The organism is Sphingomonas sp. SORGH_AS_0438 (genome assembly GCF_031453475.1).
In the GTDB taxonomy this organism is placed as follows: Bacteria; Pseudomonadota; Alphaproteobacteria; order Sphingomonadales; family Sphingomonadaceae; genus Sphingomonas.
Window position 1 is genome coordinate 338,133 of record NZ_JAVIZS010000001.1, and the last position, 57,671, is coordinate 395,803.

The window sequence follows — 57,671 nt, forward strand, 5'->3', positions numbered from 1 at the left end:
GCGCGCAAACGACGCTGGGCGCGATCGACATCCAGGTCGGGCGCACCGGCGCGCTGACCCCGGTCGCGCGGCTGGAGGCGGTGACGGTGGGCGGCGTCGTCGTCACCAACGCCACGCTGCACAATGCCGACGAGATCGCGCGGCTGGGGGTGCGGCCCGGCGACCGGGTGGTGCTGCAGCGCGCGGGCGACGTGATCCCGCAGATCGTCGAGAATCTGACGCGCGACGTCGAGCGGCCGGCCTTCGTCTTTCCCGATCATTGTCCGGAATGCGGATCGCTGGCGACGCGCGGCGAGGACGAAGTGGTGGTGCGCTGCACCGGTGGCCTGATCTGCCCGGCGCAGCGCGTCGAGCGGCTGATCCATTTCGTCTCGCGCCACGCCTTCGACATCACCGGCCTGGGGCTGGTGCGGGTGGAGGACTTCTTCCGCGACGGGCTGATTGCCTCGCCGGCCGACATCTTCCGGCTGCATCGTCATCGCGAGGCCCTGGTCGCGCGCGAACGCATGTCGGAGCTGGTGGTCGACAAGCTGCTAGCGGCGATCGACGAGCGGCGCAGCATCCCGCTCGACCGGTTCCTGTTCGCGCTTGGCATCCGCCATGTCGGTGCGATCACCGCACGCGACTTGGCGCGGCGCTTCGTCTCGGTGCGGGGGTTCGCGGCGATGATCCGCCAGGCGCTGCGCCTGCGCCGCGCGACGGTGCCGGCGATCGGCGAGACGGAGCGCAAGTTCGTGCTGCGTCGCGCCCGCGCGCTGGTCGGCGCGATCGATACCGCCGGCATCGGCCCTGAGGTCGCCGACGCGCTGCTCGATTTCTTCGCCGAGGCGCATAATCGCGCGGTCGTCGCCGATCTGCTGCGCGAGGTGAGGCCGGTCGATGTCGTGCACGAGACGCGGATGTCGGATGTGTCAGGAAAGACCGTCGTTTTCACCGGATCGCTGGAGACGATGAGCCGCGACGAGGCCAAGGCGCAGGCCGAGGCGCTGGGGGCGCATGTGTCCGGGTCGGTGTCGAAGAAGACCGATCTGGTGGTCGCCGGACCGGGGGCCGGTTCGAAGCTGAAAAAGGCGTCGGATCTGGGGGTTAGGGTGATCGATGAAGCAGAATGGGCCGCCATCGTGGCGGCGGCGGGATAGGCGTCCGACACAATCCCGCCGCAAATCCGTTGCGCTTTTGCCACGCCGCGTAACCGATTGATCCCGGTCGCGGAACCATCTCGAGTCTGTAACAGAACCGACATATTGTCCCGGCAGGGCGCGACTGTCCGGCCGCAGAGCCGTCAGTGTCCGAGCAAGAAAAAGCTCAAAGGGGAATATGATGCGGAACAACCTTTTCCTGGGCGTGGCTGCGGTCGCGCTGATCGCGCCGGCGGGCGCGATGGCGCAGGAGACGACCACGACGATCCGTGGCACCGTGACCGCCAATGGCGCGCCGGTCCCCGGGGCTGCCGTCACCATCGTCAACGTGCCGTCGGGCACCACGGCGAACGCCACGACCGACGACAAGGGCAGCTTCAACGCGGCCGGTCTGCGCGTCGGCGGTCCGTTCACCGTCACGGTCAATGCGCCGGGCTATCCGTCCAAGCAGGTCACCGACATCTTCACCGTCATCGCCCAGCCCTACGACCTGCCGGTCGAGCTGTCGGCCGATGAGGGCGCGGGCAGCGAGATCGTCGTCACCGCCTCGTCGATCCGGGGCGCGGGCACCCAGTCGCTCGGGCCGTCGACGGTTCTGACCGCGGCGCAGATCGCCAATGTCGCCACCATCAACCGCGACGTGCGCGACCTGATGCGCCGCGATCCCTTCGCTCGCCTCGACTATGCGGAAGGGTCGGGCCGCGCCGTGTCCTTCGCCGGCCAGAACGCCCGCTTCAACCGCTTCTCGGTCGACGGCGTGCCGATCACCGACAATTTCGGCCTGAACCCGGACGGCCTGCCGACCCGCCGCTCGCCCGTGCCGCTCGATGCCATCGGCCAGTTCCAGACCAAGGTCGCGCCCTATGACGTGCGCGAAGGCAATTTCCAGGGCGGCGCGATCAACGCCATCCTGAAGTCGGGCACCAACAGCTTCCACGGTACCGGCTTCTATTCCTATTCGTCGGACAAGCTGACCGGCAAGGAGACCAAGGCGGGCCCGGGCGTGCCGACCGGCCGCGTGACCCTGCCCAAGTACAAGATCGAGAATTACGGCGCCGAGCTGTCCGGCCCGATCATCAAGGACAAGCTGTTCTTCATGGTCGCAGGCGAGCGCATCCGCGCCGGCACGCCGATCGTGGAAGGCACGGCGGAGAACAACGCCGGCACCGTCATCCCCAGCCTGTCGGGCCCCAACGGCTTCCTGAGCCAGGCGACGGTGGATGCGATCAGCGCCACCGCCCAGTCGCGCTACGGCTATGCGACCGGCGGCATCCTGAACAATTCGGACGATCGCGACGACCGCCTGACCGCACGTATCGACGCCAACCTGTCGGATACGCAGCGCGCCTCGGTGACCTATCTGTACACCAAGGATTCGATCCGCTTCAACCAGAACACCTCGGTCACCGGACCGGGCCTGGGCCTGGAGTCGAACGGCTATATCGGCTCGAACCGCCTGCACACCGGCGTGTTCCAGCTGAACAGCGACTGGTCGGACGAGTTCTCGACCGAAGTGCGCGCCTTCTACAAGGACTATAAGCGCGGTCAGGACCCGATCCTGGGTCGCGGCTTCGCGCAGTTCCAGGTCTGCACCGCACCGACGTCGGACCGCGCCACTCCCGGCAGCGCCGGCAGTGGCGCCTCCACGGCCTGCGCCCCCGGCTATGCCACCGTGTCGTTCGGCCCGGACATCTCGCGCCAGTCGAACTCGCTCACCAGCCGCACCTATGGTGGCCTGGTCCAGGGTCGCCTGACCCGCGACAATCACGACCTGCGCATCTTCGCCGACTATCAGGACACGAAGATCTACAACCTCTTCGTGCAGCGCACCGCCGGCGACTATTATTTCGACTCGCTGGCCGACTTCCAGGCCGGCAATGCCCAGCGCCTGCGTTATGGCAACGCCACGCCGTCGCTCGACCCGGCGGATGGCGCGGCGCAGTTCCGCTATCAGTCCTATGCCTTCGGCATCCAGGACAATTGGCGGGTCACCGACTGGTTCACGCTCGACTACGGCGTGCGCTACGACATGTATGGCGGCCACAGCCGTCCGGCGTTCAACCAGAGCTTCCTGAACCGGGTCGGCTTCCCCAACACCGCCTATATCAGCGGTCGCGGCGTGGTGCAGCCGCGGATCGGCTTCGAGCTGAAGCCGGTGCGTGACCTGTCGGTGCGCGGTGGCGTCGGCATCTTCGCGGGCGGCTCGCCCGACGTCTATGTCTCGAACAGCTTCTCGAACACCGGCTTCCTGACCAACTCGGTCGACATCCGCCAGAACAACGACGGCAGCTACACCGCGCCGGGCACCGCCAATGCGGCGGCCGCCAATGCGGTGGGTTCGTCGGCGCTGGTCAACGTCAACGGCAAGGCCATTCCGGGCACCGTCAACTCCTACCTGAACAGCCTGACCACCTCGACCAGCTCGCCGCCGCCGGTGAACGCGCTGGATCCGAAGTTCAAGCTGCCGTCGCAGTGGCGCAGCACGCTGTCGTTCGACTATGCGCCGGACGCGCTGGGCGGCTTCAACTTCGGTGCCGACTTCTTCTACTCGAAGGTCCGCAACCAAGTGTTCTTCACCGACGCCCGCGTGCGTCCGAACGGCCTGCTGACGCCGGATGGTCGCACGCGCTACAGCCCGATCACCAGCTTCTCGGACAACAACTACGACCTGCTGCTGACCAACACCAAGAAGGGCCGCAGCTATGTCGCGGTCGCGCGCGTCGACAAGACGTTCGACTTCGGCCTGTCGGGCGGCGCCAGCTTCACCTATCAGGACATCAAGGACCAAGCGCCGGCGACCTCGTCGACCGCCAACTCCAACTATGGCAACGGCGCCTTCTTCGACGCGAACGGGGCGGCCTATGGCATCTCGAACGACCAGGTGAAGTACAACATCAAGTACAACCTGACGTTCAGCCATGCCTTTGTCGGCGACTATAAGACGACCTTCGCGCTGTTCGGCGAAACCCGCATCGGCCGTCCGTACAGCTACACGATGCAGGATGCGTCCAACAACCGCAGCCCGGTGTTCGGCACCGTGCAGAACCAGAGCCGCTTCCTGCTCTATGTGCCGACCGGCCTGGACGACGCCCGCGTCTCCTATGACAGCACCACCACGCGTGACACGCTGAACGCGCTGATCGAGTCGACCGGCCTGAAGAAGTATCGTGGCCAGATCGCGCCGCGCAACGCCTTCAACTCCAAGTGGTTCACCAAGATCGATCTGCACGTCGCGCAGGAGCTGCCGACCGGCCTGGGCGGTTCGCGGATCGAAATCTTCGGCGATGTCGAGAATGTCGCGAATCTTTTGAACAAGAACTGGGGTCAGCTGCGCGAGTACGCCTTCCCGTACACGCAGGTCGCGGCCCGCGTGTCCTGCTTGGCGACGCCGGTCGCGACCGGCACGACCGCGGCAGGCGTGACCAACTCGACCCAGGCTTGCGCCCAGTATCGCTACCTGGCGCCGAACACGCCGCCGACCGACACGATCTCGTCGCGTCAGTCGCTCTACATGATCCGCGTCGGCGCGCGCTTCACCTTCTGATCGCGCGTCCCTCGGGACCGATGATCGGGCCGCCATCCCACGGGATGGCGGCCCTTCTTTTTTGCGGCGCTTTTGCGCGCGGCGGGTGAGGCGTATATGCGTCGCCACGACGATGGCTACGCTACCCGCCCCCGCTTCTCCGAGCACCAGCACCGCCGAACGCCGGCTCGCGCTCAACGTGCGTCCTTTCTTCGAGGACAAGGCGCGCGCCTTCTGGACGCTCCAGGCGGTCGGCTGGGCCGGCTATCTGGTGCTGCGCGCGGTGTCGGGCCTGTCCAACGGCTTCTCGCTGGAGATCATCATCCCCGCGATCGTCTCGGCGATCGTCGGCTATTGCATCACGCTGCTGCTCTCGACGCTCTACGGCGGCTATCGCCGCTTCCCCCGCCTGATCGGCGTAGTGCTGGCGCTGGTCACGCTGGCCGCCGCCACCGCGCTCTATGCGACGCTGGAGGCCTATACCTGGTCGTTCCTCAACTCCGCCAAGCCCAGCGTGTCGCTGGCCAAGGTGATCGGCTATTCCTTCTTCAACCTGACCGTGCTGGCGGGCTGGTCGGCGCTCTATTTCGGCATCAACTTCTACCTGATCGTCGAGCAGCAGATCGACGAGATGCGGATGCTGGAGCTCCAGGCCTCGACCGCGCAGCTCGCCATGCTGCGCTACCAGCTCAATCCGCATTTCCTGTTCAACACGCTGAATTCCATCTCGACGCTCGTCCTGCTCAAGCAGACCGAGCGGGCGAACGCGATGCTCAGTCGGCTGTCCTCCTTCCTGCGCTACACCCTCGCCAATGAGCCGACCGCGCATGTCACGGTCGCGCAAGAGGTTGAAACGCTGAAGCTCTATCTCGAAATCGAGAAGATGCGGTTTGAGGATCGGATGCGCCCCAAATTCGATATCGACCCGCGCGCCGAACGCGCGCGGCTGCCCTCGCTGCTGCTCCAGCCCCTGGTCGAGAATGCGATCAAATATGCGGTCACGCCGCAGGAGGAGGGGGCGGAAATCTGCATCACCGTGCGCTTCGCCGGGGATCGGGTGCAGATCGCCGTATCCGACACCGGGCCCGGCTTGCATGAGACGCGCGTTACGCCAAGCCTTTCAACCGGCGTGGGGCTCGCCAATATCAGGGAACGCCTGGTGCAGGCCTATGGCCCGGACCAGCGTTTCGAAACGCGCTCCATGCCCGCTGGGGGATTCTCGGTCGAGATCGAGATCCCGTTCCAGCTGGAAGATGTGAACAGAGAGGCCGCATGACCATCCGTACCATCCTCGTCGACGACGAGCCGCTCGCGATCCAGGGGCTCGAACTGCGTCTTCAGGCGCACGAGGACGTTGAGATCATCGAGAAATGCTCGAACGGCCGCGAGGCGATCCGCGCGATCAAGACCCACAAGCCCGACCTGGTCTTCCTCGACATCCAGATGCCCGGCTTCGACGGCTTTTCCGTGGTGCAGGGGCTGATGGAGGTGGAGCCGCCCTTGTTCGTGTTCGTCACCGCCTATTCCGACCATGCCCTGCGCGCCTTCGAGGCGCAGGCGGTCGATTATCTGATGAAGCCGGTCGAGGAGAGCCGGCTGGGCGACACGCTCGACCGGGTGCGGCAAAGGCTGGCGGAAAAGCGCGGCGCGGGTGAGGCCGACCGGCTGAAGGAAGTGCTGGCGGAGGTCGCGCCCGAGGCGGTGGACGACATCGCCGATGGCGGCGACCATGCCGCCAACCGGTTCGAGAAGCTCATCAACATCAAGGATCGCGGCCAGATCTTCCGCGTCGATGTCGACACGATCGAGCGGATCGACGCGGCGGGCGATTACATGTGCATCTACACCGGCGACAATACGCTGATCCTGCGGGAGACGATGAAGGATCTGGAGAAACGGCTCGACCCGCGCCGGTTCCAGCGCATCCACCGCTCGACCATCGTCAATCTCGACCTGGTCAAGCAGGTCAAGCCGCACACCAATGGCGAATGCTTCCTGGTGCTGGGATCGGGCGCGCAGGTGAAGGTCAGCCGCTCCTATCGCGACGTGGTGGCGCGCTTCGTCCACTGAATGCCGGGGCGGGGGCGGCCGGCCGTTCCCCGCCTCAGGCCGCCAGCCCGTGCGGCGGCAGGCCGGCGATATCCTCCATCTTCGTCGCCAGGTCGAAACAGGAGCGTGCGGCCATCTTGCGCAGCACGCTGACCCGCTGGTTCTTCACCGTGCTTTCCGCCTTGGACAGGCGCTGGGCGATCACCTTGTTGCGCATCCCCCGCGCCAGCAGCGGCACCAGCGTGCGTTCCGCCGGGGAGAGGCTTTCGAACGCCCGCCGGTTGGCGCGGGCGGTGGCGACGCGGGCGGCGGCGGCGGCGCGTGACAGGCCCTGTTCGACCGTGCGGACCAGCGTGCGCGGCGGGACCGGCTTGACCAGAAAATCCATCGCGCCCGCCTTCATCGCGGTCAGCGCGTCCGCCACGTCGGCGCCGCCGCTGGCGAAGATGATCGTCAGCGCCGGGCGGGCGGCGACCATCGCCTGAAGCGCCAGGCCGCTGCGCCCCCGCAACCGCACGTCGAGCAGCAGCACGCCATCCGGTTCCGCGACCCGCGCCAGGAACGCGTCGGCGCTGTCGAAGCCCTGCACGGCATGTCCGCGCGCGGTGAGCATCGCTGCCGTGTTGTCCCGGAAATGGTCACAGCTGTCGACGATGTAGACGGGCAGTTGCGGCATGGGAGCTTGGCGATCCATACGTCTTTTATAGGAAGGAGTGTCGACGTTGCTTCGACATTCCGGTCGACAATCCCTGCAGGGTTCCGCAGACGCCGAATGCCGGCAGGCCCGGGTCGTATGCGGTCTGCGGCTGGCTGGCGCGAAGCCGGTCGCCGGGGCAGAGGGGACGAAGGACTAGGCATGACGATCGCACTGGCGCTGACGCTGCTGATGGTGGCCCCCGCTGCCGCCGCTTCCCCTCCGGCCGCCAGGGCGGATGTGCCCGTTGGCGATGCGGCATTCCGCACGCTGTCCGAGCGCGAATATGCATGGCGCAAGACGCTGACTGGTCCTGACGAGGATTCGTCCGCCAGCCAGAATGCGACACTGCCCGATGTCGGCCCGGCGGCGCAGGCGGCAATGACGAAGCGCTGGACCGAGACGATGGCGGCGCTCGACCGGATCGACCCGGCCACGCTGTCGCCGGCGGCGCGCGATGACTATAGCGTCTATCGCGGCCAGATCGCGGCCCTGCTCGCGCGCCAGCGGTTCCGGGAATTCGAAAAGCCGCTGAACGCCGACACCAGCTTCTGGATGAATGTCGGCGGCATGGCGCGGGAGACCTATCGCGACGAGGCGGCGCTGCGCCGTTATCTTTCGCAACTGGCGAGCATGCCGCGCTACTATGACCAGCAGATCGCCAATATGCGGGCCGGGCTGGCGCGCGGCTTCACCCCGCCGCGTGTCACCTTGCAGGGGCGCGACGCGAGCGTGGCGGAGGTCGTCAAGGCAGGGGCCGGCGAGGCTTCGCCCTTCTACGCGCCGTTCACGATCCTGCCCGCGACGATCCCGGCTGCCCGGCAGGCGGAACTGCGCGCCGAGGCGAAGCGCGTGATCGCGCAAGCCGTGGTTCCGGCCCATCGGACGTTGCTGGCGTTCCTGCGCGACGACTATATGCCGACCGCGCAGACCCGGCTCGCCGCCTATGACCTGCCGGACGGCCGGGCCTATTACCGGTCGAAGATCCGCGAATATGTGACGCGCGACCTGCCGCCCGAGGAGATCCATGCGATCGGCCTGACGGAGGTCGCTAAGATCCGCGCGCGGATGCAGGCGGTGATGGCAAGCGTACAATGGCAGGGCGACCTGCCGTCGTTCCTCGACCATCTGCGCAGCGACCCGCGATTCTATGCCAAGACGCCCCAGGCCTTGCTCGACCGCGCGGCATGGATCGCCAAGACCTTCGACGGCAAGGCATCGACCTATTTCGGGCGGCTGCCGCGGATGCGCTTCGCGATCAAGCCGGTCGCCCCGGACATCGCGCCCTTCTACACCAGCGGGCGCGGCGGGCCGGGCATCTATCTGGTCAATACCTATGACCTGCCGTCGCGGGCGCTCTATTCGCTGCCCGCGCTGACGCTGCACGAAAGCGCGCCGGGGCACGCGTTCCAGATGCCGTTCGCGATGGAGCTGACCGACCTGCCCGAATATCGCCGCAACAGCTATATCTCGGCCTATGGCGAGGGCTGGGCGCTCTATTGCGAGGCGCTGGGCGAGGATATGGGGATGTACGAGACGCCCTATGACCTGTTCGGGATGCTCAGCTACCAGATGTGGCGCGCGGTGCGGCTGGTGGTCGACACCGGAATCCACGCCAAGGGCTGGACGCGGGAACAGGCCCAGGCGTTCCTGCGCGACAATACCGCGCTGTCGAACCATGAGATCACCACCGAGGTCGACCGCTACATCGCCTGGCCGGGACAGGCGTTGAGCTATTATATGGGCGAACTGGCCTTCCTGGATGCGCGGGCCAAGGCGCGGCGGGCGCTGGGTGAGGGGTTCGACTATCGCGCCTTCCACGACGCCATGCTGAGCCTGGGTTCGGTGCCGCTGCCGATGATCGACGCCCGTGTCGACCGTTTCATCGCCGACAAGGGCAAGGGTCCGTACCCCCTGTCATAGGCGACCGGCCCGATCCTGGCGGAGGCGGCCCGCCAGTCCCGGCTCCGCGCGCCGCCGGATAGCATCCCGGACCATCGGCCGGGAATGATCGCTGCGGCGGCGATCCTATGGCAGCTTGATCTGCAACTCGCCGCGCGGGAAGTCGACCGCATAGCCGGGGAAGAGGTTCAGCAGGTCGTTGCCCAGGATGAGCGATGGCCGGGTATCCTGGTCGTCGGAGATCATGATCGGCACGTTGGACAGGCCGATCCGCCCGATCGACAATTTGCCGATCCTGGCGCGCCGGATCTTCTGCCCGCCGGCCGATGCGCCCCGGATCTCGCCGCCGTCGCTCAGGCGCGGGTCCGTCTCGGTCCAGCCGAGCAGGCGGAAGGCGGCGGCGTTGGCGATGGTGACGGCCGCGCCCGTATCGATCAGGGCGGGGACGCGGACCCCGTCGAGCGTCACGGGGATTTCGACGAAGCCCGCGCCCGTCCGGCTGCCCGCGATCGTCGCGAAGCCGGGCCCGGCGGGGGCGGAAGGTTCGGCGGCGATGCGGTTCGTGCTGCGGTCGATCAGCAGCTTGCGGTTGGTGAAGGATTCCATGCCGATGATGCCGCGCGCATCGGTGACGCCGGCATTGGTCAGTTCGACCATCGCGACATAGCGCGCATCGACCAAGGGGTTCGTCAGCCGGTCGACCGGATAGAGCCGCGCCTGCGCGCTGCCCGTCGCGCCGTCGACCGCGATGCCGCGGTTCAGTGGCTTGAGACCCAGTTCTTCGGCCAGCGGCCGGCTCATCAGGCTGGTCTGCGCCGCGGTGTCGACGACCATGGGGAAGGGACCCTTGCCATTGATCCGCACCGTCATGACCGGCCGCCCCCGCGCATCGTGCAGCAGCGGCGCCTGTACCGGGGCGGTCGCCGCCTGGGCCGGTGGGGGTGGCGGCGGCGTCGTGGCGGCGGCGGGCTGGGCCTGGGTCAAGGCCAGGGCGGCGAGGAGGAGCATGAGGCGGTTCCTGACGAACGAGAGGAGGGGGGCGGACGGATCAGCGTAATCTGCGGCCCTGGGCGTCCCAGACCTCGGTCGGGGCCAGGCCCAGCGCGCGGGTTTGCGGCTCGATCGCACGCAGGTCGCCGATCACGACCCAGGTCATCCGGTCGGGAGCGAACAGGCGGCGCGCGCTATCCTTCGCCTCCGCCAGCGTCACCGCGCTCAGCCGCTGGGCCAGCGTCGTCGCGCGGTCATAGGGCAGACCATAGCGGTCCGCCGTCTCCAGCGCGTTGAGAAACGCCGCGTTGCGCGAAAAGCCGAGCGTCGCGGTGCGGAGCAGCGCGCTCCGCTGTCCGTCCAGCTCCGCCTGGGTCGGCGGTCGGGTGGTGGCGAAGTCGGCGAATTCGCGGCGTAGCTCGGCCAGGCTGGCGGCGGTGCGATCCGCCTGCACCGTGCCACGCGCGACGAACAGACGGTCGCCGGTCGGCGCATCCTGTATGTCGCCGCCGAAGCCATAGCTCCACCCCTTGTCCTGCCGCAGATTGGCATTCAGCCGCCCCGACCCGATATCCGCCAGCATCGCGGCGGTCAGGCTCTCGGTCGCCGAGCGATCCTTGTCGAAGGGCGGGACGCGCGTGCCGACGGTGATGCTGCTCTGCGGCGCGCCGGGTGCGTCGACCAGGATCAGGCGCGGCCCCGGGGACGCGGCCGGGGCGGTCGGCATCGGCTGTCGGCTGGGCGCCGCAGGACCAGTCCAGCGGCCGAAAGAGCGTTCGGCCAGCGCCCTGGCGCGCTCGGGCGTCACGTCGCCGACGATGGTGAGCGTCGCGTCGCCGGGCACGATATGCCGGGCGTGATAGGCGATCAGCGCGGCGCGCGACAAAGCTTCGGCATCCGGCCGCGCCGGGATGCGCCCGCGTGCGTCGCCATCGCCCCAGATCGCGTACCGGAGCAGCGGCACCCCGGCCGCGAACGGATTGCGCGCCTGCCCCTCCAGCGCCCGGAGCGCGTTCGCCCGTGCCTCGTCGACGGCGGTCTGGGGATAGGCGGGATGTTCGACCAGATCGGCGACGAGCGCGAAGGAGTCGTCCAGCCGGGCATTCGCCACGCTCCAGCGGACCGTACTGCTCCACGGGCCTGCCTGCGTGCCGAGCTGGATGCCCAGTTGCGACAGGCGCTGCTCGACCTGCTCGCCCGACCGGGTCTTCGCGTCCGCACCCAGCAGGTCGAAAGCGGCACCGACGATGCCCGGCGCGACGCCCGGATCGGTCATCGTGCCGCCGGCGAATTGCAGGCTCATATCGGCGACCGCGGTGCCGGCGCGGCGCGCGACGACCAGCTTCATGCCATTGGCCAGCGTCATGCTGGTGACGGGAGGAAAGGCGATCTGCGCCTTGAACGGGCCGGGCGCGGGCATGTGGCGGCGGTCGACATCGGTGGCGGCGGCGTGCCGGTCGGGCACGGGCAGCGTCACCATCTCGTAATAGGGGCGGGCGAGCCATTGCGCCGCGACCGCGCGGACGTCCTCGGGCCGCGCGGCGTTGATCCACGCCCGCTGCCGCAGGAAATGGGTCGGGTTCCCTTGCGCGACCTCGCCGTCCCCCAGCCGAGTGCCGAGGGCCGCATTGTCGTCCAGCATCCGCAGCAGCATCGCGTCGGTGCTGGCGACGATGCTCCGCAACCGCGAGGGCGCCGGCCCCTTGGCCGCATAGTCGGCGATCGCGGCATCCAGCGCGCGGTCCGCCGCCTCGGGCGAGACGCCGGGACGCAAGGCCATGGAGATGTTCAACACGCTGCCCAGCGCGCTCTCGGTGACGGTCGCGCCGACGCCGGTCGCGACCTTCGCATCGGTGACGAGCGCGCGGACCAGCGGCGCATCCGCCGGACCCGCCATGGCGCGGGCGGCGAGCAGCAGCAGCGTCGTGTCCTGCGGCGATCCGTTGGGGATCGGCCAGCTGCGCGAGATGCTGCCCTGTCCGAAATTGCCGTAGAGCAGGTCGCGTCGCGTCTCGATCAGCGACGGGGTCCATTGCAGCGGGCGGCTGATCGGCGTCCCGGGGCGGATCGCGCCGAAATAGCGGGTGATCTTGTCCCGCGCGGTGGCGGCGTCGATGTCGCCCGACAGGACCAGCACCGCATTGCCCGCGCCGTAATGGCCCTGGAACCAGTGCTTCACATCGGCGAGCGTCGCCCCCTCGATATCCTCGGTCGAGCCGATCGTGGGATGGGCATAGGGATGACCGGCGGGATAGAAGGCGGTCAGGAAATGCCGCCACGCCATCTCCTCGGGGCGCAATTCGCCCTGCCGCTTCTCGTTCAGCACGACGCGGCGCTGCTCGTCGAGCAAGGCCTGCGTGATGCCGCCGTCCAGATAGCCCATGCGATCCGACTCTATCCACAGGACCGAGTCGAGCGCGTTGGTCGGCACCGTCTCGTAATAGACGGTGTCGTCGGTACGGGTCATGCCATTGGCCCCGACCCCGCCGATCGCCTTCAACGCGGCCATATATTCCTGCGGCCGGTTCGCCGTGCTCTGGAACATCAGATGCTCGAACAGATGGGCGAAGCCGGTCTTGCCGGGCGGTTCGTCGCGCGATCCGGTCTTGTACCACAGTCCGACGAATACCGACGGGTTACGGTGGTCGGTGTGCACGATCGCGGTCAGGCCGTTGGGCAGGGTGAAACGCTCGAACGGCACGCGTGCCGCCGTCTGCGTCGCGACCGGTGGCCTGGCCTGCGCCACGGCCGGAGCGGGCAGACAGGCGGCCGTCCCGGCAAGCCAGAGGGTCCACAGCGCATGTCTGGCGGATGTCACGTTGGCGATCCCATCTTGGCCCCCATCTCGGCCCGGTTCACGGCACGGTGCCGATGCGGGGCAGGAACCATGTTTTGCTTGCATCAGCCTTGCAGGCGGGACGGCGATGGATAGGCAGAGCAAGGTTGGTGCAAGCCAGCGCCCATAGGGTTTGGCCAGGCCTCCGATATCGACGGGGCGGGGACGCGGATGGACGAACGATCGGACGGGCTGCTCCACGAGCGGCTCGACAGGCTGGAGCGACGGGGGCGGGGGACGCTGACCATGGCGGCGCGGGCGTCGGCATGGCGTCGCGCGGCCGACATCGCCGCACTGGCCTCGATCGTGATGCCCGTCCTGCTGCTCTCGATCGCGCTGCTGGTCGGGCCGGTGGCGGTGCTGCCCGCCATCCTCGCCACGATCGTCGTGCCGCTGGTCGTCCTGATGGTCGCCATGGGGGTGCGGATGGCCCGGTTCCGGGTGGAGCGCCGGGCGGCGCTGGCCCAGGTCGACCGATCCCTGGCGCTCAAGGACCGGGCGGTCGTCACCGCCGAATTCCTGGCGGCGGACCGGCGCGACGGCTTCCGCGCGGCGGCCTTGCAGGAAGCCGCGCCGTGGCTGGACCGGGCGATATCCGCCCCGGTTGCGGTCGCGGGCGGGGCGCAGGCGTCGCCCCGCCATCGCTGGGCCGTGCCGCTCCTCTCGCTCGTCCTTCTGGTCGCGGCGTTGAATGTCCCTCCGTCGTCGCGCGCACGACCCGCCGGGCAAGGCGGCCTCCACGCTGGGGCGGATCGCGATGGCCATCGGGGTGCGTCCCGTGACGGACGCGGCAGATGCCTCGCGACGGGCCGCCAATGCCGAGGTGGCGGCGACAGGTGCGTCGGGCGCGGCCGCCGGGGCAGGGGGCGCGGCCGGGACGGGGACTGCCGCCGCAGGGGCCGGGGCCATGGGGAAGAGCGGAGCGGCGGCGTCCGCCTCCCATGCGCCGCTCGGGCAGTCGGACAGCGGCGGGGATGCAGGGGGCGAGGCGTCCGGCAGCGGCCAAGCCGATGGCAGCGGCGCCGCCGGGCGGATGGGCGATGCCCGCAGCGACCGTCAGGCCGGGGACTCGCCGCGCGACCGCCAGGACGCCGAGGTGAAGCAGGGCAAGGCGGACGGCGCCACTGCGCCCGAAAGCCGCGCCACGCCACCCGGCGGACCGCAGAGCAGCGCGGCCGCCGGCCTCTCCGCCGCCGCTGGCGCGCCGCCCCAGCCGCGCTCGCCGGGAAGCAACCAGAGCCAGCCGCGATCCAGCTCGCGCAGCCGTCCGCAATCGGGGCAGCAGTCGGAGGGTGCGAACAGTTCCGGGCGCAGCAACAATGGGCAGCAGGGCTCGAACCGAGGCAATGGGTCGGAGGGGATCAAGCGCGCGCGCGGATCATCCTCGCTCATGCTGGCGGTGCCGATGGAGGACCGGGTGATCGGCACGATCAATGCCGGGTCGGTCAGCACGACGACCCGCAATGCACCGCCACGCGCCATGGCGTCGGGCAGGGTCGCGGCGCAGGCACGGGGGATCGGGCAGGGCCCCGGAGCCCCGGTGGCGGAGCGGACGCGCAGCGTGCAGGAGGATCGTCTGCTGGAGCGCTATTTCGCGCGTGCGGGGGTGGGGCAATGAGCCTGTCCGCCGCGCCCGGCTTCGATGCATTGTTCGATCCCGTCTTCCTGGAGCGGGTGAACGCACTGACCCTGCGGATCGCGGCGGCGCAGAAGGGGGGGCGTCTGGCCGACCAGCGGACGGCGGCGCGCGGCCAGGGATCGGACTTTGCCGACTTCAAGCCCTATGTCGCGGGCGACGACCTGCGCGCGATCGACTGGAACATCTATTCCCGGCTGGGCAAGGCGTTCGTCCGGGTGTTCGAGGAACGCCAGGACCTGCCGGTCTATATCCTGCTCGACGTGTCGCGCAGCATGTTCGTCGAACATCCGCCCCGGATCGGCGCGGCGATGCGCACCGTGCTGGCGCTGGCGGGGGCGGCGCTCGGCCAGCATGACGCAGTCAGCCTAATGACGGTCAGCGACGATCTGGGCACCGCGATGAAGAATGTGTCGGGCAAGGGCGGCATCGCGCGGGTGGCGCGCGTGCTGGCCGATCAGGCGGCGGCGGGGGGCACCGCGCTGGCGGGGGCGCTGAACCGGCTGGCGGCGATGCGGTTGCGGCGGGGCCTGGTGGTGGTGGTGTCCGACTTCTTCGACGATGACGGTCTGGACGGGGTGCTGGGGGCGCTGGAGACGCTGCCGCATCGGCTGCTGCTGGTGCAGATGACGCGCGCCGCGGATGCGGACCCGACGCTGCTCGCCGATCTGGACGGGGACTTGGTCATCGAGGATGGCGAGCATGACGGCGCGGGCGTGACCGTGACGCCCGCGTTGATCGAGCGCTATCGCGCGACCTATCGCGCCTTCGCGGACTCACTCGACGCCTTTGCGCGTGGGCGGGGGGCGACGCTCATCCGCATGGACGCCGATCGCGATGTGATCGACCAGCTGACACCGCTCCTGACCGCCGGGAGGGTGCTGCCATGAGCGCCGCCCTGTTCGGCTGGCCGGTGACGCTGGCGGGCGCGGCGGCGCTGGCGGGCATCGTCTACCTGCTGCAACGGCTGCGCGCGCGGCGGCGGGTGCTGCGCCTGCCGACGGCGGGGCTGTGGGCGCAGGCGATGCGCGAGGCGCCGGTCAGCGTGCTGGGCGGGCGGTTCCGCTACTGGCTGGCCTATCTGCTGATCCTGGCGATCGCGCTGCTGATATGGATCGCGGCGGCGCATCCGACCTGGTCGCCCGCGCCGGGGGGCGGCGGGATGCAGCGCTTCTATCTCGACAATTCGGCGTTGATGACCGGGGGCGACGACCTGGCCCGTGCCAAGCGGGCGCTGCTGGCCGATGTCCGGGCGACCCCGGCCGACCGGCGCGAGGTCATCCTCGGCGACGCGGTCGGTACGCGGCTGCTGGCGCCGGGCGAGAGCGCGTCGCTCCTGTCGCGGCGGTTGGACATGGTCTCGGCGGCGGTGCGGCCCTCGGCCTTCGCCGATTGGGCGCGGCAGGTCGATCCGGCGACGGTGCGCTATTATGGCGCATGGGGCGCCGCCCATCCCGCGGCCCGGTCGGCGGCGCTGCGCTATGGCTATCTCGCCGATCCGGTGCCGGGCAATCGCGGCATCGTCGCGCTGGGCGTGACACCGGCGGCGTCGGGGCAGGCGGGCAAGGCGGATCTGCTGGTCACCGTCGCGGCCGCCCGGTGGAGCGGTGCCGACCGCCACGGACCTGCGCTGGACGCGCGACGGGCAGACCTTCGTGCCGACGGGGGGCGAGGCGCTGGGCGGCGCGCGCTATCTGGTGCGCGACATCGACGCGGCCGGCGAGGTGATCGGCGTGGCCCTGGCCACCGGCGATGGTTTCGCGGCGGATGACGGCGCGACGATCCGCATGCCCGACCGCCGGCCGCTGCGGGTGGCGCTGCTCGCCGGGACGCCCGCCGCCATCCGCGCGGCGGTGGCGGCGGACCCGTCGCTGGTGCTGGTCCCGGCGGCGCAGGCGCAGATCCTGGTCGGCGATGCGCGGGCGGTGCAGGGGGCGGACCGGCCCGTGCTGATCCTGTCCGACGCGGCGGCACAGGCCTTCGTCTTCGCCGGACCGGGTGAGAGCGAACGCGGCGAGGTCGCATCGCGGCTCGACGCGCTGGGCCTGGCGCAGCTCGATGCGGGGGCGCTGGCGGATGCGCTGCACCGGCCGGTCGGGGTCGACGTCCGCGATGCCCGCCAGCGGCGCGTGACGGCTTGGGCGGCGATGTTCGCCCCCGGCTCGCCCTTCGTCGCCAGCCCCGCCATGCCGATCTTCGTCAGCCGCAGCCTGCATTGGCTGGGACGGCGCGATGCGTGGCGATCCTTCGCCACGGCGGGGGACAGCGACGATCCGCTGACGCTCGCGCGGCCCGGCGCCGATGCGCCGCTGTCGCTGACCGACCGGGCGACGACGCTGGCCGCCGCCGACACCAGCGCCCACCCCGCCGTCACCCATAAGCATGGTGAATGGCCCTCGGACCTGCCCTTCCTGACGCTGCTGCTGGGGGCGGCGGCGCTGCTGGGTGTCGAATGGTGGCTGGTGCAGCGGCGCGTGATTCCTTGAGGGCCGGACGGACGTGAGCATGACCTTCCTCTTTCCGGTCGCGGGCTGGCTGTTCCTGCTGCTCCCGCCGCTCTTGTGGTGGCCGATGCGGGCTCGCCCGCGCTGGGGCCAGGCGGCATTGCGCGCGGCGGTGTTCGCCTGCCTGATCGTCGCGATGATGCAGCCCAGTCTCGTCCGGCGCGACGGCGCAGGCGCGCAGGTCTATATCCTCGACCAGCGGGAAGTGCTGGGGGCGGCCGGCCAAGCGATGGCGCGGCGTGCGCTGGACCGCGTGCGGGCCACCGCACCCGGGGGGGCGGCCACCACCGTCATCCAGCTGGGCGGGACGGCCACGGGACGCTTGGTGATCCGCGACGGCTCCCTGTCGCAGGCGTTGCGCGCGGCGGCGCGGGCCATTCCGCTCGGCTCGGGCGGGGCGGTGACGCTGATCGGCAGCGGCCTGTCCACCGACACCCATTGGCAAGCGGAGATCGCCGCGCTGGTCGCACGCGGGATTCCGGTCAACAGCATCGCCGTGCCGACCGCGCCGCGCGCCGCCTTTGTCGGTGACGTGCGGACCGCGCCGGCGCGGGTCGGCGAGATGCTGCACGCCAACGTCCTGGTGGAGGGCGATGGCGGCACGCACCGGATCGCGGTGTTCGACGGCGACCGGCGACTGGCCGCCAGCGCACCGTTCCACGCGGACGGCGAGACGCATGTCGCGCTGGACATCCCCGCCGAGCGCGCCGGGTTCCTGCCGCTGCGGGTCGAGCTGGACGGTCGCGGCGGGTTCCAGACGCTGGCGGCGGTGCAGGAGCCGCGCCACCTGCTCTATCTGGGCGAGCGACAGCAGGGAGCGGCGGGCCCGTTGCAGCGACTGCTCGGCCGCAGCTTCGTCGTCGACCAGCGCGCACCGTCCGCGCTCGACGCCGCATTCGATCCGGCACGCTGGCCGCTGGTCATGGTCGACGACCTGCCCGCCGCGCGCCTGCCGGTGGCGGTCCAGCAGCGGCTGAACCGGGCGGTGGCGCGCGACGGGACGGGATTGTTCGTGTCGGGCGGCATGGCGGCGTTCGGGGCGGGGGGCTATGCGGACACCCCGCTCGGCGCGGCGCTGCCCGTCACGGCGCGGGCGCAGGACAAGCAGATCCGCCCCAGCGTCGCGCTGGCGATCGTCATCGACAGTTCGGGATCGATGCAGGGCGACCGGCTCGACCTTGCCAAGCAGGTCGCGCGCCAGACGGTGCGGAAGCTGAACGCGAACGACTGGGTCGGCGTGGTCGAATTCTATGGCGCGCGGCAATGGTCGGTGCCGATGCACCACGCGACCGACCTGCCCGATGTCGAGCGCGCGATCGGGCGGATGCAGGCGCAGGGCGCGAGCGTGCTGTTTCCCGCGCTTCAGGAGGCGTTCTACGGGCTCAAGGACCTGGATGCCCGCTACAAGCACATCCTCATCATCTCCGACGGCGGGGTGAGCGAGGATCGCTATCAGCAGCTGTTGCGTCACATTGCGGAGAACCGGGTCACCGTCTCGACCGTCGCGGTCGGGGGGGCGGTGGATGACGAGAAGAGCATGGCGGACTGGGCCCAGATCGGGCGGGGCCGCTTCTATTCGGTGCCCGACGAGTTCAACCTGGTCGAGATCGACTTCAAACAGCCCCAGACCCGCCCCGATCCCGGCTATCGCAGCGGCCGGGTGGCGGTGCGCGAGGAGGCGGGGGCGAAGGGGTGGGCTGGCGCCGGGCTGAGCACCCCGCCGCCGCTGTCGGGCTATGTCCAGACGCGGGTGCGACCGGAGGCCGAGACGCTGCTGCGCACCGATGGTGGCGACCCGATCCTGGCAAGCTGGCCGGTGGGCGGCGGGCGTGTGACCGCGATGATGACCGAGCCGCTGGGGGCGGGAACCGCAGGCTGGCGGGGCTGGTCCGATTATGGACGCTGGCTGGCGCGGCTGCTGGCGATGACCGCGCGCGCGCAGCCCGATCTGGCGGTCGCGACGACACGGCGCTTCGATCGGCTGGCGATCACCGTGCGGCGTGGCGGCACCGGCTCCACCGGCGGGGCGATGCCGGCCATCACGCTGGTCGATGCGGACGGACGCCCGCTGCGCCGGGTCGAGACGGTCGAGGAGCGGGCGCCGGGGCTGTTCGTCGCCGAACTGGCATGGCCGGACGATGCCCCCGCGCGCGTCGAGGTCCGTGACGGCGACCATCTCGCCCGTGCCGCCGATGCCGCCCGTTCCGACATGCGGCCGGTCGAGGCGATGCCCGCGTTCATGGCCCTGCCGCTGGCGACCCTGTCGGCCCGCACCCAGGGGTGGCATCGGGACGATCCCGCCGCCCCGCCGGGGACGGTGCAGCGCGCGGGCGGCCTGCGCGCGACCGATCTCTGGCCGTGGATCGCGCTGCTCGCCCTGGCGCTCTATCTGTTCGACATTGGCTATCGCCGCTGGCCCTCGCGCCGCATCGCAGGAATTCGATGATCCGCTTCTCCCCCCGCCGGTCCGCCCTTCGGCCCCTGCTGCTCGCGCTAACGCTGTCGACCAGCCTGACCGGCCCGTCCTGGGCGGCTGCGCAGGCGGGGCGGGACCGGTCCGCGCCGGTCGGCGTCGACCGGGCGGAGGCGCTGTGGCGCGACGGCGACCGCGCGGCGGCGCTGGCGGCGGCGACCGACGATCGCCGCAAGGCCGAACTGCTCGACGCGCTCGGCCGGGTGGCGGAGGCGGTGCCGCTCTATCGGATAGCGGCCGAGCAGACGCGCGATCCCGCCGCCCGACGCCGGATCCTGCTGCGGCTGGCGATCATCGACGCGATCCGTCGGCCCGACACGCTGCTGACCTATGCGAAGGGCGCGTCGCCCGCCGAGGCGCGGCGTCTGGCCGACATCCTCGCGCTGCTCGGACGGCCCAGGGCGGCGCTGGCCCTGGCGGGGCGGGGCGGCAGCGTCGCCGAACGGCTGACCGTGGCGCAATGGGCGTTGGCGGCGGGCGAGGCCGGACCCGCGCGCGACGCCGCCAAGGCCGCGCTGGCCGCCGCGACCACCCTCGATGACCGCCGCTATGCCCTGGCGCTGGTGGTCGAGGCGTATCGCGCCGCGAAGGACCTGCCGGGCGCCCTGGCCTATCTTGACACCTTGCCGTCCAGCGATCCGGTGGCGAACGCCCGGGTCGACGTGCTGCTCGAACTCGGTCGGACCCAGGCGGCCATCGCTGCGATCGAGGGATCGAAAGATGCCGCGCTGCGCAGCCGCCTGACCGGCGTGCTCGATCTGTCCGGCGATCGGACGGCGGCGCAGACCGAATATCGCCGCCTGATCGCCGCCGACCCGCATCAGGTCGATCTCTATGCCCGGCTCGCCGCCTCCTATCTGACGCAGGGTGACGAGGCGCAGGCGGTGGCGGTCTGGAAGACCCTGTTCGCCGCCAATCGGGGGCGGGCGGATGTGCTGACGGCGGCGGCGCGCGCGATGATCGGCATGGGGCTCCAGGACCAGGCGGTCGCGATGCTCGGGGGAAGCGCGGAAGACCCGGCGATCGCGACCGCGACGCATCTGTTCCTGTTCGAAACCTATCTCGATCGCGGCGACACCGCCAAGGCGCTCGCCGAGTTGCAGGCGGTGGAGCGCGGCGACACCGGCGGGCTGCTGCTGGCCGATGTCGCCGACGGCTATGAGCGACTGGGGCGGCCCGACCGGGCGCTGGCACTGCTCCGCAAGCTGGAGGCGAAGGGAGCACCCGGTTACGATATCCGCGCCCGCATCGCCCAGCTTTCCGCCGAGGCGGGGCAGGACGAGGAAGCACTGTCCCGCTGGCGTGCGCTTTGGGCCGACACCACGCTGCCCGCGCGGCGCAGCATCGTCGAGCGGCAGATCGTCGCGCTGGCCAAGCGGATGAACCGGCTGGAGCCGATGGCGCAGGAGATTGCGGCACGGCTGGACGCGGGCACGATCCGGCCCGGCGAGATCGACCTGCTGGTCGCGCTCCACCTGGCGCAGAACAAGCCCGACGCCGCCGCCGACGCCGTCCGCCGCTTCGCCACCCGCAGCGGCAAGGGCGAGGTGGCGGTGCTGAACCAGCTGGCACAGCTTTACGGGCGGGTGCGCGATTACGACCGGCTGGATGCGACGCTCGCCCGGCTGATCGCGCTCGACCCCGGCCATCGCGACGCGCATGTCCGCCAGTTGATCCTGACCCGCCTGCGCCACGACGACGGCACGGAATCCGCCGGACAGCGCCAGCAGGAGCTGGACGGGCTGATGGCGCAATTGAGCGACCAGGGCGATGCCGACACCCATGCCTTCAAGGCGACGGTCTATGCCCAAGCCGATCTCGATCCCCAGGCGCTGCGGCAGTTGCGCGAGGGGCTGGCCGCGCGGCCCGACGACCCCGATGCGCTGTCGCGGCTGGCGACCGAACTGAAGCGCCAGCACCGGCTGTCCGAGGCGGTCGGCCTGTTGCAATACAGGGCCGAGCAGGGCGATGCGGCGCAATTCGCGACCGCGATCGACACGCTGATCGACATGGTCGCCGACGCCCCCGCCGGCGAGACGGGGACGAGCGGTGGGCTCGACTGGGCCAAGCGGCGCGTGCTGGAGCGGATCGCCGAGGGCGGGGCGACGCCCCGGCTGCTCGGCCTGTTGTCCGACATCGCGGCGGCGGATGCCGATCTCGATCTCCAGATTCGTGCGACCGACGCGATGGTGCCGGGGGCCGGCGAGCAGCGCGGCTTCCTCCTTCGCGAATTGAGCACGTTGAGCGGCGGCGGTGCGAATGACGGCGGTTCGGTGTCGGTCATCGGCGATCCTCGGCGCAAGCTGGTCTATGCGCGCCGGTTGCTGGCGCTGGGCAAGTCCTTCCCGCCCGACCTCTATGCCGATCTCGCCCGCACCCTGCTGACGCAGGGGGACGAGGCGGGGGCCGAGCGCGCCTTTGCGCTGATGAGCGGTCTGGGCGGGCTGGTGAATGTCGACGAGGCGAAGGGCGACGCCTATGCCGCCGCCGGACGTCCCGCCCAGGCGCTGACCAACTATGCCCGCGCGCTGTTGCAGGACCAGTCGAACTTCGACCTGCTCGTCAAGACCGCGATCCTGGAGGAGCGGGCGGGCGAGGATGCGCTGGCGCATCGCTGGTACGGGTGCGGCCTGCGCGCCCTGCTGGCGCGGCAGCCGCTGACGCCGATGGGCGCGCATGACGAACGCGGGCTGGACGTTCGCCGCTATTATCCGACGATGGTCGAGGGGCTGCTGCTGACCTGGCCGGACGGAGCAAGTGCCGCCGACCCGGTGCTGGCCGATCTGGCGCAGCGATTCACCGCCGAGATGGGGCAGGTGGATGCCACCAAGCCGGGCGCGCTGGCGGATCATCCGCGCCTGGCGCTGCTGGTCGATCTGGGGCACCGCATCGTCGATGCCGGACATGGCGATGCCGGGCTCGCCGGGTGGGACGCGGCGCTCGACAGCCGCTTCACGAACGATCCAGCCTATCGGCGTGCGGCGCTGCTCCGCCGCCACTTGACCGGGCGGGGCGGGGCGGCGGTGGCGGCCGGTCTCGACTGGCCGCGCGCCGCTTTGGGCCTCCAGGCGGCGGACACCGGCAATGACGAGCTGGCGCTGGTCCTCGCCATCTCGGGGGGCGACGGTGCGGCGGTGCGGACACTGCTGGGCGCGGCGCTCGCCGATGAGGAAAAGGCGCGTGCCGCTGCGGCACCGGGGTTCCGCCGGCCGCTCTATCCGCTGTTGCTGAGCGATGCGCTGGACATGCTGACGCCCGATCAGTTCCGGTCCTGGGTCCTGCCACCGCTCCAGGCATCGCCGGCGCGGGACGATATCCTGTTCGACCTGTTCCGCGCGTCGCCCGCGCGCTTCGCCAAGCTGGAAAAGGTGGCGGGGGCGACCCTGTTGTCGCCCGACGCATTGGTCCGCCTGACGATCGCCCAGGGCAACAGGCCGCTCGCCGTCAATCTGGCGGTGTCGCGTCGCCATGGGGGTGGCGGCATGGACTGGCTCGACCAGTTCTCGGTCGACCAGCTCATCACGCTCTATGACGGCCTCACCACCCGCCTGGAGCGCGGCGAGGGGGATTCCGGCCTCACCGAGCTCACGCTCGACGCGCTGTTCCGCCGCCCGCTGGACGCGAGCGAGCGGGCGCGACTGACCGCGATCCTCGACCGCGACATCGCCGTCGTGCGCGATCCCAAGGCGCGCAGCGGCGCGCCGCTGGCGAACCGGTTGCTCCAGTTCGACGCGCTGCCCGCCGATCGTGACGTGGCGATGGCCGCCGCCAAGGCGCTGGCGGCGCGCTATGCCGATAGTGCCGCGCTGCCGCGCGTGCTCGAACGCTGGTGGGCGGGGGACACGCGGCAGGCCTTTGTCGAGCTGGTGACGATGGGCGAGGCGATGCGCGCCAATGGCCAGCAGGTGTTCTGGCTGGACCGTGCCGTTGCCCGGCATTTCGGCGACGCCCATCGCCAGCAGATCGCGGCGTTCCTGGGCGATCCCCGACCCGATCCCAAGGTCGCGGCGGAGCTGTTCCAGCGCTTCGCGGTGCAGGACCCGCAGACCACGCCCGACCAGCGTCTGGCGCTGACCCGCAAGATGATCGCGCTCGATCCCGCCAACCCGGCCTATCGCGAGCGCCTGCTGGCGCTCCATGTCGAGCAATCCGACTGGCGGGCCTTGGCCCCCGTCTTGCGCGACTATGTCGCGGGGCATCCCGATGACCGATCGGCGGCGACGATGCTGGCGCTGGTCTATCGCCTGCTCGACCAGCCCGGACAGGCGATGGCGGCGGCCGGCGCGGCACAGGTCGATCCCGACGATCCCGACTGGCTGGTCGCGCTGCTCAACCGTGCACGCATGATGCGCGGTTGGGCCGGGGGCGGCGGCGGGACCGGCGCGCTCTTCGCCAGCGTCTATGACGCCTATCGGGCGCACGTCCCCAATAATCCCGCGGTGGTGGCCGTCGAGGCCCGGCAGGGGCGCGGCACCGGGCCGGTCAGGACGGGCGACGACTCCACGCTGGGGCCGTTGCTGGCGTCGAGCAAGGGCGACGCGACCCCGCCCGCCCGGATTCTGCGCGCGATATGGCGGGGGTCGAACGCGATCGTCACCGAGGGCGATACCGGACGCGGGCGACGGGCGCTGGTCTATACCTTCGCCGCGGCGATCAAGGGGAATGGTGCGGGCGCGACCCTGTTCGCACAGGCCCCGATCTCGGCCGAACTGCAACGCTATCCTAGCGTCATGGCCCCGGAGGACCGGGCCCGGCAGCAGACGGTCTACGACATCATCGCCTATGGCCCCGCCCGGCGCGGCGAGGGGGCGGCGCAGCTGGCCGCGATGCTGGCCGATCTGCGCGAGGGCAAGGCCGATGCCGATACGGTGTCGCGCCTGATCGCGCTGGCCGACCGGATCGAGGCGCGGCTATCCCCGGCGGATGCCGCCGCGCTCGACGCGCGGTTGCGGACCATGCCGGCGATGACGGCCGACGGGCGGACCGCCGCGGCGCGCGTGCTGGCGCGCGGCGGCCTGTTCCCGCAGGCGGAGGCGATGCTCGACGCGGCGCTGGTCCAGATGCTCTATCCGGACGGGCCGCTGGACTCGGTCGACGACCTGGCGACCGCGATGACGGCGATCGTCTCCACCATCCCGCTCTGGCCGAACGAGGCCGACCGCCAGCGCGTCCATGCGGCGCTTGCGCAAATCTTCGAAAAGCGGAAGCTGGGGCCGAACGGGGGCGATCTGCCCGCTCTGCCGCCGCTTGGCGTAGACGCGGCACATTGAGGCGGGAGTGACGAGCGGCGTGGGATTGGTGCGGCGCATCTGGGACTGGCGCAAGTCGATGTTCGCGCAGATGCTGCTGCTGACCTCGATCTTCCTGGGCTGGGGCCTGTATGCCTTCGTGATCCGGCCGTTCGCCAGCCTGCCGGTTCATCTGGAGCAGCCGCCGCCGCTTCAAGCGACGGAAGGGAAATTGCGCGGCACGATCGCCAGCTTCATCCGGTCCGTGGGCACCGACCCATCCGGTGCCGGCGATCTCGCGCGCGACCCCTTCATCCGCAAGATCGAGGCGCGCAACCCGGACTTCCGTTTCTATGTCCGGGTGGGAGACCGGGCATTCGGCAACGGCCCGTCCGCCTTCTTCCGGCGGTTCGGTTTCGACGCGGTGGAACGGGTTCATCGCGCCCTGGACGATCCCAGCGTCTGCACCCAGGCGGAAAAGATCATGAAGCGGAAGGAGGGCGACGACTATCTCAGCTTCACCATGTGCAAGGATCTGACCTTTTACGAATATCGCAACCTGCGCCGCCCGGTCATCGTCGAGACCGCCGGCATGGGGGCGCAGGGCAAATGGCTGTCCGCGTTCAGCGGCAATTTCCTGTTGGCGGCGGGCGGGGTCTTTTCGATCTTCGCGCTGATCTTCTCGCTACACATCTGGTCGATCCGGCGCGTGGCCCGGCTGGCGCGGTCGATCGACCCGCAGCGCCTGGATACGCTGCTGCCCGAAAAGGGGGTCGCCAGCGAGATCCTGCCGCTGGTCCGCGCGGTCAATTACCTGATCGGGCAGGTCAATGCGGCACAGCGCCGATCCACCTTCTTCCTGTCGGCCGCCGCCCATGAAATGCGGACCCCGCTGGCGGTGCTGCGCACCCGTCTGGAATTGATGGAGGACGGGCAGCAGAAGGACAAGCTGATCGGCGACGTGCGCCGGCTGACCAAGCTGGTCAACCAGTTGCTGACGCTGATGAGCATCGGCAACCGCCGCGACGTGACCGGCTTCACCGATCTGGTCGCCTCCGCCGCCAAGGTGCTCGGCGACCGCGCGCCGGTCGCCGATCAGGCCGATGTCATGCTGATGCTCGACACCGAGGTGGAGCATTTCGAAGTTCCCGGTGATGCGACGCTGATCGAATCGGCGATCGCCAATCTGGTCGACAATGCGATATCCTTCGCGCCCGCCGGCACGACGGTCCGGCTGGTCGTGGCAGCCGACGGGCGGATCACGGTGCGCGACCAGGGGCCGGGCTTCGGCGACATGGACCCCGAGGCCCTGTTCGAGCCCTTTGCCCGTCCCGTGTCCGCCCGGCGCGGTTATGGGCTGGGGCTGGCGATCGTGGCGGCCATCGTCCGGCTGCATGGCGGGACCCGGGGCGCGCGTAACGCGGCGGGCGGCGGCGCGGAGTTTTTCATCACCTTCGCGCAATGAGATGGTTTCGGCGCTTCGATGCGCCCGACGCGGTCATGGAATTTCACATCCGCATCATATTTCGACATTAATAATCTATTACTGCAAGGTTGGTGCAAGCCTCCTCCCTCAGTCTGGCCTCGTTACGGGGCAGCGTTCTCGCACCGGAGGCCCAGGCGATAGACCCGGACCCCACAAGCCGAGCGCTGACGATCATAGTATCTATGGGGGGTACGATCATGAAAAAGTCAGCCTTTTTGAAGGCATGTTCGCTGGTCGCGTATTTCGCGGCGACCGGAACCGCAGCGGCCCAGCAGGGCCAGACCACGCCGAAGACGTCGAACCCGGCCGAAAGCCTGGTCGGGACCGTGCCCGTCCCCCAGAACAGCGACGCCGCCGAAGAGGAAAAGGCGCGCAGGAATGCCGAGCGCGAAGAGGCGCCCGCCGCCAAGGTCGGAAAGCCGGAGGCGCGCGCCGACGAGGCCGAACTGCGCCGTTACCAGGATCCGGTCATCCGCAAGACCAAGGGCAGCGACGACATCCTCGTCACCGGCAGTCGCCTGCGCGACGGTGACCAGACCACTCGCCTGACCGTCATCGACGCCAAGGAAATCCGCGACCGCGGCGTCACCACGGTCGAGGAACTGGTGCGCACCCTGCCGCAGAACGTCGCGACGATCGGTGCGATCACCAATGACCGTGGCAAGGGACCTCTGTCCGCCGCCGTCGGGCCGGGCGGTACCAGGATCCTGTCCGATGTCGGTGGCCTGGGCCTTTCCGCGGCCAATCTGGGCGGTGTCGGGGCGGGCAATACGCTGATCCTGGTCAACGGTCGTCGCATCGCGGGCGCGGCTGGCATCGAACAGGGCTATGCCAATCTCAACGGTATCCCGCTTAGCGCGATCGAGCGCGTGGAAATCAGCACCGGTGGTCAGGCGGCCATCTATGGCGCGGATGCTTTGGGTGGAGTCATCAACTTCATCCTCAAGAAAAATTATGTGGGGACCACCATCTCGGCCACCCGCAGGGAAACCAGCTCGGGGGCCCGCGACACGCGCATCAGCCTCTATTCGGGGCGGGCCTGGGGCAGCGGCAGCCTGTCGGGCAGCCTGGAATTCGGCGCGACCGAACCGATCGAGAATGCCAGGACCGGATATGTGACGAACAATTATTCGTCGCTTTTCGGCGGTGTCACGATGTTCGATCGTCGATCGTTCGCGTCCGGCACCCAGCCCGGCACCGCCACCCAGCCCGCGGTCCTGGACCCGACGACATTCCAGCAAATCTCGCCGGAAATCGGCCTGACCGTGCCCAAGGGCTTTTCCGGAGCGCCCAAGCGTTCCGACCTGATCCAGGCCGACCTGGCCTCCCGCCGCGATTATATCCGCGAATTCGCCGGGCCAAGCACCCGGACGGTCAGCGGCACCCTGTCCTTCAACCAGAACATCACCGACCGGTTGAGCGTCTTCGGCACCGGCCTCTACACCCGCGCCAAGAACAGGCAGCAAAGCGCGATCTTCGGCGGCATCGGCATCGACCTGGCGCCGGGCCAATATTACAATCCCTTTCCCGCCTTCGGCCTGAACCGCTTTTCCTATGCCAGCCGGGTCAACTATTATCCGGAAAGCGAACTGGCGGACGGCACCCTGAAGCCGGGCGATGTCAGAAACCGGGTCGTAAACTGGAACGTCAACGGCGGCGTCAGTTATGACTTCGGCAAGGCCGCCAAGATCCAGCTCCTTTACACCAAGTCGAAAAGTTCGTCCGAGGGGTCGGGGAACCAGATCGGGCCGGTCAGCCTCGTCAGCTTCGCGCGGAACCCCAATTCGCCGACGGGGTATTCCTGCTACAACTTCCAGCTCGCCAACAATCGCGTCCCGCTCAACCAGCGCGCGGCCTATCAGGCGGCGTTCGATCGGCAATGCCAGGCGGTAACCAGCAACGACCCGAATATCGCCTTCAATCCCTGGAAGAGCACGACCAATGGCGGTGGTGCGCCGATTTCGACCTTCTTCTTCCCCTATGTCGTCGATGACCTGGGTAGCTCGCTGAGCAATATCGAGGCTCGCGTGAATGGCGAGCTGCTGGCATTGCCCGCCGGGGGGCTGACCTATGCCGCCGGCGCCGAATATTCCCGCAGCGGCCTGAAGAGCACGACAATCAGCAATATCGCCGGGCCCGATCCCTCGACGAAGCGCTACGCCTTCTTCGCGGAGGTGAACCTGCCCATCCTCGGACGTGGCTATGACCTGCCGCTGGCAAAGCGCCTGACCTTCAACATGGCGCTGCGTCGCGACGTCAACAGCAGTGTGGGGGCGATCGGGACGGTCAACGGCACGGCCGTGGATGATGGCGGACAGATCATCTACGGCAAGAACGAGTTCGCCCGTACGACCCCCGCCTGGGGCGTATTGTGGTCGCCGACCAACACGATCGATATCCGCGCCAGATTCACGCGCGGGTTCAAGGCCCCGCCGCCGACCCAGCTCTATTCCGTCTCGGGGATGCAGCAGTTCCAGACGATCATCACCGACGATCCGCTGTATAAGTGCACCACGGACTGCATACGCAACCGCCCGACATCCTATTTTGTGCCGGCGGTGCAGGGCCCCAACCCCAATTTGCGGCCGGAGACCTCGCGCCAGCAGGTCTACAGCATATCATGGTTGCCGACCGGCATGCTGTCCGGCCTGAACCTTGCGATCACCTATAACCGCAATCGCATCTTCAACCAGTTCGCGACGATCACCGAACTGTACAATCTCACCCCGGCCGCCCAGGTCCTCGCATTGTCGCAATTCTATCCGCGTGCGGCGAACGGCAAGGTGCTGCGGTTGAACAACATGCGGTACAATGTCATCGGTTCGAACTTCGAATCGATGACGTATGAGGCCAGTTACCTGTTCTCGACAGGCATCGGTACGTTCCAGCCCAAGCTGATCTATCTGGACAATATGGTGGCCGAACGGACCGGCCTGACCAGCAACCAGAAGATCGACCTGCGCGGCCGTATCCTGGGCGTGGACAAGTACAAGGTCGTCGGATCGCTGCAATGGAACGTCGGCAAGGTCAGCACGAATGTCTTCGTCTACCATACGCCCAGCTATCTGAACGACTATTACTCCAATTATGCGGCAGGGGTGCAGACCAACCCGGAATGGATCCGGCGCGTTGATCCGCTGACCACGGTGGATCTGTCGGTGTCCTGGCTTGTCTCCAACCATCTGAACCTGCAATTTGCAGGCCGCAATATCCTGAAGGCGCGTGCGCCGTTCACGGTGGTCGACAACCTGCCCTATGACACGGCGCGCTATGATCTGGCGGGACGCAGCCTTCAGTTGACGGCGCGTCTGACCTTCTGACGATCGCGGGTCGGCGGGGGCACCCTGTCCCCGCCGACCTCGCCTTCGGCCATCCGGTCGTATAGGCGGGGGGCGATGAGATTGCTGCTCGTGGAAGATGACGGCGATGTGGCCGAAACGCTGACCGCCTATCTGGAGCGGCAGGGGTTCGTCGTCGACCGCGCCGATACGCTGGCGATGGCGCAGGATGCGCTGCTCGACAATGAGTTCGACCTGGTCCTGCTCGACCGGTTGCTGCCGGACGGCGACGGGGTTTCGCTCATCGGCTATGCCCAGGCGCACAAACGGCCGCAGCGTTTCCTGCTGCTGTCCGCGCTCGCCGGGATCGACGACAAGGTGACGGGCCTGGAACTGGGCGCGCACGACTATATCGCCAAGCCGTTCGAGCCGCGCGAGCTGGTGGCGCGCATCCGCGTGGCGATGCGGCACGACCTGCACAAGACGCGCGAGATGCGCCGCTTCGGCCCCATCCTCCACGATGTCGAGGGCGGCGGCTTCTTCGTCAACGACGCCCCCATGTCGCTCCGCCGGTCCGAGGCGCTGGTGCTAGCCACGCTGATGATGCGGGACGGGGCGCTCGTCCGGCGCGATACGCTGGAGATGCGGGTGTATGGCTATGACAAGTTCGTCAACGGCAACTCGTTGGAATCGATCATCTCGCGGCTGCGCAAGGCGCTGGCCACCAAGACCGGGGCGGTGAAGATCCTGTCGGTGCGCGGCGTCGGCTATCAATTGGTCGAGAGCGACTGACATGCAAGGCTGGTGCAAGCCCGGCATGTCACCCCTTGGCGCAGTCCCTTCTGTCGAGCCCCTTATCCATGCAGATGATTGATCAGGCCCAGGTCGCGCGTGAACAGGCGGCGGAGTTTCGGACGGTGTTCCGCGCCATCCGCGATCAGGTCCGCCGGATGATGGTGGGCCAGCAGGATGTGATCGACGGCGTGCTGACCGCGCTGATGGCGGGCGGGCACGTCCTGCTCGAAGGCGTGCCGGGGCTGGGCAAGACGATGCTGATCAACTCGATCAGCCGTGCGGTCGACCTGCCCTTCTCGCGCATCCAGTTCACGCCCGACATGATGCCCGCCGATATCATCGGCACCACCATGCTGACCGAGGCCGAGGGCGGCGGTCACGAACTGACCTTCCAGCAGGGGCCGATCGTCGCCAATCTCGTGCTGGCCGACGAGATTAACCGCGCCACGCCCAAGACGCAGTCGGCGCTGCTCGAGGTGATGCAGGAGCGGCAGGTCACGGTCGGTCGCCGCACCCTGAAGATGCCCGAGCCCTTTTGCGTGATGGCGACCCAGAATCCGGTCGACCAGGAGGGCACCTATCCGCTGCCCGAGGCGCAGCTCGACCGGTTCCTGTTCAAGCTGCTCGTCGGCTATCCGACCGAGGCGGAATATCACGCGATCATCGACCGGACGACCGGCGGCGAAGCCGTGGCGATCGACCCGGTGACCGATGCGGCGACGCTGTGCCGCCTGCGCGAGGTGGTGCGGCAGGTGCCGGTGCCGGAAGTGGCCAAGGGCTATGCCATCCGCCTGGTGATGGCGACCCAGCCCGGCAGCGCCTACGCCCCGGAATCGGTGCAGCGCGGCGTGGCGCTGGGGGCGTCCCCACGCGGCGTGCAGGGCCTGATCCTGGCGGCGAAGGTCCAGTGCCTGCTCGACGACCGCTTCGCCGTCAGTTGCGACGATATCGCCGCCATCGCGCGTCCCGTCCTGCGCCACCGGGTGATCGTCAACTATCAGGCGATGGCGCGGGGCGACGGGATCGAGACCCTGATCGACGACATCCTCAAGGCCGTGCAGCCCGCCTGACGGGCGCGTCCAGCCGATCGCGCGTGGGGAGCGGGCCGCCGAACGGAGGCGGCGCCGTGCGCTGGACGACAGGACGCGCAAGGACGACATCCAGTGTCGGGGTTGGCGACCGTCAGGGGCGGATCGCGGGCCGCGACGCGATGCTGCCGCGCGCCATCCTGGCGTCCCGGACGCCGGCTGCGGCAGTTCCCGAAGCTGAAGGGAAATGGCGCACCCGAGGTGAAAGTGATGGGCATTCGGATCATTGGACCATCCGGGCGCCGCGATCCATGTGGAGGCCGTCATGCGCACTATTGCGGTTGCAGGGCCGGCCGGCCAACGATCCAGGGCGTGGACGCGCCTCACCTGTTGGGGGGCTGACTTCGGGCTTACACATTCAGCGTTTATCATCCGCTCGTCTGCACGATGCATGATCCATGCATGCTGGGTTGAGCCGCCTCACGTAGCAGGAGATGCGAGCGGTACGGGGGGCAAGTGACGGCCGCGATGTGCGAACGACCGGTCCGATGGCGGCGGTCCGGCGAATGACAATGCTGATGGCGATGACCCTGTCGGCTGGGCAGGACGATCCGCGGCTGGTCGTGGACTTGCCGCCCGGCGCGGTGGCGATCGCGCTGGACCGGCTTTCGCGGCAGGCGGGGCAGGCGGTGGTCGCGCGTCCGGCCGATCTGGCGGGACGGCGCGCGCCGCGCGTGACGGGGACGATGCGGCTGTCGGCCGCGCTCGATCGCCTGTGTCGCCCGGCGGGGCTGTCCTGTCGCCGTTTGCCGGGCGGAATCGTCGTCCGTGTCGCCACGGCGGTGCCGGGCTCACGCTCTCACCGTGAGCGGGCGGCCGTTCCGGGTCCGGCCCTTGCTCGTCCGCTTGTACCGCCGACCGCCGGAACCGGCGAGGAACTGATCGTCACGGGGCGGCGCGGCGCGGGCGAGCAGGACGCACGCGATCGCAGCTATTCCGCCTCGCATCTGGACGGCGTCGAACTGGCGGTCCGCGCGCCGCAAAGCATGGCGGAGATCATGTCGGGCCTCCCCGGCCTATGGGTCGATCGCTCCGCCGGAGTCGCGGCCAACACCATTCGCGTGCGGGGGATACCACTGGACGGCTATCAGGCGATCGCCGTGCAGGAGGATGGATTGCCGGTGCAGCACGATACGCTGCCCTGGACCGATATCGATCAGTTCGTCCGCCCCGATCTGATGGTCGAATCGGTCGATTACGTGCGCGGCGGGCCGTCCACGATCTTCGCCAGCAATGCCCCCGGTGGCGTCCTGAACCTGCGCACCCGCGCACCGGCGCGTCGGGCGGGGGGTGCGATGCGGGCGACGCTGACCGATTACGGCCTGACCCGGTGGGAGGGCTATGCGACCGGCCCGATCGCGCCGGGCTGGCGCGCGATCGTCGGCGGCATGGTGGCGCGCGATCCATCGGTACGGCGCATCGCCTCGACCCTGGGGGGCGGGCAGGTCCGGGCGCGCGTCGATCACGATCTGGATGGTGGCGGCCAACTGACGCTGGCGCTCCATGCCCTGGCCGACGACACGCTCAACATCTCGTCCTTTCCGATGCGCTATGCGGGGGGCAGGCTTTCGCCCCTCGCCGGATTCGATCCGCGTCGCGACAGCTTCTTCGGTCCCGAATTCACCACATCGCGGTTCGCCGTTCTGGGCGCGCGTCCGCTGGCGCGGAACAACCGGAACCGGTTGATCGTGCCCTCGCTGGCCTGGACCCGACCCTGGGCGGATGGCCGGCTGACGCTGCGGGCGCATTATCGCGCATCCCGGACCGAGCGCTATGCGCTGTCCTCCTCGGGCAGCGCCATACCCGCCACGGCTGCGGTCGCCGAGGCGCGCGACCGCCTTTTGGCTGCGTTCCCCGACGCCGAACGCGTCGCCTTGCGCCATGCCCGCGACGCCAGCGCCTTCACGCCGCTGCTCGACAATGATCGGGTGATGGTGCTGAATCCCGTCGCCGCCGATGTACGCTTGCGCGAGGCGCTGGCCGACCTGTCCTACACGCGCGTGCTGGAGGCTGCGGGTCGCCATGAGTTGACCGCCGGCGTCTACACGGTCGGCTATGACTGGAATTTCCGCCGCGCGGTCGCGCGCGCGCTGGTCGAGGCACGAGGGCAGGGCCGGCGGCTCGATCTGGTCGCGCTCGATGCCGCCGGCCGCGTGGTCGGCGCCGCCACGCAGGACGGGCGGCTCAGCACCGGATCGACCTATGAGGCGCTGATGGGGCGGCAGCGGATGGTGGCGCTCTATGCCGCCGATGAATGTCGGCTGGCCGATCGCTGGCGGCTCGACTGGGGGCTGCGGCACGAGGGGGTGCGCCTGTCCGCGCGGGTCGAGCGGCCGGCGATCGTCGATGGCGGCGATCCGGGCACGCTGGCCGACGATCGGATCGCGGTCGGGTCGGGGCAGTGGGACAAGCGGCAGTGGCGGCGGGGGCGGACGGCGGCGACGCTGGCGCTCCACTGGCGCGTCGGCGACGATCTGGGCGCGTTCGTCCGCGCCACGCGGGCGATGCGGATGCCCGATCCCGGCACGTTCCGTATCGGTAGCGGCGACCGCCCGCGCGCCGTGACGGTGGAACAGGCGGAACTGGGCCTGACCTGGCGGCGCGGCGGCGCCGGGTTGGACGCGACCCTGTTCGACAGCCGCTTTCCCGATATCGCCTTGCCCGACCTGTCGGTCGACCCCGTCAGCGGCACGGTGCGGGTCGGGCAGCATGATGCGGTCGCCCGGACACGCGGACTGGAGGTCAGCGGATATGCCGTTCCCGCGCCCGGCGTCACCCTGCGCGCGACCGCGACATGGCAGGACCCGCGATTGCAGGCCTATCGCATCGACAGCGTGACCGGGGACGGAAGCGGGGTGACGACGACCGACCTCAGCGGTCGCCACCCGCGTCGGGTGCCACGGGTCATGGCCAATCTGTCCGCCAGCGTGGCGGTGCCGGGAAGCGCGATCACGCTGAACGGCAATGTTTCCGCCATGGGAGGGCGCTTCGCCGATGACGCCAACAGTGTGGCATTGCCGGCCTTCGCGCTAGTCGATCTCGGCGGCAGCTGGACCGCGACATCTCGGCTGACCGTTCGCCTGCGCGCGACCAACCTGTTTGACCGGATCGCGGTAATGCAGGGCGATGCGCTGGGTGGAGAGATCCGGGCGAGCGCGACGGACGGAGTCATCACCGTCCGCGCGCAGCAGGGGCGTGTCGTGACGCTCAGCGCGGACTGGGGCTGGTGAGCCCCCGGCGATAGGCCGCCAGTTCGTCGGCCGCCGCCGCCATGTCGCGCCGGAACAGCGGGTCGGCCTGTTCGCGCGCCATCAGCGCGCTGGCCGCAATATACCCGCCCTCGACCGCGCTCTGCGTATGCGATCCGCAGATATAGCGGCTTTCGCCATAGGTTCGGCCGCGTTCCAGGATCTGTTGCGCCCGGCCGGGGATCAACTCGGCCATCAGCAACGCGAAGCCCCAGCCATGGGCGGTATGGCCCGAGGGATAGTCGCCATTCGCCACCAGCCCCGCCGTGCGCGGCTCGCAGATTGGCAGATCGGTGCCGATGAACGGGCGGGGGGATTGCCAATGCGCCTTCGCCGCACCGACTGCCGCCGAACGGTCCGCATCGAACCGCGCGATCAGGGCGCGGGTCAGCGGTAAGCGGCCCCAGTCGGGACGAAAGCCTAGCGCCTCGGCGAAGCGCGCGCCCAGATCGCTGGAGACATCGGCGGTCGCGAGATCCCACCGGGCCGTGCCGAGCAGGCGGCGGGTGTCGCGAAACACCTGCGCATCGGCGTTGGCGCGTGGCGTGCCCGGTGCGGGCGGGCCGGGCAGGATGCGGGTCAGGTCCGGCGCCTGCCCAGCCGCCAGATAGCCCCCGGACTCCTTCGCCATGGCCGCCGACGGCGTCGACATGATCGACATGACCGATGCGGTCGTCGCAGCAATCCGAACCATGGCACGCATATCCTGTCCCTTCCCGAAGCCAAGCATGTCGACAGGAAGAGTAAGGATCGACGCGAACGGGGACAATGGTCAGTCATTCCCGACAACTGCCGACAAAAGCAAATGCCGCTGTAATAGAAATGCCATAACTGTCTTAAAACTTTTACAAATCTCTTTGTCCCCGATTGATCGGGATCGCCGTCTTCCCTCGCGATCGCTTGCCCGGCCGGGCGAGTGAAACATCATTGGGGGGTATCGGAACATGAACATCAACAAGGCACTGCTGCTGGCATCGGGCGCGCTCTTCGCCGCGCAACCCGCGATGGCGCAAAGCCAGGCGCAGGACAGCCCGGTCGAGGCTGGCGAGGATATCGTCGTCACGGGCTATCGAACCAGCCTGGCCCAGGCGCGCGACTCGAAGCGCGACGCGACGATCATCAAGGATTCGATCTCGGCCTCGGACATCGCGGCCTTTCCCGACCTCAATCTCGCCGAAGCGCTCCAGCGCCTGCCGGGCGTCGCGATCAACCGTGAGGCGGGGGAGGGCCGCCGGATCAGCCTGCGCGGCCTGGGGCCGGACTTCACCCGCGTCCAGCTCGACGGCATGGAGGTGCTGGGCAACGTCGACTCACCGCAGGACAGCCGTGGCCAGACGACGCGTGACCGCGCCTTCGACTTCAACCTCTTCGCCGCCGAACTGTTCAACCATGTCGATGTCGAGAAGTCGTACCAGGCCCAGCAGACCGAGGGCGGCCTGGCCGGCACGGTCGGCCTCTTCACCGCACGCCCCTTCGACTATAAGGGTACCAAGATCGCGCTGTCGGCGCAGGGGGGCACCAACACGCTCACCCGCGATTTTCAGCCGCGTCTGACCGGCCTTTTCTCGAAGAATTGGGGCAATTTCGGCATTTTGGTGTCCGGTGCCTATAGCCGTCGCAACACCCGCGAAGAGGGTTTCGACACCTATCGCTGGCGCCGCAACAAGGCGAACGGCAGCAACATCAGCGGTCTGACCGCCGCCGAACAGGCGAAGATCAATTCCGGCAACCTGCTGTTCGCGCGCGGCAACCGCCTGTCGGTGTGGGACAGCAAGCAGGAGCGGATCGGCCTGACCTCGTCTATCCAGTGGGCGCCGACCGACAAGGTCCATGTCACGCTGGACGGATTGTATGGCCAGTTCAAGGGCGACCGGTTCGAGACCCATCTGGCCTCGCGCGGCGGCGGCAGCTCGACCTGGCTGGGCGGCGGGGAGACGTTCGCGGGCACCGTCTATCCCAATTCGCGGGTCAACGCGATCCAGTGGAACGACCGCAACGAGGTCGTCTATCTCGACGTGTCGGGCGGCAAGGCCGCGACCGAAACGCGCGTTCAGAACACCCGGAACATCTTCAAGCAGGTCGTGCTCAGCGGCGATGCCGAACTGGTCGACGGGCTGACCTTCACCTGGCTGGGCGGGGTCGAGCGTTCGCGCTACGACATGCCCGTCAACGACAAGTTCACGCTGGAAGGCTTTGGCGACGTCATCTCCGACTATCGCGGCGGCACCTATTCCCTGGTCAACACCTACAAGTTCAACACGGCCGACCCCAATTTCTGGCATGCCAAGCGCCTGTACGTAAACAACACGTTCCAGGATTCGGCGTTCGACAACCTCAAGGGACGTTTCGACTACAAACTCTCGCCCGACGACACGATCAGCGTCGGGGGCGAATGGCGGCGCTTCTCCAATGGCGGCTACTATGCCGAACAGGACAATATCCTGACCAGCGGCTTCGTATCCGGCAAGGTCAACGCCAATCCCAGCGCCTATGCGCAGACCTATACCGGCTATCCGGGCCAGGAGTGGACGATCGTAGACTTCCCCAAGATGCTCCAGACGCTGGGCATCAACCGTGCGCAATATCTGACCAGCCCGGTGGGCGTCTATGCGGTCGAGGAGCGGACGGCGGCGGGCTTCGTCCAATATGACTGGAACCATATGCTGGGGGGCGTCCCCTTCCGTGGCAATATCGGCGCACGCTATTACCACACGACGGTCACCTCGGACGGGACGGCCAATGTCGGGCCGATCACGGTGCGCGGCGCTTATGAGGGCGTGCTGCCCGCCGCCAACCTCATCCTCGAACTGGATCGTGGGCTGATGTTGCGCTTCGCGGCATCGAAGAACATCAACCGGCCGGCGCTCGGCGCGCTGGCGGTCAACGGTTCCGTCACCAACGACAACGGCAATGTGACCGTGTCGATCGGCAACCCCAACCTGCGTCCCTACAAGTCGAACGACTACGACATTTCGGCCGAATATTATTTCGGATCGGTCGGCTATGTCGCGGCCGCATTGTTCTACAAGAATCTGGACGGCTATATCTCGACCCAGACGATCAACGGCGTACCCTATTCGCAGACGGGGCTGCCCGACAATCTCTATCCGGGCGTGACCGGTTCGACGATCGTGGATAGCTATTCGCGCCCGGTCAACCTCGCCAAGACCGACCTATTCGGGATCGAATTGTCCGGCCAGACTGATTTCAAGTTCCTGCCCGCGCCCTTCGACCGGCTGGGGACGGCGATGAACCTCACCTATGTCGACTCGCGGCTGGACTATTCGAAGATCTACCAGGGCAGCATTCCGACGACGCTGGAGGGCCTGAGCAGATATAACGCCAATGTCACCCTCTATTATCAGGACAAGGCGTTCGACGCTCGCGTCTCGGCCAATTACCGCAGCGGCTATATCTTCAGCGCGTCGCCGGTGCTGACCGCGCTCGGGCCGGATCAGGACGTGACCGGGTTCGAGGGCACCGTCTATGTCGATATGTCCGCGCATTATGCGATCACGAAGAACGTCCAGCTGACGCTGAACGGCATCAACCTGACCAACCAGCGCGAGCGGCAATATTCCAACAGCACGCGCCGGCTGTATGTCGTGACCCGGTCGGGCACCACGCTGCTGGGCGGCGTTCGCGTCACCTTCTGACGCCGGAGCTCTCCATGCCACCGGGGAGCCTTGCCATCCTGCCGCCGCGGGATATCCGGGCTCCCGCCGCGCCGACCTCTGACGGGGTCGGCGCGTCCGTTCTTGCCTGACTTGTTCTTTCCATGGGAATGTCCCCGGATGCGCCATCGCGCCCTCTTCCCGGACAGCAGCACGTGACCGGCATGGCCGAATGGGCCGTGGCGGGGCGTGACCGTCTGCTGACCTATGTCCGCAGGCGGGTTCGTGACCCCGAACAGGCGGAGGATATCGTGCAGGAAGCCATCATGCGGGTGATCGAACAGGAAGGCAGGCAAGTGATCGAACAGCCACTTGCCTATGCCTTTCGCGTCGCCGATTCCGTCCTGTACAACCGGGCGCGGCGTAGCCCGGCGGATCATGGACCGGTCGACCCCGAACTCGCCTGCGCCTTGCCGCTGGCCGACCAGATTCTCGACTATCGCCAGCGATATGACCGTTTCCGCGAGGCGCTGGCCCAATTGCCGCCGCAACGCCGCGCGGTATTCGTCGCCCGTCATCTGGAGGGGCTGTCCCGTCAGGAGATCGCCAATTCAATGGGGATCAGCGTGGAGGCGGTGAAGAAGCATCTGGTCCGCGCCATGGTCGATCTGGCGGTTTGCGTGGACGATGGTGTGCGCCCGTCGACGGGCGGAGGACGCGCATGAGCGATCAGGTCATCGACGAAGCCGCCGACTGGGCGGACCGGTTGGACAGTCTGTCGGCCGAGGAGCGCCGGTCGCTGAGCGAGTGGCTGGACCAGTCGCCCGAGCATCGTGCCGCCCTGGCGCGCATGGTCGAGGCGCTCGGCGATCCCGCGCTGTTCGCGGCTGCCGAAGAGGCCCGGGCCACAACCGTGCCGCCGTTGCCCCCCGCCACGCCGTCGCGGGGCGATCCGCGCGGACGTCCGCATGGTGTACGCCGTCCCGGGCGCAAGCTGGCGATCGGACTGGCGGCGGGACTGGCGGGGCTGGTCGCCGCGCCGGTGCTGTGGCATCGCGCCGTACCGGACGTGGTGGTGACCCACGAATATGCCAGCGCGGTGGGTCAGCCGCGGCAGGTCGCGCTGCCCGACGGATCGACCATGGCGCTCGATGCCGGCTCGCATGTGAGGATCGCCTTTTCGAACACGGGTCGGTCGGTCGACATGCGGGCGGGCGCGGCGCGCTTCGACGTGCGGCACGATGTCGACCGTCCGTTCGCGGTGGCCACGCCGGAGGGCCGCATGACCGCGCTCGGCACCGATTTCATCGTTGATCGCGGCCCGGGCCAGAGTGAACTACGCGTCTTTCGCGGACGCGTGCGGCTGGAGGTCGCGGGGCTGCCCTCCACCGTCGTGACCGCCGGGCAATGGGCGGAAGCGAGCGCGCGGCGGATCACGGTGCATCGCTTCGATCCGGATCATTACCAGGGATGGCAGGATCGCTGGCTGGAGGGGGACTCGATCCGGCTGGGAGACGCGATCGCGCGGCTCAACCGCTACAGCGATACGCCGATCCGACTGGCCGATCCCGCGCTGGCGGACGAGCGGGTCAATGGCCGCTTCCGGCTGGATCGGCCGGGCGAGAGCCTGTCGCTGATCGGCGAACTGCTCGACCTGTCGGTGCAGTCGGAAAAGGATGGCGCGCGCGTGATCGCGCGATCGTCCGGGCATTGATAGCAATATGATGGCCCCCGTTTTGGTGGTCACGGGTTTCGGCCATGTTGCGTTCGGCCTGTTCCGGGTCCTGTATCCGAGAGCGGAGTGTATCCGCCGGCGGCTGTCATAACCCTCGACATACGCGAACAGATCACGTCTGGCATACTCGCGGGTCGCCCATCCCCGCGGGTGAACCAGTTCGACCTTGAGCGTGTGGAAGAAGCTTTCCATGGGCGCTTTGCCGTAGCAGCAAGCGGTTCGGCTTATTGATGGCCTGGCCTTCATCGCAGTGAGTTGCTTGCCGTACGCCTCCGATGCGTACTGGTCGCCGCGCATCGACCAGCCGACGATCTTGCAGATCGGCAGGTCAAGCACGGCGGCGAGATTCAACCACTCTCTACTGGCTTTTCAACGATGCTTCGCATCGTTCGAACCTTGGTCGGTTCCGCCCTCTCCGGTCGCGCTGTGAGTTATGTCGTCGAGCCAGACGCCATTGGGCGCCTCGGCGATAAACTTTCGGTTCAGCAGGTTCGGCGCGACCATTAGATGGTGGAGGTCATCGCTGGCGCATGGCGGAACCTGCGACCGACGAGGGCACGGATGCCGAGATGCCGCATCAGATGCTTGACACGGCCTCGGCTCGCCGTTTTGCCTTCCGCGCGCAGCGCGGCATGCATCCTGGGGCTGCCGTAGCGCCCATGGTACTCGCCAAGACGACGACGGACATTGCCTAGCAGCTTGCGGTTCGCCGCGGATCGCGCGCGCTCCGGACGGCAGCGCCATGCGTAATAGCCGCTGGCCAAGACCTTGAGGATCCGGCACATCAGCCGGACCGGCTACCGGCCGGCGTGATCGCGGATGAAGTCGAAGTTCATCCCGGCACCTCCGCAAAGATGCCGATCGCTTTTTTAAGCACGTCGCGCTTCATGCGCGTGCGGTCCAGTTTACCCATCAGCCACGCGATCTCCGACGCCTGGTCCGCCAGCGACGGCAGTGGCAATGCGCGGGCGTCGCTGCCCTTGACCGCGCCGTGCCGCCACGGATCATCGCCCGCCGATCTCGTAACATCGATGGCGATATTCTGGCCTCGGTCGCCACCTGCATTAGCGGTCGCCCGCTGCTTTCCAGCAGAGCAACCGTCTTCCGCTTGAACTTCGGGGGAAAACTCCCGCCTCGTCTTTGGCATTGCACACATCCATCCCTTACGGGCTTAGCAAAGGTGACCACCGAGCCGGGGATCATCAGGAACGGCTGACCGCGCTTCTCCAGACATGGCTGGATCGGTCGATAACTGCCGTCGCGGAGCGCGTCGCCGAACTGAAGCGACTCGGCACCCGGTTGACCCAGCTCGATGGTGAGAGCGCCCGAGTGATCAAGCTGGTCGGGCTCGAGATGCTCAGCCTGCACGACTCGCAGGTCGCCACCGAACCCGGCAATATCCGCGCGCAAAAAGGCCGGCACGCAGGCCGACATCGTAGTCCTCGAACGGCAATTCGATGCAGGCGGTCGGCGAATCACGCCTGCGGTCATCGCCCGGTTCGGCGATCGCGACGTGCGGATCACGGGGCGAAACGCGATGCTGGAACGGGCCATCATGGCATCCCAGACACCCGGTGCCGCAGTGCCCGAAGCTGAACGGAAATGGCGCGCCCGGCTGGATTCGAACCAGCGACCACAAGCTTAGAAGGCTCGTGCTCTATCCATCTGAGCTACGGGCGCGCGACCGGGATGCTGTTAGCGCGGATTGTGTCGGGGTGGAACCGGGATCATAACGGCGGCCATGGATCAGGGGGCGAAAAGCGGCGGGGCGGCGTTCCGCTATTACGACTTGGTGATGGCGGCGTTCGTCGCCATCCTGTTGCTGTCGAACGTCATCGGCGCGGGCAAGGTGGCGGTGATCCATCTGCCGGTCCTGGGCGACTGGCCGTTCGGGGCCGGCATCCTGTTCTTCCCGCTCAGCTATGTGATCGGTGACGTGCTGACCGAGGTCTATGGCTATGCCCGTGCGCGGCGGGTGATCTGGGCGGGGACGGTCGCGGTGCTGTTCATGGCGTTCATGAGCTGGGTCGTCGTCGCGCTGCCGCCGGCGCCGAGCTGGACCAACCAGGCCGCCTATGAGGTGATCTTCGGGCAGGTGCCGCGCATCGTGCTGGCCAGCGTCTGCGCCTTCTGGGCCGGCGAATTCGTCAACGCCTATGTGATGGCGCGGATGAAGCTGTGGACCGAGGGGCGGCATCTCTGGACGCGGACGATCGGCTCGACCCTGGTCGGGCAGGGGGTCGACAGCCTGATCTTTTACCCGCTCGCCTTCTGGGGCGCGACCGGCTGGACGACCGATCTGGTCGTGACCGTGCTGTTTACCCAATGGGCGCTGAAGGTCGGATGGGAGGTGCTGCTGACCCCGGTCACCTATCTCGTGGTGGGGGCGCTCAAGCGCGCGGAGGGCGTCGATGTGTTCGACCGCGATACCGATTTCACGCCGTTCCGGGCGCGGGTGTGAGCGAATGGGGGGGGGCGGCCAGCCTGTCGCCGCCGCCCCGTCCGGAATGTCAGGCGCCGACCGCCTCGACCAGCCCTTCGAACAAACGGCGGCCGTCATCGCCGCCATGCGCGGTTTCGATCCGGCGCTCCGGATGCGGCATCATGCCGAGCACGTTGCCGCGATCGTTGAGCAGGCCGGCAATGCCCCGGGCCGAACCGTTGACCGGCTCGCCATAGCGGAAGGCGACCCGGCCTTCGCCTTCCAGCCGGTCGAGCGTCGCATCATCGGCGAAATAATTGCCGTCATGATGCGCCACCGGCACCCGGATCGTCTCGCCGGCGGCATAGCGGCGGGTGAAGGCGCTGTCGCCATTCTCCACGGTCAGCGCCACGTCGCGGCAGACGAAGTTGAGGCCGCCATTGCGCATCAGGGCGCCGGGCAGCAGCCCCGCCTCGGTCAGCACCTGGAAGCCGTTGCAGACGCCCAGCACCGGCAGACCCTTGCCCGCCGCCTCGACCACCGCGCGCATGATCGGCGAACGCGCCGCGATCGCGCCGGAGCGGAGATAGTCGCCATAGGAGAAGCCGCCGGGCACCGCGACCAGCGCCGTGCCGGCCGGCAATTCGCTCTCGCCGTGCCAGACCATCGCCGGGGCCGTGCCGGTCACCGCCTCCAGCGCCACCGCCAGGTCCCGGTCGCAATTCGAACCGGGGAAGACGAGGACCGCGGTCTTCACGCCTTCACCACCCGGTAATTCTCGATCACCGTGTTGGCGAGGAGCTGGCGGCACATCGCGTCGATCGCCGCGTCGTCGGTGTCGTCGGCGACCTCCATCTCGAAGACCTTGCCGGCGCGGACGTCGTCGACGCCGGCGAAGCCCAGGCTGCCGAGCGCATGATGGATGGCCCGGCCCTGCGGATCGAGCACGCCGGGCTTCAGGGTGACGAAAATCTGGAGCTTCACGAGACGGGAGTCCTTACTTGCCGCGGCGCTTGCGGTGGCTGTCGAGATCGAGCACCGCCGAATCCTCTCCCTCCGGGAGCAGGCCGAGCCGGCGCGCGACTTCCTGATAGGCCTCGGCCTCGCCGCCCAGGTCGCGGCGGAACCGGTCCTTGTCCATCTTCTCGTTGGTTTCCATGTCCCACAGACGGCAGCCATCGGGGCTGATCTCGTCCGCCAGGATGATCCGGCCGTAATCGTCGTCCCAGACCCGGCCGAATTCCAGCTTGAAGTCGACCAGGCGGATGCCGACGCCGGCGAACAGGCCGCAGAGAAAGTCGTTCACGCGGATCGCCAGGTCGGCGATGTCGTGCATCTCCTCCTGGCTCGCCCAGCCGAAGCAGGCGATATGCTCCTCGGAGACCATCGGGTCGCCGAGCGCATCGTCCTTGTAATAATATTCGATGATCGTGCGGGGCAGCTTGGTGCCTTCCTCGATCCCCAGCCGCTTCGACAGCGAGCCGGCGGCGACGTTGCGGACGACCACCTCGATCGGCACGATCTCGACCTGGCGAATCAACTGCTCGCGCATGTTGAGGCGGCGGATGAAGTGCGTCGGCACGCCGATATGGTCGAGCAGCGTGAAGACATGCTCGGAGATACGGTTGTTGAGCACGCCCTTGCCGTTGATCGTGCCCTTCTTCTGGGCATTGAAGGCGGTGGCATCGTCCTTGAAATACTGGATCAAGGTGCCCGGCTCCGGGCCCTCGTACAGGATCTTGGCCTTGCCTTCGTAGATCTGGCGGCGGCGAGCCATGCGGTTCCCCTGAAATAAGAACAGCCCCGGCACCCCAGTTGCGAGGCCCGAGGCGGGATGGGCGGCCTATAGGGGAAGGGCGGTCGCGGCGCAATGGAGCGATCGCGCCGGCCCGGTGCACTGTCGACGATCCGTGACCACGCCGCGTGGCGGCGGCGGCCGGCGCGTCCCGCGATCGGGGCCGGTTCGATGCGGCGGATCAAATAAACATTGTAGTACAAAGGGATGAATGATGTATCTGTGATGCACTATTGGCGGCGTATCATTTCAGTAACAAGTAGAGAATATGTCAAAAAGTTAATCCATGACAAAGTGAAACCATGAATAAAATCGCTGGTTGTTGCCCTGCTTGTAAAGGAGGCAGGATATGAACAAGTTGATGACCGTGTGTGCTGGTGCCGTGCTGTTGGCGACGGCGGGGGCGGCCTCGGCAAAGCCCTGGGTCGCGAGCCAGGCGCACCTCTCGCTCAATGACGGCGCGGCAAAGGCCTTTGTCTGGCTGGTGAAGAATGGTGACGCCTATCGCACGGTCACCTGCCGCGACACGGCCGACGTGCTGGCGACCTTCCAGCCCGAGGCAGTGGCCTTCGACATGACCCACAACAAGAAGGGCAAGCCCGTCGAGCAGGAGCAGGTCGCCGGCATCGAGACCTTCACGCCGGTAGCCTTCCAGAATTGCCAGGTCATGGGCGGCAATCAGTTCGTGAACCAGGTGGACAAGACGCTGGGCTGGGCACCGCCGGCACGCTGAGCCCGATCTCCCTTTCCATCTCCGTCCCGAAACGGCCGTGGCGACATCCGCCATGGCCGTTTTGCTGTCTGGCGGTTATGGGTAGAAAATCCATTGCCGACAGCAAGTTATATGCTGTGAGAGTTAAATTAAGTATCGATGATGTGTTCGATTCTATTACACAGTTATGAAGAAAACTTAACCTGTGAAAGTCGAAACCCAACCATAGAGACCGTCGTTATTGTCCTGCTTGCTAAGGAGGTAGACATGAACAAGCTGATGATCGGTTGTGTTGGTGCATCCCTGATGCTGGTGGCGGGCGCCGCGACGGCCCAGCCCTGGGTCGCGGAACAGGCCCGCATCCCGCTCAACAACGGCGCGGCGATGGAGGTCATCTCGCTGGTGAAGAACGGCCCGGTGGCCCGCACGGTCGCCTGCCGCGACACCGCCGATGTGCTGGCGACCTTCCGCCCCGAGGCGGTGGCCTTCGACGTCACTCACAACAAGAAGGGCAAGCCGGTCGACCAGGAGCAGGTCGCGGGCGTCGAGACCTTCACCCCGGTGGCGTTCCAGAACTGCCAGGTCACGGCCGGCAACCACATCCAGCCAGACGTCGATCACACGCTGGGCTGGGCCCCGCCGGTGAGCTGATCCGGGCCATCGCCCGGTCTCCGGTCTCTTCGACTACCGACACGGCCATGGCGGCATCCGCCATGGCCGTTCGCCGATGAGGGATGGCCCTGTGCAGGGGGCGGCTTTGACGCTATCAGGAGAACAGATGGCGACCGAACTGACCGACCCCGACACGCCGATCGGCGTTTTCGATGCTCCCTTCGACAGCGCGTTGAGCGAGCGTTACCTCGTCTATGCCCTGTCGACGATCACCGCGCGTTCGCTGCCGGACGTGCGCGACGGGCTGAAGCCGGTGCACCGCCGCCTGCTCTGGGCGATGCGGCTGCTCAAGCTCGACCCGACGCAAGGCTATAAGAAATGCGCGCGCGTCGTCGGCGACGTGATCGGCAAATATCACCCCCATGGTGACCAGTCGGTCTATGACGCGATGGTCCGCCTCGCCCAGACCTTCTCGCTGCGCTATCCGCTGGTCGACGGGCAGGGCAATTTCGGCAATATCGACGGCGATAACGCCGCCGCCTATCGCTATACCGAGGCGCGGCTGACCCAGGTCGCGATCGACCTGATGGACGGGCTGGACGAGGATGCCGTCGCCTATCGCCCGACCTATAATGGCGAGGAGCAGGAGCCGGAGCTGTTCCCGGGCCTGTTCCCCAATCTGCTCGCCAATGGCGCCAGCGGCATCGCGGTCGGCATGGCGACCAGCATCCCGCCGCACAATGCCGCCGAGCTGCTCGACGCGGCGGTCGCCCTGGTCGACGACCGGTCGGCCGATGTGCTCGGCTTCGTGCGCGGGCCGGATTTCCCGACCGGCGGCCTGGTGGTCGATCCGCCGGCGGTGATCGCCGAAAGCTACCGCACCGGGCGCGGCGCGTTCCGGGTGCGGGCGCGCTGGACGATCGAGCGGGAGAAAGGCGGCGGCTGGCAGGCGGTGGTCAGCGAGATCCCGTATGGCGTGCAGAAGGGCAAGCTGATCGAGCAGATCGCGTCGTTGATCAACGACAAGAAGCTGCCGATCCTGGCCGATGTCCGCGACGAATCGGACGAGGCGGTGCGGATCGTGCTGGAGCCGCGCGCGCGCACGGTCGACGCGCAGGTGATGATGGACGGGCTGTTCCGCCTGACCGACCTGGAGACGCGCGTCCCGCTCAACCTCAACGTGCTCGACAAGGAGCGCACGCCGCGGGTGATGAGCCTGGCCGAGGCGCTGGTGGCCTGGGTCGATCACCAGTTCGTCGTGCTCGACCGGCGCACGCGCCACCGGCTGGGCAAGATCGCCGACCGGATCGAGCTGCTCGATGGCTATCTGGTCGCCTATCTCAATCTCGACCGGGTGATCGAGATCATCCGTACCGAGGACGAGCCCAAGGCGGTGATGATCGCCGAATTCGGCCTGACCGATCGGCAGGCGGAGGCGATCCTCAACATGCGGCTGCGCTCGCTCCGCCGGCTGGAGGAGTTCGAGATCCGCAAGGAGCGCGACCAGCTCGACGCGGAACGGGTGACGCTGGAGGCGCTGCTCGCCGACCCCAAGAAGCAGAAGGCGCGGATGAAGCGCGACCTGAAGCGGATCCGCGACCGCTATGGACCGGAGACGTTGCTCGGCAAGCGCCGCACCGATGTGGAGGAGGCCGCGCCGACCCGCGACATCCCACTGGAGGCGATGATCGAGCGCGAGCCGATCACCGTCATCCTGTCGCAACGCGGCTGGATCCGCGCAATGAAGGGCCATAACGATCTGGCGGCGGCGGAGACGCTGAAGTTCAAGGAGGGTGATGGCCCCGCCTTCGCCTTCCACGCCCAGACCACCGACAAGCTGCTGCTCGCGGCCGAGAACGGGCGTTTCTACACGCTGGCGGCGGACAAGCTGCCGGGCGGGCGCGGCTTCGGCGAGCCGGTCCGCGCGATGATCGATCTCGACGGCAGCATCGGCGTGGTCGCGCTGCTGGCGGCGTCGGCGCAAGGCCGGCTGCTGGTCGCGGCGAGCGACGGGCGCGGCTTCATCGTCCCCGTCGCCGACACGATCGCGGAGACGCGCAAGGGCAAGACGATCGTCACCCCGCGCGCCGGCGCGGTGCTGAAGGTGGTGCGGCCGGTGGGGGCGGGCGATGATTATGTCGCGGCGATCGGCGACAATCGCAAGATGCTGGTCTTCCCGATCAATGAGCTGGTCGAGATGACGCGGGGGCAGGGGCTGCAGCTCCAGCGGTTCCGCGACGGCGGCCTGTCGGACGCGCGCACCTTCGTCTTCGCCGAGGGGCTCAGCTGGGTGATGGGCGGCGAGGGGCGGCGGGTCCGTACCGAAACCGACCTGTCGCTGTGGCGGGCGGCGCGCGGTGCGGCCGGGCGGATGCCGCCGACGGGCTTTCCGCGCGACAATCGCTTCGCGTGACGGGCGCGGCGCGGTCCTTGCCGGATATAGCCGGTGGCCCGCCAAATCCGGCTGGTATTTCAGTCCGTCTTAACTTGTGCTGACTATCAACGAGCCATGGCTACTGCGCCGCCCGAAGAATCATCCCCGGCCAAAAAGCCGACCATGTCGCTAGGCTTGATCGTCAGCGGACTCGATCTGATTCCGGTCCCGGCCGTGATCGTGGTTCGGGAAACCGGCACGCTGCGCTTTCCCGCCTTTAACCGCGCCTATCGGCTGGCGGGGCTGGGCGTGGTGGCGGAACGCTCGCCGCTGCTGGATGCGTTGGGCGACCTGATCCACGACGTGCTCGATCGGCAGGAAGCGCGGGCGGAATGCGACTGGACGATCGGGGAGGCGATCGACTGCCGTTACTATCGGGTGACGATCGCCCGTTCGACGCTGACCAAGAACGAGGCCTGCGTCATCACGCTGATCGACCAGACCTCGCAATATAACACCGAGCGCTCGCTGCGGCGCGAGATGACGACCGACAGCCTGACCGGCCTGCCCAATCGCGAGGGGTTCAGCGACATCGTCGAGGCGGCCGAGCAGCCGCGACAGGCGGTGATGGTGATCGACCTGGCGCGGTTCGGCCGGGTCAATGCCTGTCTGGGCGGCCTGGTCGGGGACGAGCTGCTGATCACGGTCGCGCGCCGCCTGCGCGGCGCCCTGCGCGCCAATGACGTGCTGGCCCGGATCGGCGGCAATGAATTCGCGATCCTGCTGACGATCGAGGAGGAGGATCACGAGGCGCACGACCTGGCCACGCGGGTGATGCGCACCCTGTCGACGCCGATCCGCCTGACCGATTTCGAGATCAGCGTCGATTGTTCGATCGGCATGGCCTTCACCGCTACCGATGCCCCGCGCGAGGAGCTGATCCGCCACGCGCAATTCGCCACCAAGCGCGCCAAGGGGACCGGGCGGATCGAGGCCTATCAGAACCAGGCCTTCGCCATCGCGCGCGAGCAGTTCGGCATGGAGACGGCCTTGCGCCGCGCGATCGAGCGCGGGCAGCTTCGCCTGGCCTATCAGCCGATCCGCAGCCTGGCGACGGGCGCGCTCTGCTCCTTCGAGGCGCTGGTCCGCTGGACCGACGAGGAGGGCGTCCACCGGATGCCAGACAGCTTCATCCCGGTCGCCGAGGAATCGGGGCTGATCGTCCCGCTCGGTCGCTGGGCGATCGACGAGGCGGCGCGGACGCTGGCGGAATGGGACCGGCTGATCCCCGGCAATATGGCGCGGATCGCGGTCAACCTGTCCGCCATCCAGTTGCAGCGCGACGCGATCGCCCCGGTGCTGCGCAATGCGCTCGACCGGTCGAACCTGACCGGCGATCGCTTCACGCTGGAATTGACCGAAAGCGCGATCGTCAGCGATCCCGATCGTATCACCGGCACCATGCACGCGCTCCGGGCACTGGGCGCGACACTGGCGATGGACGATTTCGGCACCGGCTACTCCAATCTCGCCTATCTCCAGAAGCTGCCGATCGACGTGCTGAAGATCGACCGCAGCTTCGTCACCGGGATGATCGCCGACCGCGACAAGATCGCGATCGTGCGCGCGATCCTCAGCCTGGCACAGGCGCTGGGGATGCAGACCACGGCCGAGGGGATCGAGACTCAGGAACTGGCGCAGACGCTGGCGGTGCTGGGCTGCACCTATGGCCAGGGTTATTTCTACGCGCGCCCGCTGGAGGCGCCGGCCGCGCTGGCGATGCTGGCGGAGGCGACCGAGTCCGCGATGTGATCGACGCGGGCGGCGTCGGGAAAGCCCTCCGCGATCCACTGCGTCTCGATCGCGCGGAGCGCTCGCGCCACGTCCGGCCCCTTGGCCAGCCCGCGTGCGACCAGCGCGCCGCCGCTGATCGGCAGGCGCGGCGGCGTCCAGCCGTCGAGCGGCGACGCGTCGGCATCGGCCAGCAGCAGCCGGTCGATCGCGCTCTCCACCCCGACCCGGTAGCCGAGCGCCAGCGGCCCCTCGTCGCCCGGCCCCATGCTGGCGGCGATCAGCCGCTTGCGCTGCGCGTTCGACAGCTTCAGCCGCGCGCCGATGACCTCCGCCTCCGCCGGTGGAGTGAGGGCAGCGAGGCGGCGGATCGGGTCGGGGGCGATGCCCGCCGCCGCCTCCCGCTCTGCCAGCAGGGCGAAGCGCTCGACCCCGGCCGCGTCGATCTCGGGCAGCATCGCGATCAGGATGCCCCGCGCGATCATCAGCCGCACGACCGGCACCGCCGCGCGCGCGACCAGCAGCTTGAGCAGTTCGGCGGCGATCCGCTCGCGCGACAGCGCCATCAGGTCGTTGGCCCGCGTGGCGCAGGCCTCCAGCCCAGCCGCGTCGATCGCATCGCCGAAGCGGGCATGGAAGCGGAAGAAGCGCAGGATGCGCAGATGATCCTCGGCGATACGCTGGAGCGGGTCGCCGATGAAGCGCACCCGCCGCGCCGCCAGATCGGCGAGGCCACCGAAATAGTCATGGACCCGGCCGCTGTTCGGATCGGCATAGAGCGCGTTGATCGTGAAGTCGCGCCGCGCTGCATCCTCGCGCCAGTCGTCGGTGAAGGCGACCAGGGCATGGCGGCCATCGGTCGACACGTCGCGGCGCAGCGTCGTCACCTCGACCGGATGGCCGTCGAGAATGGCGGTGACGGTGCCATGCGCTAGCCCGGTCGGCACCGCCCGGATGCCGGCGTCCTTCAATCGCGCCATCACCGTCTCCGGCGCGTGGCAGGTGGCGAGGTCGACATCGGCGACCGCGATCCCCAGCAGGCTGTCGCGCACCGCACCGCCGACGAACCGCGCTTCGCCGGCTTCTCCGCCCAAGATCGTCGCCAGCCGGTCGAGTCCGGGCAGCGACCGCCATTCCGCCGGCGGCAGACAGGTGTCGGTCGCGCCGCTCACAGGCTGGCCAGACGGTGCGACAGGTTGACGATCATCGCGGCGGTCGCCCCCCAGATGCGGCGGTCGTTCCATGGTATCTCGATATAATGGCGCTCCGCCCCCTGCCACCAGGCGCTGGCGCGGTGGTGATGGGCGGGATCGCGCAGGAAGGAAAACGGGACTTCGAAGACGCTGGCCACCTCCGCCTCGGCCGGAACCAGGGCGAGATCGGGCGGCACCACGCCGACGACGGGCGTGATATCGAAGCGGGTGCCGGTGCGATAGGGGTCGATCGCGCCGATCAGCTCGACCGAGGCCGGGGGCAGGGCGATCTCCTCCTCCGCCTCGCGCAGGGCGGCGGCGATCGCATCCTCGCCGGGGTCGAGCCGCCCGCCCGGAAAGGCGACCTGCCCGGCATGATGCCGCAGCGTGTCGGTCCGCTGGGTCAGCAGGATGCCCGGGTCCGGCCGGTCGGTGAAGGCGATCAGCACCGCTGCCGCCGTCAGGTCGGTCGCCGCGTGCCGGGCAAGGTCGGCATGGTCGCCGGCCAGCAAGGCCACATCCGACCGGGTGGCCAGCGCGGCGCGCAGCCGCTCGGCCAGCGTCATGCCGGCGTCAGCGGGAAGAAACAGCCGTCGCTCCATACGCCGGGCTCGGCATCGTCGCCCGCCAGCGCCCGCTCCGCCAGTTCATAATAGACTGGCCGCGCGACCAACGCCTCCAGCCCGGCACGGACATGCAGATAGGGGCGGGGGCCGTCCCCATCCTCGACGAAACGCAGGCCATGCGCCGGCCCGGCCACCACCAGTTCGCCGGTGTTGAGCTGGAAGGCGAGGCGGGAGTCGCGACCCTCGCCCTCCGCCTTCAGCGCGACGGCGACGAAGGGCGCGTCCTCCACCGCGACGGTCAGCTTCTCGACCGGCGTGACCAGCACATGGCTACCGTCCGGTTCGCGGCGCAGGATGGTGGCGAACAGCCGCACCATATCGGGCCGGGCGATCGGGCTGCCCTGGTGATACCAGGTGCCGTCGCGGGCGATCCGCATCTCCCCGTCGCCGCAATGCGCCGGGTTCCATTGCTCGACCGGCGGCAGTCGGCGCTCGGCCAGCAGGGTGGCGATCTGGGACAGGCTGAGCGAGGCGAGATCGGGGGGCGGCGGCATCGGCATGCCGGGGAGGTAGGGTGCGCGCGCATCCAGGTAAAGGCGTGGCGGCGTCAGGCCGATGGCCCCAGCATCCCCGCGACATCCGGCACCGCATCGCCGCGCGCCAGCAGGCGGCGCGGCTCGAACGGGCCGGGCAGCCGCCACTGGCCCGTGCGCGCGGCGGTGAAGCCGAAGAAGCGCTCATAATATTCCGGGTCGCCGATCAGCATCAGCGCCTCGCCCAGACCCTCGTTCGTGGCGGCGGCGAGCGCGGCCTCGGTCAGGCGGCGGCCGATGCCGCCCTGCTGCATGTCGGGGGCGACCGCCACTGGGCCGACCATCACCAGCGGCCAGCGCCTGCCCGCATCGTCGGTCAGCACCACCGGCCAGCACTGGATCGAGCCGACCAGCCGGTCGCCATCGATCGCGGCGAAGCCCAGCGCGCGCAGGGGCGAACCGCCGCCGCGCACCGTATAGGCGGTCCGCGCCCGTCGCTCCGGCCCGAAGGCCGCATCCAGCAGGTCTTCCACCGCGGCGTCCCGTTCGGGAGCCAGTGGCGCGATCTCGATCATCGGCCTCATATCCTTCGCCGCGCAGGATGGACCTGCGGCGGTCGGGCGCTGTAACGTCGCACCGCGCGAACACAAGCGCTGCCCGCGACACGCGATGGCCAAGGGGGAGGAATGACGTGGCGGTGATGCGGCTCTACGACAATGGCTGGGCGCCAAGCCCGCGTCGCGTGCGCCTGTATCTGGCGGAAAAGGGCGGCGGATTCTCCGAGACGATCGAGCGGGTGCCGGTCGATCTGCAACGGGGCGGCAATCTCGCCGCCGACTATCGCGCGATCAATCCGCGCGGCCTGGTGCCGGCCCTGGTGCTGCCGGACGGGCGGGTGATCGACGACTCCATCGCCATCTGCCGCTATTTCGAAGCCCTGCACCCCGATCCGCCGCTGTTCGGGCGGGACCCCTTCGCCATCGCCATAGTGGAGACCTGGCTGCGGCGGATCGAGGGCGAGGGCTATGCCGCCGCCGTCTATGCGCTGCGCAACGGTCATCCCGGCTTTGCGGGGCGGGCATTGCCCGGCCCATGGGCGGGGGAGGCGGCCTCGCCGCCCCAGCTTCCCGCATTGGTCGAGCGGGCGGAGGCGATGTGGGCCGGCTTCGTCGCCGCACTCGATACGCATCTGGCGGAGAGGGACTGGATCGCCGACCGCGACTATAGCATGGCCGATATCGCCGCGCTGGTCGCGGTCGATTTCGCCGCCCGGGCCCGCCTGCCCTTGCCGGAGGGGTGCGTGCATCTTCGCCGCTGGCACGCGGCGGCGACCGCGCGGCCATCAAGCGCCGCCTGACGGCGGCCTGCGCCAACCGGCTTCCCAGGACCGCCGCGTCTGGTAGAGGCAGGCGGATGGAAGACAGTCTCCAGCTTCAGGTGCACGATATCGAGGTCCAGGTGCTCACCGGCATCTATTCCGAGGAAACGCACCTTCCCCAGCCTTTGCGCATCTCCCTCACCGTCGATCTCGACTGTCCGCGCCGCTTCACGCCCGACACGCCGCTGACGGCGTCGAAGAACTATATGGACCTGAAGCACGCCGCGACCACGGCCTTGCCGCCGGGCGTGCACTTCACGCTGGTCGAGGCGGTGGCGGACCATATCTGCGAGACTTTGTTCCTGCAGGATGCGCGGGTCCGCCGGGTCGAGGTGAAGATCGTCAAGCTCGCCATCGCCGAGGCGGGCGAGGCGATCGGCATCACGCTGGTACGCCACCGCCGCTGACCGACGACGGAACGCCGGACGCCGCCATCAGGACGTCGGCCGGCAGGGGCCCAGCGCCTGGATCACATAGCGATAATCCGCCTGCGCCTGACCGGCATCGGCCGCCTCCAGCGCGCTGGTGCTGGCGGCCGGCAGTTCCGGCGGCAGCGAGCAGGCCAGGCGATACCAGAGCAACGTGTCCCGTTTCGGGGCGGCGGCGGCCTCGTCGACGATCTCGCCCAGCGCCACCGACCATTGCGGCTGCTCGCCCGGCCGCCGCAGCACCGATAGCGATACCGGGCGGTGGTCGGCGGTCTGTAGGAAGATCTGCGTCTCGCCTTCGCCCGGCAGCGAGCCGGCGACATAGAAGGCATTGCCGACGCCGGTGATCTGCGGTGGGGCATTGGGCGCGACGATCTCGGCGGCGACGCTGCGGGTGCGATCCTCCAGCGTCTGGCTCCAGGGTTGCTGTCCGTGCGGTCCGGCAAGCTGCACCTGATCCATGCTCCCGGCCACCGGCCGGGCGTAGAGGATCATCCGCTCCTTCTTGAGTCGCGGCGGCTTGCCACGCCAATCCAGCGGGGAATCAACCACATACCCGATTCGCGGGGGCAGTCCCTCACGACCTCTGATCAAAGTGTTAACATCCGATTCGACGTAGAATCGGACATGGTCGGGCGCGACGTCCGCCGCTTCCGCACCTTTGATACGGGTCGCCGAGCGGATCGTGACGGTAGCGATAACAGGTGCACTCAGGACCAGATCGGCCAAATCGGCATAGGGAAGGCCGGCAACGGCCCCGCCAGGAACCACCGAAATGGTGGTTTCCTGTGCCAAAACGGAAGCGGGCGCGACGAACAGTGCCATTGCGGCGACGGACCGAAATAGGAGTGTCATAGAAGTCGGTTACAGCAGTTCGGCTGAACAGCATAGAAACAACCGACGTGTTAACGTTTGTTCGTTTGTTGCGTCGACAAAGCGTTTGCGTGCCGCAGGGCACGGCGATAGGAATTAGGGAACTGCCAAGGGTCCCGGAGGGCATTGGCGGACGATCGGGGTCCGCCGCTACGGCCGCGGCGGCGTCGATGCAGTCAAGGAGTGTGATTGCTGAATGGCCTACACTGACCAGAAGATGAGTGGGAGCAAGGTCGTCGCGATCGTGATCGTCGCGCTGATTCACGCTCTTCTCGGCTATGCGTTCGTCACCGGCCTTGCGTACCAGTACGTCAAGAAGGTGACGGGTGACCTGAACACGTTCGACGTGGAGCCGCCACCGCCGCCGCCGCCGCCGGATGAACCGCCGCCGCCGCCGCCAGACACGCCGAGCCTGCCGCCGCCCCCGACCACGGTCGTGGTGCCGCCGCCGATCGTGCCTGTTCCGGTGCCTGCGCCGGCGATTAACACGTCGACCATCATCCCGCCGTCGCAGCCCACTGCGCCGCCGGCTCCGCCTGCACCGCCGGCTCCGCCCGCGCCGCCGGCTGCGCCCGTGGTCAGCAAGGCCGCCGGGGCCAAGGGTGATCCCTCGCAATGGGTGACGACGGACGATTATCCGCCGAGCTCGCTGCGCGCCGAGGAAGAGGGCACGACCGGCATCGCCTGGGACATCAATGCCCAGGGCCGCGTGGAGAACTGCCGTGTCACGTCGTCCAGCGGGTCCGCCGCGCTCGATCGCGCCGCCTGCGCCGCGATCACCCGTCGCGGTCGCTACCAGCCGGCACTCGACCAGAGCGGTAACCCGATCCGTTCGAGCTCGTCGCGTCGCGTGACGTGGAAGATCCCGCCGAGCTAAGCGGCTCGCGTCTGCCCAACACACACAAATGATTTAGCCAGAGGACAATCTAGATGCTCACCACCATTCTCGCCGCGGGCGGCGCGGCCGCCGCGCAGGGCGACAACCCGTACGGCCTCCAGCAGGCGCTCAAGGAAGGCGGTCTCATCTCGCAGACCGTTTTCGCGATCCTGGTGCTGATGTCGATCGTCTCGTTCTACATCCTGTTCTCGAAGCTGTTCGAGCAGCAGAAGCTGATCAACCAGGCCAAGCGCGTGCGCCAGGGCTTCTGGTCGTCGAACAGCCTCCGCGAGGGTTCGGCCAAGCTCGAGAAGAACTCGGCCTACAAGCAGATCGTCGACGACGGTCTGGCCGCGCAGGAGCAGCATTCGAAGCTGACCGATCCGGTCGAGGCGCATGACTGGCTGCACGGTTCGCTGGCGCGTTCGGAAGCCGCGATCAACTCGAAGCTGGGTGGCGGTCTCGCCTTCCTCGCGACGGTGGGTTCGGTGTCGCCGTTCATCGGTCTGTTCGGTACGGTTATCGGCATCTACCGCGCGCTGGTGAAGATCGGTGCGTCGGGTCAGGCGTCGATCGACAAGGTCGCGGGTCCGGTCGGCGAAGCGCTGATCATGACCGCACTCGGCCTGGTCGTCGCGGTTCCCGCGGTGCTCTCGTACAACTGGCTGCAGCGCCGCAACAAGTCGATCGCAGAGGACCTGTCGGCCTTCTCGAACGACGTGCTGGGCTTCCTGGCGTCGAACGGTGCGGTTCGCCCGACGCACGGCCCCGCCGCCGCCACCAAGGCGCCGGTGAAGCCGACCACGACGGCCGGCCAGACCGGTGGCGTGCCGCGCGCCAACTAAGACGCGAGAAAGACGGGGCGGCTGTCGTCGGCGGCCCCGTTTTCCTTCCACCGGCGGTTCCGGTGGCGATTACATGGATAGGATAGTTCGCACATGGCGATGAGTGTTGGTGGCGATTCCACCGAGAAATCGATATCGGACATCAACACGACGCCGCTGGTCGACGTCATGCTTGTGCTCCTGATCATTTTCCTGGTGACGACGACCGTCGCCGTCCAGGCAGTGCAGCTGAAGCTGCCGGATGTCCGTTTCGATCCGACGACGACCAAGCCCGAGAACGTCTTGCTGTCGGTGACGACCGCGCCCGATGGCGGCTGCGCGGTCTATTGGGGCCTGTCGCGCGTCACCTCGACCGAACTGCTCGATCGCGGTGTGGCCAAGCTGAAGGCCGAGATCGATCGCCAGGGCGGCCCCAATGCCGCCGGCCTCGAACTGCCCGAGGCGCATATCCGCGGTGACGTGAATGCCCCGTACAAGTGCATCGGCGGCACGATCTATACGATGCAGCGCGCCGGCTTCGCCCGCGTCGGCTTCATTTCCGAGCCGCCCGCCAGCGGCACCACTGATCGCTGATCGCTCGGACGTATTTAGGAGTAGCATGACATGGCAATGAGCGGCGGCAAAGAAGACGACGGCCCGATGATGGAAATGAACATGACGCCGCTGATCGACGTCCTGCTCGTTCTCCTCATCATGTTCATCATCACCATCCCGATCCAGACGCACGCGGTGAAGGTCGATCTTCCGCAGAACTCGAAGAGCCCGGCGAACCCGGTCGACGCGCAGAAGAACAAGATCACCATCGACGCGGCGGGCACGATCGCCTGGAACGGATCACCCGTGGACGAGGTGACGCTGCGTCAGTATCTCGACCAGTCGGCGGCGATGAACCCGGAGCCGGAACTCCACTTCCAGCCCGCGCCCGACGCACGCTACGAAGTGGTCGACAAGACGCTGGCCGTGATCAAGCGGTCCGCGATCACGAAGCTCGGCTTCATCGGCAACGAGCAGTATCGTAACGACTTCTGATCGTTCGATCCTGACCGGACGATGC

The 57,671-nt window shown here is 68.3% G+C and carries 43 protein-coding genes, 1 tRNA gene and 1 pseudogene (1 of these 45 only partly in view); 30 read left to right on the forward strand and 15 right to left on the reverse strand.

Annotated elements, in window-relative coordinates; all coding sequences use genetic code 11:
- From ligA to QE452_RS01665, 4 genes are all read left to right on the forward strand, one after another.
- Window positions 1–1,139, forward strand: the 3' portion of a protein-coding gene (gene ligA, locus QE452_RS01650) for an NAD-dependent DNA ligase LigA (RefSeq protein WP_309729503.1). 1,006 nt of this gene lie to the left of the window's left edge; the window shows 1,139 of its 2,145 coding nt (coding positions 1,007–2,145); its start codon lies off the left edge, out of view; the stop codon is at window positions 1,137–1,139.
- 181 nt (window positions 1,140–1,320) lie between these two features.
- Window positions 1,321–4,683, forward strand: a complete 3,363-nt coding sequence (locus QE452_RS01655; RefSeq protein WP_309658405.1) for a carboxypeptidase regulatory-like domain-containing protein — start codon at window positions 1,321–1,323, stop codon at window positions 4,681–4,683.
- Between the two features lie 112 nt (window positions 4,684–4,795).
- Window positions 4,796–5,938, forward strand: coding sequence for a sensor histidine kinase (locus QE452_RS01660; RefSeq protein WP_125996569.1), 1,143 nt, complete (start codon window positions 4,796–4,798; stop codon window positions 5,936–5,938).
- Window positions 5,935–6,732, forward strand: coding sequence for a LytTR family DNA-binding domain-containing protein (locus QE452_RS01665; RefSeq protein ID WP_125996570.1), 798 nt, complete (start codon window positions 5,935–5,937; stop codon window positions 6,730–6,732). The genes QE452_RS01660 and QE452_RS01665 overlap by 4 nt, the downstream gene beginning before the upstream one ends.
- A gap of 34 nt (window positions 6,733–6,766) precedes the next feature.
- On the opposite strand, the gene QE452_RS01670 is transcribed toward QE452_RS01665, so the two are convergent.
- Window positions 6,767–7,387 carry a response regulator gene (locus QE452_RS01670; RefSeq protein ID WP_309729506.1) on the reverse strand — a complete coding sequence of 207 codons (621 nt, stop codon included), beginning with the start codon at window positions 7,385–7,387 and terminating at the stop codon, window positions 6,767–6,769.
- Window positions 7,388–7,567: 180 nt separating this feature from the next.
- Between QE452_RS01670 and QE452_RS01675 the strand changes: the two genes are divergently transcribed.
- Entirely contained in the window at window positions 7,568–9,328 is a 1,761-nt protein-coding gene (locus QE452_RS01675) for a DUF885 family protein (RefSeq protein ID WP_309658407.1), read from the forward strand.
- Window positions 9,329–9,433: 105 nt separating this feature from the next.
- Here QE452_RS01675 and QE452_RS01680 read toward each other — a convergent pair whose 3' ends face one another.
- From QE452_RS01680 to QE452_RS01690, 3 genes are all read right to left on the reverse strand, one after another.
- Window positions 9,434–10,315: a retroviral-like aspartic protease family protein gene (locus QE452_RS01680; protein WP_309658408.1), complete on the reverse strand. Its 882-nt coding sequence runs from the start codon at window positions 10,313–10,315 to the stop codon at window positions 9,434–9,436.
- A gap of 40 nt (window positions 10,316–10,355) precedes the next feature.
- A complete protein-coding gene (locus QE452_RS01685) occupies window positions 10,356–13,115 on the reverse strand; it encodes a pitrilysin family protein (RefSeq protein WP_309658409.1) in 2,760 nt (919 codons plus the stop codon).
- 83 nt (window positions 13,116–13,198) lie between these two features.
- Window positions 13,199–13,642: a hypothetical protein gene (locus QE452_RS01690; RefSeq protein WP_309729509.1), complete on the reverse strand. Its 444-nt coding sequence runs from the start codon at window positions 13,640–13,642 to the stop codon at window positions 13,199–13,201.
- Window positions 13,643–13,824: 182 nt separating this feature from the next.
- On the opposite strand from QE452_RS01690, the gene QE452_RS01695 reads away from it, so the two are divergent.
- The 11 genes from QE452_RS01695 to QE452_RS01745 all read left to right on the forward strand — a co-directional run bounded on the left by QE452_RS01695 (window position 13,825) and on the right by QE452_RS01745 (window position 34,851).
- Complete coding sequence (locus tag QE452_RS01695) at window positions 13,825–14,751, forward strand: hypothetical protein (RefSeq protein WP_309729513.1); 927 nt, start codon at window positions 13,825–13,827, stop codon at window positions 14,749–14,751.
- Window positions 14,748–15,659, forward strand: a complete 912-nt coding sequence (locus tag QE452_RS01700; protein WP_309729517.1) for a DUF58 domain-containing protein — start codon at window positions 14,748–14,750, stop codon at window positions 15,657–15,659. The genes QE452_RS01695 and QE452_RS01700 overlap by 4 nt, the downstream gene beginning before the upstream one ends.
- On the forward strand, window positions 15,656–16,540 hold the full coding sequence (locus tag QE452_RS01705) for a hypothetical protein (protein ID WP_309729519.1): 885 nt from the start codon (window positions 15,656–15,658) through the stop codon (window positions 16,538–16,540). Before QE452_RS01700 ends, QE452_RS01705 begins: the two co-directional genes overlap by 4 nt.
- Window positions 16,425–17,255, forward strand: coding sequence for a hypothetical protein (locus QE452_RS01710; RefSeq protein ID WP_309729522.1), 831 nt, complete (start codon window positions 16,425–16,427; stop codon window positions 17,253–17,255). The genes QE452_RS01705 and QE452_RS01710 overlap by 116 nt, the downstream gene beginning before the upstream one ends.
- A 19-nt stretch (window positions 17,256–17,274) precedes the next feature.
- Entirely contained in the window at window positions 17,275–19,719 is a 2,445-nt protein-coding gene (locus QE452_RS01715; RefSeq protein ID WP_309658413.1) for a VWA domain-containing protein, read from the forward strand.
- On the forward strand, window positions 19,716–25,016 hold the full coding sequence (locus QE452_RS01720; RefSeq protein WP_309658414.1) for a hypothetical protein: 5,301 nt from the start codon (window positions 19,716–19,718) through the stop codon (window positions 25,014–25,016). The genes QE452_RS01715 and QE452_RS01720 overlap by 4 nt, the downstream gene beginning before the upstream one ends.
- A 7-nt stretch (window positions 25,017–25,023) precedes the next feature.
- The gene (locus QE452_RS01725; protein ID WP_309658415.1) at window positions 25,024–26,439 is read left to right on the forward strand and encodes a HAMP domain-containing sensor histidine kinase; all 1,416 of its coding nucleotides are present in this window, start codon (window positions 25,024–25,026) and stop codon (window positions 26,437–26,439) included.
- A 218-nt stretch (window positions 26,440–26,657) separates the two neighbouring features.
- On the forward strand, window positions 26,658–29,780 hold the full coding sequence (locus QE452_RS01730) for a TonB-dependent receptor domain-containing protein (RefSeq protein WP_309658416.1): 3,123 nt from the start codon (window positions 26,658–26,660) through the stop codon (window positions 29,778–29,780).
- A 75-nt stretch (window positions 29,781–29,855) separates the two neighbouring features.
- Window positions 29,856–30,530, forward strand: coding sequence for a response regulator transcription factor (locus QE452_RS01735; protein ID WP_309658417.1), 675 nt, complete (start codon window positions 29,856–29,858; stop codon window positions 30,528–30,530).
- A gap of 68 nt (window positions 30,531–30,598) precedes the next feature.
- Window positions 30,599–31,603 (forward strand): MoxR family ATPase, encoded by a 1,005-nt coding sequence (locus QE452_RS01740; protein ID WP_309658418.1) that lies wholly within the window; start codon window positions 30,599–30,601, stop codon window positions 31,601–31,603.
- Between the two features lie 536 nt (window positions 31,604–32,139).
- Window positions 32,140–34,851, forward strand: coding sequence for a TonB-dependent receptor (locus tag QE452_RS01745; protein WP_309658419.1), 2,712 nt, complete (start codon window positions 32,140–32,142; stop codon window positions 34,849–34,851).
- Here QE452_RS01745 and QE452_RS01750 read toward each other — a convergent pair.
- Window positions 34,829–35,563, reverse strand: coding sequence for a phosphatase PAP2 family protein (locus QE452_RS01750; protein ID WP_309658420.1), 735 nt, complete (start codon window positions 35,561–35,563; stop codon window positions 34,829–34,831). The genes QE452_RS01745 and QE452_RS01750 overlap by 23 nt on opposite strands.
- A 250-nt stretch (window positions 35,564–35,813) precedes the next feature.
- On the opposite strand from QE452_RS01750, the gene QE452_RS01755 reads away from it, so the two are divergent.
- The 3 genes from QE452_RS01755 (at window position 35,814) to QE452_RS01765 (ending at window position 40,197) form a co-directional block, all read left to right on the forward strand.
- Complete coding sequence (locus QE452_RS01755; protein ID WP_309658421.1) at window positions 35,814–38,525, forward strand: TonB-dependent receptor; 2,712 nt, start codon at window positions 35,814–35,816, stop codon at window positions 38,523–38,525.
- Window positions 38,526–38,707: 182 nt separating this feature from the next.
- On the forward strand, window positions 38,708–39,208 hold the full coding sequence (locus tag QE452_RS01760) for a sigma-70 family RNA polymerase sigma factor (protein WP_309658422.1): 501 nt from the start codon (window positions 38,708–38,710) through the stop codon (window positions 39,206–39,208).
- Complete coding sequence (locus QE452_RS01765; RefSeq protein WP_309658423.1) at window positions 39,205–40,197, forward strand: FecR domain-containing protein; 993 nt, start codon at window positions 39,205–39,207, stop codon at window positions 40,195–40,197. Before QE452_RS01760 ends, QE452_RS01765 begins: the two co-directional genes overlap by 4 nt.
- A gap of 40 nt (window positions 40,198–40,237) precedes the next feature.
- Here the strand turns inward: QE452_RS01765 and QE452_RS01770 are convergent.
- Both QE452_RS01770 and QE452_RS01775 read right to left on the reverse strand, forming a co-directional pair.
- Window positions 40,238–41,365, reverse strand: a pseudogene (locus tag QE452_RS01770) (IS3 family transposase); the annotation flags it as partial.
- A 456-nt stretch (window positions 41,366–41,821) separates the two neighbouring features.
- Window positions 41,822–41,898 (reverse strand) — tRNA-Arg (locus QE452_RS01775).
- A gap of 61 nt (window positions 41,899–41,959) precedes the next feature.
- Here QE452_RS01775 and QE452_RS01780 point away from each other — a divergent pair.
- The gene (locus QE452_RS01780) at window positions 41,960–42,679 is read left to right on the forward strand and encodes a queuosine precursor transporter (protein WP_309658424.1); all 720 of its coding nucleotides are present in this window, start codon (window positions 41,960–41,962) and stop codon (window positions 42,677–42,679) included.
- Between the two features lie 49 nt (window positions 42,680–42,728).
- Here the strand turns inward: QE452_RS01780 and purQ are convergent, their stop codons facing one another.
- Genes purQ through purC form a run of 3 tightly spaced genes read right to left on the reverse strand, consistent with a single transcriptional unit; the run spans window position 42,729 to window position 44,417 of the window.
- Window positions 42,729–43,397, reverse strand: a complete 669-nt coding sequence (gene purQ, locus QE452_RS01785; protein ID WP_309658425.1) for a phosphoribosylformylglycinamidine synthase subunit PurQ — start codon at window positions 43,395–43,397, stop codon at window positions 42,729–42,731.
- Window positions 43,394–43,624 (reverse strand): phosphoribosylformylglycinamidine synthase subunit PurS, encoded by a 231-nt coding sequence (purS, locus tag QE452_RS01790; RefSeq protein WP_309658426.1) that lies wholly within the window; start codon window positions 43,622–43,624, stop codon window positions 43,394–43,396. The genes purQ and purS overlap by 4 nt, the downstream gene beginning before the upstream one ends.
- Window positions 43,625–43,637: 13 nt before the next feature.
- On the reverse strand, window positions 43,638–44,417 hold the full coding sequence (gene purC / locus QE452_RS01795; RefSeq protein ID WP_125996261.1) for a phosphoribosylaminoimidazolesuccinocarboxamide synthase: 780 nt from the start codon (window positions 44,415–44,417) through the stop codon (window positions 43,638–43,640).
- Window positions 44,418–44,784: 367 nt separating this feature from the next.
- On the opposite strand from purC, the gene QE452_RS01800 reads away from it, so the two are divergent.
- The 4 genes from QE452_RS01800 (at window position 44,785) to QE452_RS01815 (ending at window position 49,945) form a co-directional block, all read left to right on the forward strand.
- Window positions 44,785–45,168 carry a hypothetical protein gene (locus QE452_RS01800; RefSeq protein WP_309658427.1) on the forward strand — a complete coding sequence of 128 codons (384 nt, stop codon included), beginning with the start codon at window positions 44,785–44,787 and terminating at the stop codon, window positions 45,166–45,168.
- Between the two features lie 246 nt (window positions 45,169–45,414).
- Window positions 45,415–45,798 (forward strand): hypothetical protein, encoded by a 384-nt coding sequence (locus tag QE452_RS01805; protein WP_125996263.1) that lies wholly within the window; start codon window positions 45,415–45,417, stop codon window positions 45,796–45,798.
- 127 nt (window positions 45,799–45,925) lie between these two features.
- Complete coding sequence (parC, locus tag QE452_RS01810; protein ID WP_309658428.1) at window positions 45,926–48,172, forward strand: DNA topoisomerase IV subunit A; 2,247 nt, start codon at window positions 45,926–45,928, stop codon at window positions 48,170–48,172.
- 144 nt (window positions 48,173–48,316) lie between these two features.
- Window positions 48,317–49,945 carry a bifunctional diguanylate cyclase/phosphodiesterase gene (locus tag QE452_RS01815; protein ID WP_309729525.1) on the forward strand — a complete coding sequence of 543 codons (1,629 nt, stop codon included), beginning with the start codon at window positions 48,317–48,319 and terminating at the stop codon, window positions 49,943–49,945.
- On the opposite strand, the gene QE452_RS01820 is transcribed toward QE452_RS01815, so the two are convergent.
- Genes QE452_RS01820 through QE452_RS01835 form a run of 4 tightly spaced genes read right to left on the reverse strand, consistent with a single transcriptional unit; the run spans window position 49,876 to window position 52,791 of the window.
- Window positions 49,876–51,096 (reverse strand): CCA tRNA nucleotidyltransferase, encoded by a 1,221-nt coding sequence (locus tag QE452_RS01820; RefSeq protein WP_405052717.1) that lies wholly within the window; start codon window positions 51,094–51,096, stop codon window positions 49,876–49,878. The two genes, QE452_RS01815 and QE452_RS01820, sit on opposite strands and share 70 nt — an antisense overlap.
- Window positions 51,093–51,683 carry a CoA pyrophosphatase gene (locus QE452_RS01825; RefSeq protein WP_309658430.1) on the reverse strand — a complete coding sequence of 197 codons (591 nt, stop codon included), beginning with the start codon at window positions 51,681–51,683 and terminating at the stop codon, window positions 51,093–51,095. The genes QE452_RS01820 and QE452_RS01825 overlap by 4 nt, the downstream gene beginning before the upstream one ends.
- Window positions 51,680–52,243: a DUF1285 domain-containing protein gene (locus QE452_RS01830; protein ID WP_309658431.1), complete on the reverse strand. Its 564-nt coding sequence runs from the start codon at window positions 52,241–52,243 to the stop codon at window positions 51,680–51,682. Before QE452_RS01830 ends, QE452_RS01825 begins: the two co-directional genes overlap by 4 nt.
- 47 nt (window positions 52,244–52,290) lie before the next feature.
- Window positions 52,291–52,791, reverse strand: a complete 501-nt coding sequence (locus tag QE452_RS01835; RefSeq protein WP_309658432.1) for an N-acetyltransferase — start codon at window positions 52,789–52,791, stop codon at window positions 52,291–52,293.
- A 125-nt stretch (window positions 52,792–52,916) separates the two neighbouring features.
- Here QE452_RS01835 and QE452_RS01840 point away from each other — a divergent pair, with 125 nt between their 5' ends.
- Window positions 52,917–53,573: a glutathione S-transferase family protein gene (locus tag QE452_RS01840; protein WP_309658620.1), complete on the forward strand. Its 657-nt coding sequence runs from the start codon at window positions 52,917–52,919 to the stop codon at window positions 53,571–53,573.
- Between the two features lie 56 nt (window positions 53,574–53,629).
- Entirely contained in the window at window positions 53,630–54,001 is a 372-nt protein-coding gene (locus QE452_RS01845; protein ID WP_125996270.1) for a dihydroneopterin aldolase, read from the forward strand.
- 27 nt (window positions 54,002–54,028) lie between these two features.
- Here the strand turns inward: QE452_RS01845 and QE452_RS01850 are convergent, their stop codons facing one another.
- Window positions 54,029–54,574, reverse strand: coding sequence for a hypothetical protein (locus QE452_RS01850; RefSeq protein ID WP_309729528.1), 546 nt, complete (start codon window positions 54,572–54,574; stop codon window positions 54,029–54,031).
- 517 nt (window positions 54,575–55,091) lie between these two features.
- Here QE452_RS01850 and QE452_RS01855 point away from each other — a divergent pair.
- The 4 genes from QE452_RS01855 (at window position 55,092) to QE452_RS01870 (ending at window position 57,646) form a co-directional block, all read left to right on the forward strand.
- Window positions 55,092–55,772: a TonB family protein gene (locus QE452_RS01855; protein ID WP_125996272.1), complete on the forward strand. Its 681-nt coding sequence runs from the start codon at window positions 55,092–55,094 to the stop codon at window positions 55,770–55,772.
- Between the two features lie 53 nt (window positions 55,773–55,825).
- Window positions 55,826–56,617, forward strand: coding sequence for a MotA/TolQ/ExbB proton channel family protein (locus QE452_RS01860; protein WP_125996273.1), 792 nt, complete (start codon window positions 55,826–55,828; stop codon window positions 56,615–56,617).
- Between the two features lie 93 nt (window positions 56,618–56,710).
- Window positions 56,711–57,190, forward strand: a complete 480-nt coding sequence (locus QE452_RS01865) for a biopolymer transporter ExbD (protein ID WP_125996274.1) — start codon at window positions 56,711–56,713, stop codon at window positions 57,188–57,190.
- Window positions 57,191–57,226: 36 nt separating this feature from the next.
- Window positions 57,227–57,646 carry a biopolymer transporter ExbD gene (locus tag QE452_RS01870; protein WP_309658434.1) on the forward strand — a complete coding sequence of 140 codons (420 nt, stop codon included), beginning with the start codon at window positions 57,227–57,229 and terminating at the stop codon, window positions 57,644–57,646.
- Window positions 57,647–57,671: the final 25 nt, after the last annotated feature.

Coding starts and splice junctions, on each gene's coding strand:
- purC (WP_125996261.1), bottom strand. CDS start 44,417: ATGGCTCGCCGCCGCCAGATCTACGAAGGCAAGGCCAAGATCCTGTAC.
- QE452_RS01730 (WP_309658416.1), top strand. CDS start 26,658: ATGAAAAAGTCAGCCTTTTTGAAGGCATGTTCGCTGGTCGCGTATTTC.
- QE452_RS01740 (WP_309658418.1), top strand. CDS start 30,599: ATGCAGATGATTGATCAGGCCCAGGTCGCGCGTGAACAGGCGGCGGAG.
- QE452_RS01680 (WP_309658408.1), bottom strand. CDS start 10,315: ATGCTCCTCCTCGCCGCCCTGGCCTTGACCCAGGCCCAGCCCGCCGCC.
- QE452_RS01715 (WP_309658413.1), top strand. CDS start 17,275: ATGACCTTCCTCTTTCCGGTCGCGGGCTGGCTGTTCCTGCTGCTCCCG.
- QE452_RS01840 (WP_309658620.1), top strand. CDS start 52,917: ATGCGGCTCTACGACAATGGCTGGGCGCCAAGCCCGCGTCGCGTGCGC.
- QE452_RS01760 (WP_309658422.1), top strand. CDS start 38,708: ATGGCCGAATGGGCCGTGGCGGGGCGTGACCGTCTGCTGACCTATGTC.
- QE452_RS01845 (WP_125996270.1), top strand. CDS start 53,630: ATGGAAGACAGTCTCCAGCTTCAGGTGCACGATATCGAGGTCCAGGTG.
- QE452_RS01735 (WP_309658417.1), top strand. CDS start 29,856: ATGAGATTGCTGCTCGTGGAAGATGACGGCGATGTGGCCGAAACGCTG.
- parC (WP_309658428.1), top strand. CDS start 45,926: ATGGCGACCGAACTGACCGACCCCGACACGCCGATCGGCGTTTTCGAT.
- QE452_RS01705 (WP_309729519.1), top strand. CDS start 15,656: ATGAGCGCCGCCCTGTTCGGCTGGCCGGTGACGCTGGCGGGCGCGGCG.
- QE452_RS01805 (WP_125996263.1), top strand. CDS start 45,415: ATGAACAAGCTGATGATCGGTTGTGTTGGTGCATCCCTGATGCTGGTG.
- QE452_RS01765 (WP_309658423.1), top strand. CDS start 39,205: ATGAGCGATCAGGTCATCGACGAAGCCGCCGACTGGGCGGACCGGTTG.
- QE452_RS01745 (WP_309658419.1), top strand. CDS start 32,140: ATGGCGATGACCCTGTCGGCTGGGCAGGACGATCCGCGGCTGGTCGTG.
- QE452_RS01815 (WP_309729525.1), top strand. CDS start 48,317: ATGTCGCTAGGCTTGATCGTCAGCGGACTCGATCTGATTCCGGTCCCG.
- QE452_RS01855 (WP_125996272.1), top strand. CDS start 55,092: ATGGCCTACACTGACCAGAAGATGAGTGGGAGCAAGGTCGTCGCGATC.
- QE452_RS01870 (WP_309658434.1), top strand. CDS start 57,227: ATGAGCGGCGGCAAAGAAGACGACGGCCCGATGATGGAAATGAACATG.
- QE452_RS01830 (WP_309658431.1), bottom strand. CDS start 52,243: ATGCCGATGCCGCCGCCCCCCGATCTCGCCTCGCTCAGCCTGTCCCAG.
- QE452_RS01675 (WP_309658407.1), top strand. CDS start 7,568: ATGACGATCGCACTGGCGCTGACGCTGCTGATGGTGGCCCCCGCTGCC.
- QE452_RS01720 (WP_309658414.1), top strand. CDS start 19,716: ATGATCCGCTTCTCCCCCCGCCGGTCCGCCCTTCGGCCCCTGCTGCTC.
- QE452_RS01780 (WP_309658424.1), top strand. CDS start 41,960: ATGGATCAGGGGGCGAAAAGCGGCGGGGCGGCGTTCCGCTATTACGAC.
- QE452_RS01750 (WP_309658420.1), bottom strand. CDS start 35,563: ATGGTTCGGATTGCTGCGACGACCGCATCGGTCATGTCGATCATGTCG.
- QE452_RS01655 (WP_309658405.1), top strand. CDS start 1,321: ATGCGGAACAACCTTTTCCTGGGCGTGGCTGCGGTCGCGCTGATCGCG.
- QE452_RS01755 (WP_309658421.1), top strand. CDS start 35,814: ATGAACATCAACAAGGCACTGCTGCTGGCATCGGGCGCGCTCTTCGCC.
- QE452_RS01665 (WP_125996570.1), top strand. CDS start 5,935: ATGACCATCCGTACCATCCTCGTCGACGACGAGCCGCTCGCGATCCAG.
- QE452_RS01865 (WP_125996274.1), top strand. CDS start 56,711: ATGGCGATGAGTGTTGGTGGCGATTCCACCGAGAAATCGATATCGGAC.
- QE452_RS01700 (WP_309729517.1), top strand. CDS start 14,748: ATGAGCCTGTCCGCCGCGCCCGGCTTCGATGCATTGTTCGATCCCGTC.
- QE452_RS01825 (WP_309658430.1), bottom strand. CDS start 51,683: ATGACGCTGGCCGAGCGGCTGCGCGCCGCGCTGGCCACCCGGTCGGAT.
- QE452_RS01695 (WP_309729513.1), top strand. CDS start 13,825: ATGTCCCTCCGTCGTCGCGCGCACGACCCGCCGGGCAAGGCGGCCTCC.
- QE452_RS01660 (WP_125996569.1), top strand. CDS start 4,796: ATGGCTACGCTACCCGCCCCCGCTTCTCCGAGCACCAGCACCGCCGAA.
- QE452_RS01860 (WP_125996273.1), top strand. CDS start 55,826: ATGCTCACCACCATTCTCGCCGCGGGCGGCGCGGCCGCCGCGCAGGGC.
- QE452_RS01835 (WP_309658432.1), bottom strand. CDS start 52,791: ATGATCGAGATCGCGCCACTGGCTCCCGAACGGGACGCCGCGGTGGAA.
- QE452_RS01670 (WP_309729506.1), bottom strand. CDS start 7,387: ATGCCGCAACTGCCCGTCTACATCGTCGACAGCTGTGACCATTTCCGG.
- QE452_RS01800 (WP_309658427.1), top strand. CDS start 44,785: ATGAACAAGTTGATGACCGTGTGTGCTGGTGCCGTGCTGTTGGCGACG.